Raw genomic sequence first — 57,245 nt, 5'->3', positions numbered from 1 at the left:
ACGCCGGGGACAGGAGAGCACCGACGCGTCGAGCCGCCGTCGTTCCGTGTTTCTCGACCAGGGAGACGGCTCGGCGCCTCGGGCGTTCGATCCCGATCTCCTCGCGCGCTGGCCCGGTGGTAAGGCCCTGACCTGCTCGTTCGGTGGCCCACGCGCGACTACGATGTCACCCTGCTCGCGGGCGGCAAGACGGGGGGCACGGCGGAGTCGCCGCGCTTCTTCTGGGAAGGGACGGCCGTGCGCTCGTCGCCGGGCCATTTCGGTTGACGCCGCCGTTGTGAACGCTCACAGTTGCTCTCGAACGACCCTTTCGCTTTGTGCAGGACAGGCCGTCGTGCGCGCAGACCGCTCGTCCTCGGGATCGCGCCCGGCACGGCTCCGCTCCTGTGGACCGGGATGTGAATGCCTTGCCCGATTGAGCACCGGAGCACCTCACGCTGGCGCCCATCGGCGCAGCAACTACGCACGAAACCGAGGACCGAGATGGCACGTGTGGCAAGCAGCCCGAGAGCACGATTCCTGGTGGCGCTCTTGTGGACTTCCGGGTGCAGCGACCCGGCGACGACAGCCGGCGAAGACGCAGGACCCGGTGACGAGCCCCTTGCGTGCTCCGCGGGCACCTGGGATCACGATGGCGATAGCGCGACGAGCTGCGTCGCATGGACAGGCTGCACCGCAGGCACCTTCGCGAGCGCCGAGGGCTCGCCCACGGCGGACCGGCGGTGCACGGCGTGCCCCGAGGACACCTTCAGCGACACGGTGAACGCGCCGAGCTGCAGGATGCACACGCCCTGCGCGCCCGGGACGAGGCAGACCGCGCCGGGGACGAGCTCGACGCCCGTGCAGTGTGACGCCTGCTCGCCGGGCACGTACTGCGCAGGCGGGACCGCCGCGCCTGTCGATTGCGCGGACGGCGCCTGGGACGACGACGCCGACCCCGCGACGACATGCGTCCCTTGGACCGACTGCGTGCCAGGGGAGCGCGTCGACACGGCGGGGAGCAGCACCACGGACCGCAGCTGCCTCAAGTGCACGAACGGCGAGCACACGGCCTCGATGAATGCAAGCAGCTGCTCCCCGGGTGCCTGGGTGCTGAGCTACTTCGGGCCGCTTCAGGACGTTCCGAGCGATTCGCTGCATCTCGCCTACAGCACCGACGGGCTCCACTGGTCGGCCCTCGCCGATGGACAGCCTGCGTACCAGCTCACCGGGATGGGAACGAATCACATCCGAGATCCGTTCCTGTTCCGCAAGAACGATGGAACGTACGTCTATATCGCCACGGACTGGACGCTCTCGGTAAACGACTCGAACTACTGGAACCATCCGAGCTCCAAGATCTTCGTGGCGGACTCGACCGATCTCATCACCTTCACGAACCCCCGGTTGATCACGCTCACGAACCTTCCGGGCCCCGGGGCCACCCCGATGCACGCCTGGGCCCCGGAGGCTTACTACGACCCCGATCGCAAGCTCTATGCGATCATCTGGTCCGGAAACGACACCACGGGCGCGAACCGCATCTACGTCAGCTACACCGAGGACTTCGCCACCATCGTCAACCCGACACCCGACGTGCTCTTCGATCCGGGCTACAGCGTCATCGACGCGACGATCACGCAATGGAATGACCGCAACTACCTCTTCTTCAAGGACGAGACGGACAGCAGCGGGGGCGCGCTCACCGGATCGGGCAAGGACATCCAGATCGCGCGCTCCTCGACGCTCGCGCTCGATCCGGCGACGTTCACGCGATGGAGCCCGGACTACATCACGCGCGGGTCGACCCAGAGCCGGAGGCGAGCGACGGAGGGCCCCTTTGTCATCAAGGATCCGGCCCAGAGTCGATGGTACCTGTTCGCCGACTACTACCTGAACGGCGGCGTGTTCGGGTGCTGGAGCACGACGGATCTCGACGCGGATCCGGGCTCCTGGACGGAGCTCCCGAGCGCGCAGTACAGCTTTCCGTCCGGCGTGCGCCACGCGAACGCGGTCCGGGTCACGCAGGCGGAGCTCGACGCGATCATCGCCCACTACTGAACATCCTACCGGATCCGCGGCACCTTATCATGCGCGCACCGAAATCTCCCCACCCAGCGTCCACTTCCCTCTCCGCGCCACGCGTCGCGCTCACGGCGGCAGCTTGCTCCTTCGCCGCATGGCTCGTGGTGGCCGGGTGCTCGAATGGGCCCTCGATCGATGCGCCGGACGCGCCGACCAATTCATTGCGGATCACGACGGCCGGCACAGCGCTCAGCACCTCGGAGTCCGGCGGGCAGGTGACCGTGAGCGTGGCGCTCGACGCCCCGCCGAGCGAGCCTGTCATGGTGCCGGTCTCGAGCTCGGATGCGACCGAAGGCGCCGTCTCACCGGGGACCATCTCCTTCACGGCGGAGGACTGGAGCATCCCTCGAGAGATCACGGTCACGGGCGTGGACGATGCGGAGAGCGACGGGGATCGGATCTTCCGCGTCCGCTTCGGGCCCTCGGTCTCCGCAGACCCGGCATGCGACGGCCTCGTCGCGGAGTCCGCTGACATCACGAACACGGACGACGACGGTCCCAGGACGGCGGCGATCGTCGTCAGCGGCCCGTCGGGGATCCTCGCCGAGCGCGGCGCGCCCGTGACGTTCACCGTGCTCCTCGCATCGCAGCCGAGCGCGCCCGTGACGATCGCCCTCCGCGCCAGCGACACGACCGAGTCGACGCTGAGCCATGCGGGCCTGACGTTCACGGAGGCGAACTGGAACGCGGCGCAGACCGTGACCTTGAGCAGCGTCGATGACTGGGTGGCCGACGGAGCTCAGCCCGTACGCGTCGTCTTCGACGCACCGGTCAGCGAGGACCCCGCGTATGCGGCCCTCGCCGCCCCCGCTGCTCTCGAGCTCTCCAACCTCGACGACGACGTCGGAGGGGGGTACCAGCTTCGCACGACGCACACGGAGAGCGACGCCCCGCTCTACGTCGCGCACTCGTATTATCATGCGATGATCACCCGCCTCGACGACAGGGCGAACAACCAGGTCCCTGCCGACTTCCAGTGGAGAGTGGTGCCCGGCCTCGCGAACCCGGAGGATCCGACGCTGGTGTCGTTCGAGTCCGTGGGTTTCGGCGGTCGCTACCTGCACGTCGACAGCGCGAATTCGACCCGGTACCCGCTGCAGGATGAGACGTCCAACCGGGCTGACGGGCTCTGGCAGACCCCACCCGAAGAGAGGAGTCACCTCCTGTGGATCGACGCGTTCACGGATACCACCACGTTCCGGAGGGACGCCACGTTCCGGATCGTGCCCGCGCTGAACGGGGATCCGACGATGGTCTCGCTGCAGTGGTACTCGGATGCGACGCGTCATCTCCGGCGCCTGAACTACCAGATCTATGCGCACGCGCTCGACGGCACGGCGGTCAAGAACGCGGAGGCGTCGTTCGCGCTCGAACCGCTCGGCTATTTGATCTCGCAGCGCGCTGATCCCCACATCAGGCGGCACACGGACGGTTACTACTACTTCACCGCGAGCGTGCCGACGTACGATCGCATCGAGATCAGGCGCGCGACAACGATACGAGGCCTGGCCAGCGCGGCCCCGAAGGTCGTCTGGACGAAGCACGCGACCGGCCCGATGGCGGCGCACATCTGGGCGCCAGAGCTGCATTTCATCGACGGCAAGTGGTACATCTACTTCGCCGCCGGAAGCTCGACCGACATCTGGGCCATCCGCATGTATGCGCTCGAGAGCTCATCGGCCAACCCGATGGATGGCAGCTGGCTCGAGCGAGGGCAGATCGTGACGGACTCGGACACGTTCGCGCTCGACGCGACGACGTTCGAGCACGACGGCAAGCGCTATCTCGTGTGGGCGCAGGAGGACCCCGGCGTCGCGGGCGACAACAGCAGCCTGTTCATCGCGGCCATGGTGAACCCGTGGACGCTGGTCAGCCCCAACGTGCGGATCGCCAGACCCGAGCACGCCTGGGAGACGGCGGGGTTCGCGGTCAACGAAGGTGCTGCCGTGCTCGAGCGGAACGGGCGGATCTTCATCAGCTACTCGGCGAGCGCGACGGACGCCCGCTACTGCCTCGGCCTGCTCACGGCGAGCGCGACGGACGACCTGCTGAGCGCCCGCTCGTGGAAAAAGAGCGAGAATCCAGTGTTCGCCAGCGCGAACGGGCTCTATGGCCCGGGCCACAACTCGTTCACGACGTCGGCGGATGGATCGATCGACCTGCTCGTGTACCACGCGCGGAACTACGAGAAAATCACGGGGGACCCGCTCTACGACCCGAACCGTCACACGCGCGTCCAGCGGCTCGAATGGAACGCAGACGGAACGCCGAACTTCGGCGTACCGCTCCTGAACGGCGCGAATACGATGGGCGATTGACTGCCTCGTGGAGGAATCGAGCGCGAGTGCCGCGGCGAGAGCCGCAGCTGGCCACGATCATGGCGATGGGCGGGCGGTCACGAGCGGTCGGCTCTCCGCGCGCGAGCTCGCCTCTCGCTGCGCGACACGTCCGATGTTCGCGCGGTGAGGCGAGGGGGGAGCAGGACCTCTCGCGCGACCCTGGCCCCCGTTAGCATTTCAAGGAGCAGCCGGACCGCTTCGCGTCCTATCGCGCCGACGTCCTGATCGACGGTCGCGACGGGATAGCGCAGGAGATCGGCCATCAGGATGTCGTCGAATCCGACGACGTCGATCTCGTCGGGCACGGAGAGACCGGCCGCGCGGATGCCCCGCAGGGTCCCGACAGTGCTCCAGAAATTCGCCGCGTAGACGGCCAGAGGTCCACGCAGCCGCTGGAGAAGCTCGACCATGCGCGTCTCGGCCGCTTCCGGGGTGGCCTCCTTCAACTCCTCGATGGCCGCCGCCGTGACGCCGCTCCGCGCCAACTCCGCCCGGAACCCGTCGAGACGATGTCGGTAGGTGGGGATGTCGAGCGGGCCGCCGATGTAGACGAGCGACCGATCCCTGTGCCTGAGAAGGTGGCGGAGCGCCAGCGCCGAACCGGCGGCGTGATCGGTGCGCACGCACGCCACGTCGAGGCCCGGGACCGCCCGGTCGATCTGCACAAAGGGGAGTCCCTGCTCGTGCGCCGCGATGAGATCGCAATCCCCTCCGGAAACCGGGGACACGATGAGCCCATCCACCCGGGACTCGTGCACGAGCTGCAACGCGCGACGCTGGCGCCCCACGTTACCGGCCAGGTGGCTCACCACGAGGGTGTAGCCGTGGAGCTCGGCCTCGCGCTCGGCGCCGACGGCTATCCCGGCCCAGAACGGGTTCGCCAGGTCCTCGACGGCGAGGGAGATCGCGTACGATTTTTGCTCCCGGAACGCCTGGGCCATGGCGTTGGTCCGGTAGCCCAGCTTCTGGGCCAGGGTCCAGACCCGCTCCACCGTGGCGGCGCTGATGCGGAATTTGGCGTGCTTGCCCGTCAGGACGTGAGACACCGTCGTCTGGGACAACCCCAGCTGTTCGGCGATGTCCTTCATACGGACCGGACGCAGGCCGGGCACGTGCGGCGGGTCGGGGTCGGGGGGATCGTTCAAGCGCGCGCTCCGTTCAGCTAATTCGGATTAGCTGTTGACGCTAGCACGCACACGCATAGTATTGAAGCGGAATACGCGGTCGGTGTTCGCGGTCCCCTGCGCGCGAGGGAGCCATGGCAGCGATCTGCGGATCCGCCAGATCGAACCATCGTTCAGCGGTGTCAAAGCGCTGGCGGGGGTCCAGGGGCATTCTGGCTCAAGCCCGCCTGCTTCAGGAGACAGCAATGGCACAGAGTGAACCGGTGATCTTGGGCTTCATGGGCAACCGGGGCTTCTTTCCGACGGAGTTCGCGAAGGAGGGTGCGAAAGCGACCCAGTCGGCCGTGGGCCACGTGCTCGGCGAGCGCGTGCGCTACGTCGATCTCGGCAACGTCGAGACCTACGCCGACGCGCGCGCGGCCGCGGGCGTCGCCCAGCAGTACCGCCGCGCTCCCGACGGCGGCGGGGCCATCGGCGTCATCTGCTCGATGTACAATTTCTCCGATGAGAACGGGATCCGGGACTTTCTGCGGCTGGCCGACCTCGATGTGCCGGTTCTGCTGCACACCGAACCAGACGTGCGCGGTTTGGGGCGCATGGGACAGAAGGGCCGGCGGGACGGGGCGTGCGGGCGCTTTTCGGCCGCCAACGCGCTCCGCCACATCGGCTACCCGTACACCCTCACGTCCAGGCATTGCGAGGCCGTCAGCTCGGCCGCCTTCGCGGACGATCTCCACGCCTTCTACGCGAGCTGCGTCCTGGCATCGAAGTTCCGTCGCCGGGGCCGCGGCGTGCGGCTCGGGCTGGTGGGCTCGGGGCCCGACGCGTTCCAGACGGTCACCAACGTCTCCACCGAGCTCTTGGGGCACATGGGCCTGAGCACGGTCGGCCTGGAGCTCATCGCGCTCGATCGACAGATGCGTCAGGTCTCGCCGCGCGAGCTGTCCACCCAGCTGGAAGCCGTCTCCGGCTACATGGCGGCGACTGACGTCCCGCGCGCCTCGCTGGAGGCGATCGCCCGGATGGGCGTCGTCTTCGATCGTTTCGTGAAGGAGAATGACCTCGACGGCATCGCGGTGCGCTGCTGGACGGAGATGCAGAAGTACCAGATCGGCGGAGAGGTGGGCGTGATGCCCTGCACCTGCATGAGCATGCTCTCGGACAAGCTCATCCCCGCCGCCTGCGAGACCGACATCGCGGGCTGGATGGGGATGTACATGCTCCAGTGCGCTTCCGGGCTCGTGCCGCTGCTCGGCGACTGGAACAACATGTATGACGACGAGCGCGAGGAGGTGGATCTCTTCCACTGCGGCGTCTGGGCCAAGAGCGTGATGCGCCCCGGCGCCCGCATCACCCGCCAGGAGATCCTGGCCACCCAGGCCGACATCGGCGCGGAGAACACCTGGGGCGCGGTCGACGGCGAGCTCAAGGCGGGCACCTGCGCCTTTCTGAGACCTTGCACCAACGCGCGCGAAGGCAGCGTGTTCCTCTACGGTGGGGTGGGCCGGGTCAGCGAAGAAGGCGTCGACACGTTCGGCACGCGCGGCCGCATCCAGATCCCGCGCATTCAGGAGCTCTTTCGCTATTTGACGCAGCCCGAGCGGGCGGTGGAGCACCACACGGCCCTCGTGGTCGGGACGCAGAAGAACATCGAGCTGACGATGAAGGCGATTCGAGACGCGGTGCCCTACATCAATGCCCAGGCGGGCCTCGGCCGCGGCGGTCAGGCGCTGATCGATTTCTACGAGCACAGCCAGGTGGGCGAGCTCTGAGGCCGCGCCGCCCCGCGGCGCCAGCAGCCGCCTCCTGGCGCCGTTGCGGCGTGGTCCCAGAAAGCCGAGGCCCCTGGTGACGGAGAGGCCGAGCTGCGCCGGGTGTCCCTCGAGCGCGCTGACGATCGACGCCCCGACGACACGCGCCTGGCCATCCGGGTCACTGGATGCGAAGGGCCATCGCCTGACTCGCGAGCTCTCCGTTTGACACCGTCACCTGATAGTCGCCGGGCGGATACTCCTGGCTGATCAGGATCCTGCGGATGTTGCAGGCGTCGATGGGCGCGAGCTCGTCGATGCCGTTTCCGGTGATGCGCACGGTCGTCCAGCCTTCGACGAAGTTGTCCCCGATGATGTAGATGGGATACCAGACGAGGCTGTCGAACTGGTCCGACGCAAAGCGCCGGACGATCGGTGGGAGGTTCGGATCGGGCGTGGGCTCCGGTTCGGCGCAGGTGCCCCACGGCGGACAGTCGCCGAGGACCCGGTACGGATCGCGCCCGAGGATCTCCTGAACTCGCCATTCGGTCAGGAGCCGCGTGTACATGCCGCCACCCTGGTTCAGGGCGGGCGGCGGCGGCTCCACGGGCACAGCGTCGAAGCACCCCTCCCCCAGGGCGTGGTCGCGGCACAACGCGACGTCGATGTCGTCGGCGACGCTGAATTGAGAGAGCCACTCCGCGATCGGGAGGGGCCGCGACGGATCGATGGCGACGTCCAGGATCATGAGCTGCCCACCGACCCGGACCACGGGCGCGACGTGGCCGGACCACGTCACGGTTCCGGACGGCTCGTTGGCTGTCTGGAAGACCAGCCGCTTGCGCGGCTTTGCCTTGACCCTGGCGAAGTAGGGCGTCGGATAGTCCCATTGGTGGAAGAAGTAGACCGCCGCCTCGGCCCGCTCCTCGCAGCCGTTGTCGGCCGCGAGCCAGGGAATCCGCCGCAGAAACTCGGGTTGCTCCGGCACGGTGAGCAGCCGGCTGTCGCGGATCGCGGCGAAGCCGGAGCTCAGCTGCTCCTCGGTCCACGTGGGAACGCAATCGGCCGCCAGGCTCCCGGGCGGGCCCTTGAGCTCATCGAACGAGCGCGGACCGTCGGGCAGCTGGCAGGTCCCGCTCGCGCTGCCTCCGGGGGATCCTTCGTCACCCGACGAGCCCGCGCCGGACGGCGGGGAGTCGACGGCGTCCTCCAGCAGCGCTCCCATGTCGGAGCGCTCGATGTCGGGAGCCCGATCGGAATAAGCGCCCTCGTCCCCTCCACAGGCCGAGGCGGCCAGGGCCGCCGCCGCGAAACACGACACTCTTGCAAGCTTGAAATAGGACCGTCGCATGAATCTGATCTCCCTGCGTAAGACATGAAGCACCCCGAGAGGAGCCGTCACGCTCGGAGCATGTCGGGGACCGCGGGGTGCGGCGCACCATAGCACCGCTCGCGGTCCCCGCACGGCGGACACCGGCGATTTTCGAGGCTCGGCTGGCTCCTATGCCGCCGCTCGACCGTTACCCGGTGAATGCCCGTAATCTCGGTCGTCCTTCGCTCGAACCGCATCAGAACGCGCCGTTTTCCTGCTGTGCGCAACCACGCACCGCGACGCGAGGACTTCGCTGTGCAGGGGTGCAGCGCCGCTGTGTACAAGGCTCATCATGAAGAGCTCTTCCTGATGAGCATGCTGTGTCTGGGTGTCTGCGCGACGTGCTTCGCCCACTCGGTTTTTTGCGATACGCATGTTGTTGCCCGCCTTCTGGTGCTATCGCAGATCGTGTCTGCCAGTCCGCGGTGTAGCAGCCCCTGACGGTGCTCGCGTTGGTTCCCCTTCAGCGGCAGTTTGACACGACGGGGCTCAGGACGGCGCCGGACAGGGCGGGGCCGGAGGACAGGGCGGGGCCGGGGGACAGGGCGGGGATGTCTCGTCGCTGTTCGATAACGCCTGTTTCCCTGCGTCGGACGACGGCGGCTGCCCCTCGGAAGAGGACGTCGTGGCCCAGCTCCCGAGAAATGGCTGCCTGATTCCATCGCTGTTGGTGAGCGGGCCGGAGATCGACCCGGCGACGAATCAGTGCTGCTACACGTTCTTGCCGCCGGGCGAGTGCGTCACGGTGGCCAATGGCACCGGGCGGCCGTTCCTCGTCGGCGCGCGCGCGCTCCATGCCGCCGCGGCGCCCGGCGCCGCGTGGCGAGCCGCGCGCGCCGCGGACGAGACGACGCCCGATGTCCGCCGGCTCTCCGCCGAGGCGCGCGCTGAGCTCGCCCGCGCGTGGACGGGCGACGCGCTGCTGGAGCACGCCTCGGTCGCCTCGTTCGGGCGGTTCGCGCTCGAGCTGCTCGCCGTGGGGGCCCCGGCCGAGCTCGTCGAGGCCGCGCATCACGCCGCGCTCGACGAGATCCGCCACGCGCGCCTCTGCTTCGCGCTCGCCGGCGCGTACGGCGGCGCGCCCGTCGGTCCCTCGGCGTTCCCCTTCGGAGGCGCGGTCGCGGTGAGCGAGGACCTCGCCGCGGTCGCCGCGAGCGCCGCGCGCGAGGGCTGCGTCGGCGAGACGCTCGCCGCGGTGCTGGCGGCCGAGCAGCTCGGTCAGGCCCAGGATCCCGCGGTCCGCGCCGCGCTCGCCGTGATCGCCGCGGACGAGGCGCGCCACGCCGAGCTCGCGTGGCGCGCGGTCGCGTGGGCCGTCGCCACGGGCGGCGCCGGGGTGCGCGCCGCCGTGATCGACGCGTTCGCGGCGGCCGAGGAGGTTCTGGCCGGCTTCACGAGCGGCGCCGTGGCGAGCCCCGAGCTCGCGGCCCACGGGCGGCTCGGCGCGACGGAGGCCGCCGCCGTCCTCCGTCGCGCGCTCGACGAGGTCGTGCGTCCGGCCGCCGCGGCCCTGCTTGGCGCGTCCACCTCGCCGGGAAGCGCGGCCGCAGGCGCGTTCTCCGCCTCGTTCGTCGCCGAGGGCGGCTTCACGGAGGGTCGGTCGCACCAGGGCGGCGTGCGGCGGCCGGCGCCGCCTCCACGGGGCTCGCGCTGACCGCCGCCGCGGCCTCCGGGGGCCTCGCGCCGACCGACGCGGCGGTGAGCCCGTCGGCCTGCACCACACACGCCTGGATCGCCCGGCCGAGCGACGCGCGCCCCGCCACGGTCCCGCGCTGCGCGTCGAGGAACCTGATCCCGCCGCGCGCGTCGCACAGCGCGAAGCCGCCCGCGTAGGCGGCGCCGCCGAGGAAGTCGGCCTCGCCGGCGTGGGCCCAGGCGAGCGCGCCGGTGCGCGCGTCGAGGCCGACCGCGGCCCGGTAGTACGTCGCCACGTAGCGCTCCCCCTCGATGCCCGGCGGGCCGGCCGGCCGGGGGCGGGCGTAGAGCCGCGCCCTGTCCTCGGCCGAGGCGGCCGGCGCGAGCACCTCGGTCCCGGCGGTCATCCAGACCGGCGCCCCGGGCAGCTCGCGCGCCGGCAGCCGCGCGATCGACGCGCGCCCGGCCGCGCCGAGCCCGATCGAGGCGTCGAACCGCGTCGCCGCCTCGCCGCCGAAGAAGACCGTCCCGCCGAGCAGGAAGGCGCGGCTCACCTCGGTGCGGAGCAGCGCCCGCGCCACCTCGCCGCCGGTCTGCAGGTCGAACACCGTGACGTAGCGCCCCTGCCAGGGCAGGAACGCATAGCGCCCCACGACCGCGGGCACGCCGATGGCGGCGGCGTCCTCGATCTGGCGCAGCACGAGGCCCTCGCGGCTCACCGCGAGCACGACGCTCCTCGTGCCGGTGGTCGACACGAGGGACACCACGGTGGTCTCTCCGTCGTCGCCCGCGCCGCGGAGCCTGCCGCCGGCGCGCCGCTTCCAGAGCAGCTCCCCGGTGCGCGCGTCGAGGGCGAACAGCTCGCCCCGGCCGAGCCCGACGACGACGCCCCCCGCGACGGCCGGGCGCGCGTCGAGCCGGTGCACGAAGGTCCACGCCGGGCCGCCGTCGAGCGGAACCCCGACGAGCTGGCGCGCCCGCGCGCCCGCGACGACGCCGACCGCCACGTCGGCGCCGAGGGGGATGCGCCTGCCCGCGAACCGCTGCTGGAAGGCCGCGATGCCCGCGCCGCCGTCGTCCTTCCAGCGGGGGTCGAAGGCCTCGCCCTGGGTCTGCCCGCCGCCGCAGGCGACGGACAGGGCCGCGAGGGCAGCGCACACGGGGACGAGCAGCGCGCGGGCGCAGGCGGCGGCGCAGAGCGAGCGCGGGCGCGGGGCTCGTCCTCGGGCCGTGGGCGGAATCGCCCTGTTCGGATCCATGATCTCAGGCACCTGCGTCCACGTTCCGGCGATCCCCCGCATGCGGTGTGTTCCTGCGCCGGTCGTAGCGTGGCTTCGGCTCACCGAGCAAGCGAGGCGGGTCTCTGCGAGCAGCGCTGGCAGCTCACGCCGAGAAGGCGCCGTCGACCGTCAGGCTCACGCCGTTGATGTAGGTCGACTCGGGCCGGGCCAGGTACGTGACGAACCGCGCGATCTCGCCGGGGTCGGCGATGACGATCCGTCGCCGGGCCGGCGGCGGTTGCTCGATGGCGTTGGACATCAGCACGGCGAAGCGCCAGCCCTGCGCCGTCCGCCGGAAAACATGCGTGTACTTCTGCCGCGCGGCGAAGACGCCCGCGGTCCCGCCGCGCCGCATGGCCACCTCTTGCCGGCCCACCTCGACGGCCAGGTCGCCGCTCCGCTCGATCCGCTCCGGCGTCTTCCTGAACGACGCGAAGCTCGCGCTCCGGAAGAGCTCCGCTTCGCACGCGAGGAGCCGCTCGCGGCCGGAGACGACATCGTGCCCCGGGATCAGGAGCTGAATGTCGTCGGTGCAAAGCGCTGCATAGGCCTCCGCGTCGCCCCGCTGGATGGCAGCCGCCTGCGCAGCCCGCAGCCCGCCGATCTCCCGCCGATCGTCCTCGGTGAGCGGCCCGAGACACACCGGCTCTCCAGGAGAGGCGAAGAGATGGTCGATCTCGGCCCGCGCGCACGCGATGCGACGCGACCGAGAGGCCTCGTCTCCGCTCATCCCATCCAGCGAGATCACGTCGACCTTCGTGACGCCCATGAAGGCCAGCATCGCCCGCAGCGTGCGGGTTTGAAGCTCGTCCTCGGCGGCCGGCGAGGCGACGCCGCCGCGCGTCGTCACGACGGACGCCGACTTGCTGGAGAGGAGGCCCACGTAGCGCCCTTCTATCTGTGCAAACGTACGGTCATTGCGGATGACGTGATCGAAGTAGGCCTTGAGGGTCGATGGCAGCGTGAGGTTGTACAGCGGGCTGCTGATCAGCACGTGATCGGCCGAGCTCAGCTCATCGATCAAGGCGTCGGACAGCACGAGGCCCTCGGGCGGCGGCCCCCCGGAAGGCGGCGGGGGCGCGAGGAACGCAGCGATGGTCACGGCGTCGAGGTGCGGCACCGGATACCGGGCGAGGTCGCGAACGATGACGCGGCCGCCCGGATTCGATTCTGTCCAGCGTACCTGGAAATAGTCCGCCACGCTCCGCGAGATCGACCCTTGCGTACGGGCGCTTGCATCGATTCTGAGCAGTCTCTTCATGTCCTCTCCGGGTGGGGTCCGCTCCCAGGACAAGGCAGCCCACCGGAATGTGACCGCCGGCGCAGCACGGACGCAGGCGCTCACGCCCGAGCGCTGCGGCGATGGACTGTCTGCAGAGCCGGGGCTGCATCCGCACGAGCGCCCAGGAGTGGTATGCCGCTCGGGCCTACTCGCTCCGGCCCAGGTTCACGACGCGTGTGCCCGCGATGTGATCATGCAGGCAGCGCCGATCCTTGCGAAAGATGAACAACACGTTGACGAAGCCGAGGACGGTGCCCGCGTACGGGATCTGAGCCACGACCGCCACCGGCAGGAGCCGTCGCAAGACGATCGTGCCGAAGGCCGCGGGCTTGCCGTCGCTGGCGTTGACGATCTGGATGTTCAGCGCCTTCTTGCCGATGGTCTGCGCGCTGCGGGCGAGGAACGTGCCGTGCAGCACCAGGGTGATCGCGAACCCCGCCAGCGCCCACAACAACGACTGCGGAAACGGCGGCGCGGAGACCTTCGGAAAGTCGCGATAGACACCGGCGACATACTGCAGCGGCACGAAGATGATGAGGGCCAGAACCCCGTCGATCATCGCCGCCCAGAAGCGCGACATGCGCGACGCGCTGCCATCGTGGGCTCGCTCCGAGTCAGCCATCGGCTCGAGCGCGGTCGGCGGTTGATACGGGTTGGGAGCGGATTGGTCCATGGCTCATGCAACGCTGACCGCCGCCGCGCGTCAATCGGCGACCGGGGTTGCGCCCGCCACGGGTAACGAAGCGCAACCCCCGTCCCGCAGAACACGCCGACGCCGCGCGAATCGGCCGAGATCCGCAGGCCGCAGCTAGATGTCCGCCAGCAGAAGGCGCTCGGCGGCGTCAGCGTGCATTGCGCGGATGGCGTCCAGCCGCGCGCGCCATGCGGGGCTGCCTCGGAGTTGCTTCTCGACCTGCAGCGACAGCTCGGCGGCCGACAGCGCGGCCGCCAGCCCGCCATGCTGGATGAGCCAATCGATGAGGGAGGCGGCGAGCCCGGGATCCTTCAGCTTGCCGGTGGAGGGGATCCGACGCGCAGGCTGTTCGTCTACCAGGGCCAGATACTCCGACCATAGCTCCTTGGCGAACCTGACCTCGACGAGATCGACGTCGAGGATCTCCTTCAGCGAGGCGGCGGCCATGAGGCGCAGGCCTGCAGCCTTCTGAGCCAGGCCGAGCGCAATCCGGAACGCCCGTGGCCTGGGCGCGAGCCGCGCCAGTCGGACCAGGGCCCAGGTCCGATCGCCGCTCGCCGTTGCGACGAGCCGGGCCAGCGCCGCCTGCCAGTGGGGTAATCCGGCGTCGTCAGGGAGGCGGCTCAATGAGTCGACCGTCTGGACCAGGACGCGGCCGGAGGTGCGCGCCTCGGCGAGGAGCCTGGTCGCCAGACCAAGCCCCTCCGAGCACAGGTCATGCTGGGCGATGCAGACGCCCGCTGCCGTGGAAGCGAGACGCTCGTCGCCGCATTCGACCAGCACCTCGGCCAGGGCCACGAAGCCGCGAGCCACCGCGGGTCGCGCCTGCGACTCGTTCGGGAACAGGAGTCTCGACCCGGGGTTGAGCAGCTGCCACGTATCCGGCACCGTCGTGATGCCGTCGATCAGCACCCGTCGGACGTCGGCCTGGTCGACGAAGCGCAGCAACCCCGCCAGGATGTCCGGCCGGATGCTGGGGTGCAGGTCCTCGGACCGCCACGCCTCCAGCAGCAGGTCGCGGGCCTCCACGGTCGCGGCGGCTGAGACCCTGCCGGCGGCGTTCTTGCGGTTGACCACCGCGCAGTCCTTCGACAGCAAGAGCTCACGGTACGGCGCCAGATCGAGCGGACCGGGCATGCGCTCGGACAGCACGTTGAGGGCGCTCATCGCCGCGCGACCCACCACGCCGGATCTTCGCGCGCGCTCCAGGAACAGCCGCCGGAGCTCGGCGGTCGGCGGAGCGATCCGGGCGCACCGCGCCAGGATCGCGGCGGCGACCGGCCCGGCCGCTCCCGGCAGCAGCTCGAGCAGCAGCGGCGCGTCCTCGACGCGACCGATGGCCCTGGCGCGCCTCGAGGGATCGAGGCTGGCGTCCCGTGCCACCCGCAGGAGATGCTGCGTGAAGCGCCTGCGCTGGGAGGGCGTCCACCGCCCGGGGGCCGACGGTAAGATCGCCGCCACCAGATCGGTCTTGTGAGGATCGGTGGTGTCGTCCCGATCGAGCAGCTCGTCGACCAGGGCAGTCTCCTTCAAGCTGATCTCCGGGACGTGCCCCATCACCTCGTCCAGCGGCCCGCCGCAGGTGACGGGCTTGCGCGGAGGCCGCGGCGTCTTCGGTGCTCTTCCGAGGAGCAGGTCCAGGATGAGCCGCTCCACCTCGGGCTCGTAGCGACCGACCGCCACCGGTCCCAGCATGGGTGTGGTGCCGTCGAGGCGCACGCCCTCGTAGGCCGCATGGAGCTGGGCGGCGAGACCTTCGGCGATGCGCAGCGGGCTCGGCAGATACTCCTCCATGGACGGCGGCTTGTGACCAGGCGCCGGCGCCTTGTCGGCGCGCCAGCGCACCCGGGGATCCAGGCGAATTTGAACCAGGAGCCCGAGCAGCTGCGCCGCGCGCGGGATGCTGTCCCGGAGGATCGCGGAGCCGATGGCCTTGTGCACGGCCCGCTCGGCCTGGGCCAGGGTGCTTGCGTTCGACTCGCGCGACTGCACGGTGGTGAGCAGGGCGTCCCTATAGGTCTGCACGGGGATCTCCGAGACCTGGCGATCGGACAGCTGGGCCAGCTCGGCCATGACCAGATGGCGGCTCGGGCCATGCCATGCCGGCTCCACCTCCGCGAGGACGGACGCGCAGGTCGCCGGGTCGGCGCCGCGGCGGAGCGAGCGCACCAGCGCGACCATCCGCGCCGCGCGCTCGCCCCGGTCCCTGGCCGCGCCCAGCGCCTCGTGCTCGGATCGCAGCTGGGCAAGGTCGAGGTGCTTCTCGATGGCCCGAAGCCGCTTGCGCCGGGTGTCCGGATCGACGGGAGGACTCAGGGCCGCCGCCGTGAGCCGCGTGACGCTCGCCGGTGGCATCGTGGCCAGCCGCGCCTCCATGCCAGGACGGGGCGACCATGCCGCCGCCGCGGCCTGCTCCAGCTCGGCGCCAAGGAGACGTTCGCGCTCGGTGAGGGGCAGGAAGCGGAAGAGCGGATCGGCGGAGGCGTCGAGGGGCTTGCACCGGCTCCGGAGCTCCAGCACATCCTCGGCCGGCAGCGCCGAGATCGGCGGCAATCCGGATGGAAGAGGACCGCTCGCGAGAGAGACAGTCCAGTCGTTCCGGCGCAGGACCTCGAGCAGCTCGGCCGGGCAAGCCATCACCAGGGCGTGGATCGCTCCCGCATGCAAGGCATCCTGCCGCACGAGCAGCGCCAGGGCCTCCCTGGGATATCGGGTGCAGAACAGCGTGGCCTCGTCCGCCGTGATCTTGCGCCTCGTCGCCAGCGCCACCCGAAGGCCGCGCTCCGGCGCGCGCGTCACCAGCGCGCGCCACGCGGCCTCGTGCGCGGCCGCGTGACGTTCCAGCGTGTCGAGATCGCATGTCGCGAAGAGGCGTGTCGCGAGCCCCACACCATGCCTGGCGATGACCAGGGGAATGACCGCCGTCGCCTGGGCGACGAGACGGTGCCTCTGCAGGATCATGACCACCCCGCGGGCCTCGCGGCGATTCCCCTCGCGCAGCACCTGGAGCAGCGCTTCGTCCGACACCGGCACCCGGCGCGCCGAGGAGAGCGCGGCCCGGCGCATCATGGGGTCGCGCAGCGCCCTCTCGATGCGCGCCACGTCCCGGCGATAGGTCGCCAGGTCCAGCGCCAGCCGCCGCTCGTCGCCGTCGCCCCCATCCAGCGCAGCCATGACCCGATCGGCCGTGGCCTGATCCCAGCCGCGGGCGAGCAGGGCAAGCGCCCGCGCCCGCTTCGCGAAGCTCAGGCTCCCGAGCCGACGGACCTCCGACAGCGGTTCCACCATGCGCCGAGTCTAGACGAACGCGACGACCACGTGGGCGGCGTCGCGGCTCCCGCTGATGCGAGTGCAGGCAACGCAGGCGCGGGCGACGTGGGTGCAGCGGGCCGAGGCACGTGGCCAGGGCACGGTTCAGGCGACGCGCCGCGGGCGGGGGTTTGGGCGTCACGGGAGAGCGCAACGACGAGCGAGGCGCGAACACGCCATGGTACCTCACAAGGGGGATCTTCGGCGGAAGAAATAAAGCCGCGAGCCGGGCAATGAACTCCATTGCACACATGACGCGGTGAGTGCGTCCCCGCCGAGGTGTCTTCAGCAAGTGCACGATGCGTCCATCGGGCAGGAGCTCGATTCGAGCGAGTGCGAAGGCCGGGCGGGTGCAGTACCGCACGAGCCTCTCGCGACCCTGATCGTCATCCGCTGCGATGGGCTCTTCGTAATGCGATCGAACGGGAGTGGTCTGCCCCCGGGTTTGTCTGGCAGCGCCCTGGGGGGTCCCCCGGTAACGTGGCCGCAATTGCGGCGGCGTGACGTCAACGGCGCCGCAGATCATGAGGAGCGGCGATCGGGCGTCCCCCCACGCCCCGCCGCACGACGGCGGGCGTCCCCCACGCCCCGCCGCACGCCGGCGGGCGTCCCCCCACGCCCCGCCGCACGCCGGCGGGCGTCCCCCCACGCCCCGCCGCACGCCGGCGGGCGTCCCCCCACGCCCCGCCGCACGCCATCATGAAGTAATGTCCCCGGACCGGAGAGGTCACGAGGGCGGTCACGAAGGCGGCGCCGGCGAGCGATGCCAGGACGGCTGCGTCGGTCGGGAACACGGTACGAAGGGGACGCGATCCCTCCAGGCGGTCCAGGCAACGACGAGGACCAGCGCCGCCAGGAGGGCGACGAGCATGCCCGCCGTCGGCATCGCCAGCACGTCCCAGAGGGCCCTCGCCTTGCCGGACAGCGAGGTATCATGGCGACTTTCCATGACGCGCCGCCGCGAGCTCGCCGTGTGATACGTGATCATGTTGAACACGAAGACCCGCCCATCGAGCGCGCCGGGGCGCGGCCCCGCTGCTCCCGCGCCTGTTCGTCTGCTACGCTGCCGGGGAGAAAAGAAGGATAGTTTACGATGAAACCGATGATGACCCACGTCGCGCTCCACGTAGGCAACCTCGACGCGACGATCGCCTTTTATCGCGAGTTCTGCGGGCTCAAGGTGGTTCACGAGCGCAGCGACGCCGGCACGCGGGTCGCCTGGCTCGCCGAGGAGGGGAAGGAGCGGACGTTCGTCCTGGTGATGATCGAGGGCGGCCAGCGCGCGCCGCAGACGCCGGAGGACATGAGTCATCTCGGGTTTGCGCTCGAGAGCCGCGCCGCGGTCGACGAGATCGCGCGCCGCGGCGGAGCGCACCTCGTCTGGCCGCCCAAGGAGCTGCCCTATCCGGTGGCTTATTTCTGCGCGCTCAAGGACCCGGACGGCAACTACATCGAGTTCTCCTACGGCCAGCCGCTCGGGCCCGGCGCCGAGGCGCACGACGCGGCGTTGCTGGAGGCTTCGGGCTGAACCAACCAGGGTCGACCCCACGTCGACCCCTCCGGGGCCGATCTCTCAGTAGAGCGGGTGGAGCGGGATCAGCTCCGCGATCTCGTCGAGCTCCGGATCGCCGCCCGGGTTCGCCGCGATCACCTGCTCGCGCGCGGCGTGCAGCGCCTCGCTCGTGCCCGCCTTGAGCGCCTCGGCGTAGGCCACGATGGCCTTGCCCTTGACGAGCTGCTCCTTGCTCCCGGCGGCGAGCTCCGCGAGGGTCGCCTCGCGGCTCGCCTCTTTCGCCTCATGGGTGAGCGGCGTCTGCCAGCGCGCGCGCACGGTGAGGGTATCCTCGTGCAATCTGGACAGATGGGTCACTTCGTGCAGACTCTTTATTCGAAGCTGAACGCGCGTGCCACGAGCGCGTCGTGCGAGCGCTCGTCCCGAATGCGATCGCGCGCGACCAGGCTCCGCGCACTCCTACCTCGTGACGCGCGTGACGCGAACCACCATGGTGAAGCGGCCCGGGCGCGCCCGAGCTTCGAGCATGACCCGGAACGCATCGGCCCTCGTGTTATTCTCGCGCGCGTGGGGCAGCCTACCCGCGTCGCACCCGCGCTGATCCTGGTCGGGGTCTCCGCGTTTCTCATCCTCACCGCGCTCGCCGCGGTCGCGTATCCGGGCGGCACCTTCTGCGACGCGAACGCGCCCGGCTACGATTTCTGGGGCAACTTCTTCTGCGACCTCACGCAGCCCGTGACCCAGCGCGGGGTGGACAACACGCGCGCGCGCTCGCTCGCTCAGGCCTCGTTCGTCTGCTTTTCCCTCGCGCTCGTCCCGTTCTGGTGGGTTCACGGCGCCCTGCTCGGCGGCCGGCTCGGCGGCTCGGTTCGCGTGTTCGGACTGCTCTCCGCCGCCGGCACGAACCTGATCGCGTGGCTGCCGTCCGTGGTCTCGCCGCTGTTCCACGCCGTGTCGGTGTTCGTCGCGACGATCCCCGGGCTGCTGGCGACGCTCCTGGGCGTGACCGGCGCGTTTGCACGGAGCAATGCGGGCGAGAGCCGCTCGTCACCGTTGCGCTTCTCGGCGTGGCTCGGTGCGCTTTCGCTCGCGCTCGGCAGCGCGGACGCCGCGTACTACGCGGTTGCGATCGCGGTGCCGGGCTGCCACGTCCTTTTGCCAGCGCTTCAGAAGCTCGCGGCGCTCTCGGTGATCGGGTGGATGGGCACGATTGCGCGCGTGGGTGCCGCGCGTGGGGCGCGCTAGCGCGTCGAATGGCGCCTGCGACCCACGCTGTCCAGCCTTCAGTCACCGCTGGGCGTGAACCCGACCCCGTTCCTGGGTCTGCCAAAAGCGCCGCAAGTCAGGACGCAACCTCGCCCCGTCGCGGTCGTGGCCGTGGCGCGAACACGCTGAGCTGGCTGCCTGCGCGGGTCTCGACGGCCGGCGCTCAGCGCCAGTGGGTTCGGCGGGCGACAGCGGAGAGCCTGGTTCAGCCGCCATCGAGGCTGCACTCGAAGCGGTTGCTCCCACCGCGGGAGCATGATATGCCTTCCACTCCGTGAGGGTCTTCAGCCGCAGCACTCTCGTAGAGTTCTGGACGCGGCATGCCGATGCCGAGATTCCGCTGCGGCTCTGGTTCTCCATCGTCCAGAATGCCACCTGGACGGGGCCCGCTGACATCAAAGCCGTCTTCGGAAGCGTCGACTTCCTCCCGAACAACCGGGTTGTGTTCGACATCAAGGGCAACAATTACCGTTTGATCGCTCAAGTCAAGTACGGCCCATTGTATCTGGTCTACGTCCGATTCATCGGCACCCATGCCGAGTACGACAAAATTGACGCGACGAGCGTATGAGGGCACCGCGATGATCGAGCCTGTTGTGGACAAGGAGAGTCACGGTCGGGCGCTTCGCAGAATCGAAGAGCTCTGGGACGCCGAGCCAGGCTCGCCCGAGGCGCAAGAGCTCGATGCGCTCGCGACGCTAGTCGACGCGTACGAGCGCAAGCAGTCCCCTATTGCGCCGCCAGACCCGATCGCAGCGATCGAGGCGCGCTGCGAGCAACTCGGGTGGACTCGCAAGAAGCTTGAGCCGCTGATCGGTTCCAGGGCACGCGTCTCGGAGGTCTTGGCCCGCAAACGGGCGCTCACGCTCCCGATGATCCGAAGACTCCACGCATCGATGCAGATCCCGGCCGAAGTGCTGATCGCGCATCCTCCTCATTCGCGTGGGAAGCCGCCGCCGCGGCGAACATCAGGACGGAGCACTCATGGCAAAGGCGCGAAGCGCGCCGCGTGAACGGCGCCTTCCATCTGACTCGAATCAGCCGCCGAGCAAGCCCATGCTGCCGACCGCACTTGAAACCACTTCACTGCCCATGACACCTCGAATAGCATCCTGCAGCTGCGGCCAGCTACAAGCGAGAACTGCTCGCGAGCCTGTTCGCGTTTCGGTGTGCCACTGTCTAGCATGCCAGCGCCGTACCGGCAGCGTCTTCGGTGCTCAGGCTCGCTTCTCGAGCGAAGCAGTCACCATCGTCGGCGAGAGCGTCGAGTACGTCCGCGTCGGAGACGAAGGCACAAGAAGCGCCATCCAGGTGAAAGAAAGGGTACGCTCGGTCGTTCCAGGGTTTGCGTCGTCGGCGCTTCGGGTCGAACATGGCGGCCATGAAGGTCATCGTTACCGGAACGACCGGCATGGTCGGCGAAGGCGTGATGCTCGCTTGTCTCGAGGATCCCACGGTCGAGCGGGTCCTGTCGGTGGCACGCCGGCCGTCGGGGCACGCGCACCCGAAGCTCGAGGAGTGCTTGATCCCCGACTTTCGCGAGCTCGGCGCCTTCGAAGCGCGGCTCTCGGGCTACGACGCGTGCTTCTACTGCGCCGGGGTGAGCTCGGTCGGCATGAGCGAGGCGGACTACACGGCGATCACGTACGATACGGTGCTCGCCTTCGCGACGGCGCTCGCGCGCCTCAATCCCGGCATGGTGCTCACGCACGTTTCGGGTGCGCACACCGACTCGAGCGAGCAGGGCCGGGTGATGTGGGCGCGCGTGAAGGGCAAGGCCGAGAACGCGCTCATGCGCCTGCCCTTTCGCGGCGTTTACAACTTCCGGCCGGGCTTGATGACGCCGGTGCCGGGACAAAAGAACCTGAAGCGAGCCTACCGCTTCCTGCTTCCGCTCGCCCCGCTCATGAAGCTCGTGTTCCCGGCCCTGAAGCTCGAAGAAGTGGAGCGCGCGATGGTGCGTTCCGTGACGAGCGGGGCGCCGAGGCAGGTGATCGAGGTCGCCGATATCAAGGCGCTCGCTTCGGCGTAGCTCGCGCGCCACACACCGGGATCAGCCGACCACGGCGAGCATCCGCTCGAGCTTGAGTCGCTCGGGGGCGGTGACACGGGGTCCGGGTGGATCGACGATCTCGGCATCCTGAGGCGGCAGAATCATGCGGCCAGCCTACCAGGCAGCGCCAGCGAGCTCGAGGCCCTGTCGCCGCGCCATGAGCTGCCCGCATCCACCCTTCGGCAGGGCGAAGATCGCCGCCGCATTTGCGCTGGAGCGGATCCTCGGGGGGAAGCAACGATTCAGGGCGCTTGCGAGCGCAGGTTCACGAGCTTCACCCACTTGATCGACTGCTTGAAGATGTAGGGCGCCACGCGCTTCGCCATGCCGCGCAGGCCACCCGGCACGCCCGTGTGGTTCACCACGACCCCGTTGTTACAGGCCTTCGCATAGAGCGCCTTCAGCGCGGCGTTCGTCTTGGGGTTGCCTCCGAAGCTATTGGAGGAGTTCCCGCCGATGCCCCAGGAGATGTCGTTGTTCTCGATCTTGCCGCCGGTGAAGCCCACTTCCATCATCCACTCCACGAAGCCCGGGGCATGGACCTCGATCAGGTGGGTGTACTGGTTGGCGCGCGTGAGGTAGGTCAGCGAGTAGTTTCGATAGCTCGCCCACGGGTGGTGCCCCCCGGGGTCGGGCACGGCGGGTCGACCCGGAGTTAGCCACGCGACGGCCTCCGCCCGCTTCATCGCGCGATAGAAGTACTCCTGCTTGGCGGGCGTCGCGAGCGCTGGCCGGTTGTCATTGCGAGTGGGGTAGCTATAAAACCTATCGCCTTTGTTGTCCTCGCGGGAGTATTCCATGGAGACGACGTGGGCAAGGTCGGCGTCGTCGTACGGCTTCGGGTCGTTCGGTCCCATGGTCCCCCTGGGCTCAGCGCATGATGACGGGATGGTATCGCGCAATGCTACCAGCTCCGTCCGTGGAACGCGAGGGAACAGCCACCCTTGGCAGTCCCTCCGCGACGGTTCATCGTCTCCGCCGTGTCCCGCCCGAAGCTCCGCTGCCTGAGGATCGACGGCACACGCTTCCTGTGGCGCATGGACTGGACCTACGTCCTCTCAAGCCTCGCGGGGACGGCGCCTGGCGAGCCGTTTTTGTTTCGAAGCCCTTGGCGGACAACGCCCAAGCGCTGGAGATCCTGCGCGCCGTGCGGGCTCCGCTCTGACGAGGCCGTCGACCCGGCGGTCGAGCATCCGTTCCCCGTCGCGCCGCGCCGCCGCCCACATCTCGTCCCAGGCGGCGTCGGCCTCGGCGCACGGGAGCTGGCCGAAGGCCTGCAGCTCCCTTCCGCCCACCCTCGACCTCGGCGTCGTCCCCCGGCGCCGGCGCCGCCGGAGGCGGGAGCAGCGCCGGCCCGACGCGCTACCCCGCGAGCGCGCTCGCGAGCTCGCTGCACCGCGCCGTGTGGTGGACCTCATCGCCGAGCGCGGCGAGCGCCCGCGCCACGAGTGCGCCGACCGCCGCGAGGTCCTGCGCGAGGGCGAGGAACGCCGGGATCGCGCCGCACTCGGCCCGCGCGCTGTCCAGCCACGCCCCCGCGAGCGCCGCCCGGGGCGCGCGATTGAGGCGCGCCGGGGCCGACGTCGCGGGACGAGACGAGGGCGGCGAGCGCGGGCGGGAGCGCGCGGGAACGAGAGGACATGGAACCTGTGAAAGCCGAAAGGCGGGCAAAGGATCGATCTCGGCTCCGGATGTACAAGAGGGCGCGAACCAGCACGACCGCGGTGAATGACGGAAAGCGGCTCTGGACGGCGGGCTGAAGCATCCCCTCGAGCTTTTCGGGGAAATGCACAAGGAGGCGGGGAGACGAGGAGTAAAATCTCACCAATCTGCCCGTCTTCCTGTTCAACCTCCCGCCAAAAACGCCAACAAATCTGACGGCGAACGGCCGAGCTGGCGCTTTGGGCCACGCGCTCCGGCGCCCGGTGATAGAACGACCGCCGTGAATCCGCACACGGACGCTGGCCCAGCGAGCAGCGACTACCTGGATCGCCTGATGCGTCGAGGGTCGTTCGAAGCCCTGTGGCCGCTCTTCGCCAAAGCCACGCGCCCCGCCAAGGAAATGACCGAGAGCTATTCGGCGCTCGAGCACCTGCGGCCCTACCTGTCCGGCGCGCCGTGCCGGGTCATCCACGTCGGCGACGGCGCCCACGCCCGCACCGGGGCGTTGTTCGCGCTGAAGACGGAGGCTGAGAACGTCAGCGTCGATCCGGTGCTCAACGAGCCGCTGGTCGAGGCCTGGCGCGCCCGATTCGGCATCCGCCGCTTCGCCTGGCAACGCGCCGACGTCTTCGCAGCCATCGAACGGCTCAACGCGTTGCCCGACATGCCCGTGCTCGTCACGTTCGTGCACGCCCATGTCCCCATCGACGATGTCCTCGCCCGGCTGCGCTGGAACGTCGCGTACACGCTCGCCTGCTGCCAGCCAGGTCATCAGCTGAGCCAGCGGCACGACGTGCTCGCAACCGGCGAGGACCCGTACGTGTTATCCAGCGGACGGCGCTTTCAGGTGCTCGCCCCGCGCGCGTGAGCGCGGCCGTCACACGTCGCGCTCGCCGTCTTGACGGACGAGCGCACCCGCGCATCCTGGCCGCCATGTCGCTACGCCGCGCGCCCGTCGCTCCGCTCGCCCTGCTCACCTCCCTCCTCGTCGCCGCCCCCGCCGCGGCGGCCGTCGTGCCGGTCGGCACCGCCGACGAGCTCGTCGCCGCGATCGGCGCGGCCAAGGCCGGCGACGAGATCGTCCTCGCCTCGGGCACCTACGCCTTCGACGGCGTCTCCTGCGCGGCCGCGGGCACCGAGGCCGCGCCGATCGTCGTGCGCGCCGCCGAGCCGCTCGGCGCGATCGTCGAGCTGTCGGGCCTCGAAGGCTTCAAGGTCAGCGGCCCGAACTGGCACTTCGAGGACCTCGACATCCGCGGCGTCTGCGCCGACGACTCGGACTGCGAGCATGCCTTCCACGTGTTCGGCGCTGCCAGCCGCTTCGCCCTCCGCCGCTCGAAGGTGCGGGACTTCAATGCCCAGCTCAAGATCAACGCCGCGCAGGTCGACGGCGTCTGGACGGCCCCCGACGACGGGCTGATCGAGCGATCGGAGCTGTTCGACACCCACCCGCGCAGGACCGGCAACCCCGTCACCAAGATCAACATCGACGGCGGCAAGCGCTGGACCGTGCGCGACAGCTACCTGCACGACTTCCAGAAAGACGGCGGCGACACCGTCAGCTACGGCGCGTTCATGAAGAGCGGCGGCTCGGACGGGCTCTTCGAGCGCAACCTCGTCGTCTGCACCACCGCCGGCTCGCCGGACGGGGCGCGCATCGGGCTGTCGTTCGGCGGCGGCGGCACGGGGGCCCAGTACTGCGCCCCGGCCTACGACCCCGACGTGCCCTGCGAGGTCGAGCACACCGGCGGAACGATGCGGAACAACATCATCGCGAGCTGCTCGGACGTCGGGGTCTACTTGAACCGCGCGGCGGACACGCGGCTTCATTTCAACACGCTGATCGCGACGAGCGGGATCGACTTCCGCTTCGCGACGACCAGCGGCGTCGCGCGCGGCAACGTGCTCACGGGCAAGATCCGCGACCGCGACGGGGGCACGCATCAGGAGAGTGACAACCTGGCCGAGGTGGGACTCGCGACGTTCCAAACGTGGTACGAAGATCCAGGTCTCGGCGACCTGCACATCAAAGGGGATGTGGCGTCGCTCGTCGGCGAAGCGCCCGCCGAGGCCGCGGTGACCGACGACTACTGCGCGCGCGGGCGGCCGGGCAGCGGGAGCTTCACGCTCGGCGCGCTCGAACATTCGCTCGGCGACTGCGCGACGGTGCCTCCGCCGGGGCCCTCCGGCGAAGGGGGCGCGGGCGGCGGCACCACCGGCTCGGGCGGGATGGGCAGCGGCGCCGGATCCGCGGGTGGGATGGGCAGCGGCGCCGGATCCGCGGGCGGGGGTGAGGCAGGCGGCGCAGGCGGCACGGGCGCAGGCGGCACGGGCGCAGGCAGCGGCACCGGCGCGGCCGGCGGGGGCGGCGACGCCTCCAGCGACGGCGAGGGCTGCGGCTGCCGCGTCGCGGGCGTCGGCGGGAACCACACCCTTGGCCTCCTGACGGCGGCCCTCGCCGCGTTCGCCCTCCGGCGACGACAGGCCTCCTCGCCGCGGAGCGCCGCCCGTTAGGTGGAGGGGGGGCGACTACGATCCACCCGGGCTCGCACGGCGGCGACCCCCCGCAGGTTTCCACCTGGTGATCCCGTCGATCCCGGGTCACGGGATCTTCACGAGCGATCCGGGTAACCTGTGCGGGAATGATCGACATGTCGAAGCTCGCGGCGCTGCGGATCGCGGGGGTGTGCGTGTTGGCCTCGCTCGGGGGCTGCTCGAGCGAGGCGAGGGATGACGCGAAAGCGCCTGCCCCGAAGTCGTTGGCCGTCGTGTTCACGCCGAAGGGAGGCACCTTCCAGGCGTCCGAGCCCGTGGAGCTCACGGTCGAGGACGAGCGCGCTGTGGTGCACTTCACGACCGACGGCTCGCTGCCCACCGCGAGCTCGCCGGTCTACGTCGAGCCGCTCGTGCTCACCGCGTCCACGCGGGTGCGCGCCCTCGCCGTCGTCCCGGACGCCGCGCCTTCCGGGGAAGGGGGCAACGGGGGAGAGGGCAGCGACGGGGCCGACCTCCTCGGGCCGATCGCGACCGAGGCGTATTTCAAGGTCGCCGCCGATAGCGCGGAGTTCAGCTCGGAGTTGCCGATCGTCGTGATCCACACCTTCGAGTCGGAGCAGCTCGACCCGCTCGGCACCGAGTTCGTCCCGGCCACGTTCATGCTGCTCGAGCCCAGCGCTGGGCAGACCAAGCTCCTGGGCCGCGCGAGCTTCGATGGTCGCATCGGCATCCACGTCCGCGGCGCGACGTCTCGCGAGTTTCCGAAGAAGCAATACGCCGTCGAATTTCGTGACGACGCGCTGGACACGGATCTCGACCGGGAGTTCCTGGGGATGCCCGCGGACTCCGACTGGGTGCTCAGCGATCCGGTGAGCTTCGACCGCTCGCTGATCCGCAACGCGCTCGCCTTCGAGATGAGCAACCGCATCGGCCGGTACGCGCCGCGCACGAGCTTCGTCGAGGTGTTCCTCGTCGACTCGGGGGCCGACGTGGCGAAGAAGAGCTTCCTCGGGTTCTACACGGCGATCGAGAAGATCAAGCGCGGTCAGGCGCGTGTCCCGGTGGCCAAGCTCTCGGCCGACGATCTCACGGAGCCGGACGTGACCGGCGGCTTCCTCTTGCGCATCGACAAGGGCGACGATCAATTCAAGGCCGGCGGCCAGGACCTCCAGTTCGTGTACCCCGATCCGGAGGAGATGCTGGCCCCCGCGCGAAAGCCGCAGCTCGACTACATTCGCCGTTACATCGACGACTTCGGTCAGGCCGTCGACGCGGATGACTTCACGCAGCCCAGCAGCGGCAAACACACTTCGAGCTTCATCGATCAAGATTCCTTCATCGACCACAACATCATCAACGCCCTGACGAAGAACGTCGATGCCCTGCGGATCAGCACGTATTTCTTCAAAGATCGACAGGGCCTCCTCTCGGCCGGTCCCGTGTGGGACTTCGACCGGAGCCTCGGAACGCTCCACGACGAACGCGCGGTCGAGCCGGAGGAGTGGAAGCTCGCGGGCTCCGACGGGACCGACTACTTCACGGAGGGCTGGTGGGGGTCGCTGTTCCGCGATCCAGCGTTCAAGGCGCGGTACAAGGCACGATTCTTGGCGCTGCTCCAGGGCGAGCTCGCGCCCGACAAGCTCGACGCCATGGTGGACGACCTGGTGCGCAAGGCGGGAGCTCCGGCCGTGGAGCGGAACTTCGCGCGCTGGCCGGACTCCCCGCCTCGCGATGGGTCCCACGACGCCGAGATCAGCCTGCTCAAGGACTTTCTCCGCAGGCGGGCCAGCTGGATCCGCGACCAGCTCATGACGTGGTGAGCACGTCGCCGCGCAGGCGACGCAGGCGCAGGCGACGCGCCGGCGTCAGCTCGGCTGTCCGGCTCACGCCGCTGTCCGTCCCAGCCGCAGCCTCCGCCGGGCGCCCGGATCCGCCTTGCGCCGCACGTGCCCCTGCCGCACGAGCCGACGGAACGCGCCCACCCGCGCGGCGCGGGAAGACGAGATGCCCGACCGGCGCGGCGCGGGCGAAGTGAGGCAGGCTGATGGCCTGCATCGACGCCGACGACACCGGGGGAGCCGAGCGCTCCGGAGGTTAGAACCTGGCCTCTCGTCTCGACGCGATCACGGCTCTTCGAGCCGGGAGCGGACGACCTCGCCGTCGAGCGTGCTGCCGTCGGCCTCGATATAGAGGTGATCACCCACGATCGTGACCGCCCATTTGCGCCGCAGACCCGTGTTCTCTGCGAGCGCGGCGACGAGGCGGTGGTCGACGGTGGAGAGCGAGATCGCGCCGGCGACCTTGCTCGCGCGCGAGGCGGCCTCACGCGCGCCGCACACGAGCTCGTCGCGCCGGCGCGCGTCCGAGAAGAGCGCGTGAACGGCGACGCCCGCGTTGTGCTGCACGACCCTCTTGAGCTTCTCGAACGGCGCCGCGCCGCACTCGATCCAGGTGAGGACGCGGCCCGCGGGATCGCGCGTCCAGAGGTCCGCCCCCTCGGCGTCGGCGAGCCCCGGGCCGAAGGCGAGGCCCTCCTCGTGAAAGAGGCAATACGCGAGCACCCGCAGCATGACGTGCTCGGCGCTCTCCGACGGGTGGCGGGCGACGATCACCCGCTCGCTCGCCTCCCGGCCGCGATCGACGTGCGAGAGGTCGATGCGGAAGTCCATTCGCGTCGAGGGGAGTGCCATCGATGCTCCCGCTAGCCTCGATGCGCCGCGCCGCTGTCGCCGGACGCGGCTTCGGGCAACGCCGCTGTCTCTTCGTGTTGTTCCCGCCGCAGGCGGGCGTCGAGCACGAACGGGCCGAAGGGGATCAGCGACGCGAGGAGCGCTCGGAGCCCCTGCCCCATCGACCAGCGCCCGGCGGCCACCGCCTCGATCACGCCGAACACGTAGAGCACGAACAAGAGGCCGTGCACCATGCCAACGACGCGGACCGCTGCCGGAAGGCCTGCGAAGTACTTGAGCGGCATCGCGACCCCGAGGAGGAGGAGAAACGACGCTCCCTCGCCCAGGGCGACGAGACGGAACCTTCCAGCCGCTGTGTTCAACATCGATGACCTCCGGAGCGCGCCGCTGTTCGCCTCGCGCACGACCCGCGCTCCAGCCGAATACCACGCGAGCGAAGGAGAGGCCATCTGGAACGTGTTTCACCCCGCGCCAGGCGACGGCGGAGCGCCTCCGACGACTCCGGGTGCGCGACCTCGATCGGCTGGCGGGGGAACCAGCAGGATCGACCTTGCGGACGCCACGTTCCGATGATGCCTTCTCCCTGACAGCCTCTCGCTCAGGGCACCATCGTGTTGAGCAGGAGCTGATTCGCCTGGCTATAATTCCCCAGCATGAGATCCAGGTCCCCGTCGCCATCCATGTCGCCGACGTCCCCGTCGGCCGTCAAGAGGAGGGTCTGGGTGAGCCAGGGGGCGTCGTCCTGGGCGAAGTAGCCGCCGGCGTTCCTGTACAGCGAGTGCTTGCGCGATGACATCGAGGCGATGTTGCCCCGCAGCATGACGATGTCCACGTCGCCGTCCATGTCGAAGTCGCCGAGCTCGACCTCGCGAGCGTTGGCGTCGTAGGCGTGCGTGCTGATCCGGCTCGCCGTCACGTTGGCGAAGTACCCGGTCCCGTTGTTCGAGAGCAGGACAGTCTGACCCCCGTATGCGGGGGCGAACACCAGATCCAGGTCCCCATCGGTTTCGAGGTCCGCAGCCTCGACGTCGACCGACCCGAACGTCGTCACCGGCGAACTAGCGCTCAGACGACCGTTGGCGTTGACGAACGGGCCTCCCTGGGTGTTGCGCAAGAACATGGTCGTGGGGCCGGCCAGGATGAGCTCGGGGTAGATGGCGTGACGGATCGCGAGGCAATCCGCCTGCTGGGCCGGCGTCACCGCGCCGCTCGCCACGAGCCCGGCGACCGATCGCTTGGGATCGGAGCAGATCCCACACAGGGCAGCAGGGCGGCCAGCGCACGCGGAAGCGTTGACGTCCGCGATCTCCACGCACAGCGCCTTCTCCGCCGTGATGCCCTGCGTCGCGGCGCCGAGCCAGAAGCTGCTCTGGTCGGTGAACACGCCGTTGCCCCCGTTGATGAGCAGCGTCGAGTTGCCCGGCGCGACGTTCCCGAAGAACGCGTCGAGATCGCCGTCGGCGTCCACGTCGCAGAGCTCGACCGCGCTATCCGACATCGTGGTCGATGGCAGGCGCCCGGTCGTGGCCACCGTGAAGGTGCCGCCGGAGTTGAGGTACAGGGCGGCCTGCTTCGACGCCGTCGTGCCCATGGGGTGGTAAGCTGCCGCGATGATGTCCATGTCGCCGTCGCTGTCCACATCGCCGGAATCCACATCGGTGTGCCTGACCAGCACGCTGGGAAACTGCAGCGCCGTGACGTCCACGAGGTGGCCGCCGTCGTTCCTGAGCAGGCGCGGCTGCATGAGCGGCTGGTTGACATCGGCCGAGTAGGGCACGATGAACACGTCGAGATCACCGTCGTTGTCAATGTCGATCAGGTCGATGTCGCTGGTCCCGGTCGTCGTGCCCAGCGGGACGCGCCCCACCGTGCCGTCGGTGAACAGCGGCTGCGGAGGCAGCGGCGCGGTGAGCGCGGCGTGCGCGTCGACGATGCCGCCGGTGCGGGTGAGGCCGGCGAACGCGGGCAGCGGCGCGGCGGTCTGCTCGATCATCTTCACCACGCGCACGGGGTCACCACGCAGCTCGCTGTGCTGGGACAGGAGCAGCCCGGCGACGCCGCTGACCATCGGGGCGGCGAGGGACGTGCCGTCGGCGCCGAGGAAGGTGTTCGTGCCAGGCGCCGCGACCGAGACCGTCTTCGCGCCATAGGCGGACGACTGGCCGCCCGTCCAGACGGAGCGGTTGCCGGACTGGTCGCTCGCCGCGACCACGATCTTGTTGGGCAGCCCGAGATGAGCGGGGAAGTGGGCGAAGAGCGGATTCCCGAACGAATCGACCGTGTCGAGGTTGGTCCCCCCGTTGCCCGCGGCGGTCACGAACAGGAGGTGGGAGACGCCGAGGTCCCAGACGGCCTCCGTCATGTCACGAACGGCGTCCTCGGGCGTGTACGAGATGCCCGTCCAGCCGTTGAAGCTGCCGCCGAACGAGCTGTTGACGATGTGCGCGCCGTTGCGCGCGGCGTACTGGTACGCCTCGAGGATGGCATCGTACGTCGGGGCGGCGACGGTCGTCGGTGTGCCGTTCACGATGCGCGTCTCCAGGCGCCCGCTGCCCAGGGGCATGATCTTGACCCGCTGCATCACGCCGGTATAACCGGAGCAGTCGTCTCCGATCTCGCCGAGAGCCCCCGCCACGATGTCTCCGTGCGTGTTTCCGGTGTCCACGGGCGACGGGTCGTTCGGCCTGAGCGGGCTGCCGCCGAGGTCTTGTCCCGGGCGCGCGAACTGGAAGCCGCGGCAGTCGTCCGGATAGCCGTTCTCGTCATCGTCTCGCGCGGCCCCGTCGCAGTCCTGTCCTTCGGGCGCGCCCAGCAGCGCGCCCGGGGGCAGGGCGTTGCAGGCGACGCCGCCGGGGCCGATCTCGTCGGCGATCGAGCCGTCGCCGTCGTCGTCCAGGTGGTTCGTGTAGATGCGCGCGACGTCGGGATCGAGCAGATCCGTCGCGCCGTCGCCGTCATCGTCCACTCCGCAGTCGCCGGGGCAGCCGTCGCTGTTCAGGTCCGACCGCGGGCAGGTCCCGCCCGTCGTGAGCGGCATGCAGCTGCTGCTGCACGGGGGCGCGGCGCAGCACTCGTCCGCGTTGAGGTAGATGTTGTCGACCAGCGGATGAGGGCCCGGGCCGCTGCAATTGTCCGTGTCGTAGTACGCCGCCTGATAGTAAATCACGCCGCTGTCGACCACCGCGACGACGACATCGTGGGAGCCTCGCTGGATATCCCAGGCGGCGTCCACGTTCATCGCCTCGATGTACCAGTCCTGCGTAGAATAGAATGGATCGTTCGGCACGTAGGTCGGCACGGCGATCAGGTTGGGCAGGGCGAACCGCACCGGCTCGCCGCTCGCGAGGAGCGCCGAGAGCGCCTCCCTCTCCGTCCCCTTCGGCACGGTGACCACGCCCATGTCCGGAGTGATCTGCCGCGCGAGCGCGCCCTGTACACCGGAGAGGACGCTCCCGCGCTCCTCGGCCGACGCGCCCGAGCTGAACTTCACGATGAGCTCGCCCGGCATCATGGACGCCAGCGACACGACGACGATGTCAGAAGCGCTCTCGTTGCCGTCGATGTCGGTCGCGACGATGTGGACCCGGTTGGGCGTCAGGAACTCACCCGGGTCGTTCCGGAGCGGCAGGTCGATGGAGAACTCTCCTGCCGGCGTGAGCGCCGACGCCTGCGCTGGCGCATCGCCGACGCTCACGGTGACCGATCGCGCCAGCGTGTTGTCCTCGACGCGGCCTCGCAGGGTGAATGTCCCCTGAGCCACGATGTCCCCCTTCGCCGAGGACCTCGCGTAGTCCTCGGCGACGCGGAGCCTCGGGGCCTCGTCCGTCGCGCCGAGGCGGATGGCGTCGAGCCGGCAAGGGCCCGTGGCGCCCCGCGGGAGATCCAGCGCGATCTTGAGCCGCAGGTCGTCGTACTCTGTCTTGAGCGCCGCCACCAGCTCGGCAGGCAGCTCGAAATCGACGCGTGTGAACTGACCTGCCGCTCCCCGGGGGAGCGCGACCTCCTGGACGAGCCGGCGCTCGATCCCCTGGGAGGGCAGCTCCACGACCAGGTGGACGTGCCCCAGCGGCTCCGCGCCGGGCGGCGCCTCCGGGAGCGACAGGCTGACGGAGAGGGTGGAGTGGACCGCCGCGAGGGTGCTGAGCGGCGCGCTCACCAGCTCGTGGTACCCGCTGCCGGGCACCTCGAGGCTCTTCTCGCCGTGCGCGCGCTTGTCGCTCGCCTGCGCGGCGCCGCCATCGAGCGTCCACGCGCCCGCGTCCTCGAACCCGAGGATGCTCTCGTTCGACGGTCGCGCCGCGCCGGCGCCCGGCGCGCCGCCCGGAGCGACGCTCGTGCCATCGCAGCCGCATATCAATGCTGCGGCGACGACCCATCGTCCATGTTTCATATCATTCTCCCGCCAATGCCCGAAGATTGAACCAGGATGGAAGTCGGCAGGTCCACGATGGAGGGCATTCAGGGGCGCGCGGCATGACGTGCCTGTCGCCGTCCTGGTTGACGCCGGCCCGCGTGTCGGGCGTGCACCGGGCGCCAGGCAGGCATTGGCAATGCTCATGCCCGCCGGTTCTGCACGCGCGGCCATGTCTTTCGGCCGGCTTCTCTCGCGAGGGCGGGCGTGAGGTGGCGCGATGTCACGGTGAGACGGCCCGCTGTCACGTGACAGTGTCACGTGACAAGTCACGGGACAGGAGCCGGCCCGCCGCTCCGGCCCCTGGCTGGCCTCGACGAAGCGCGTCTCCGGCTTCGGCCTCGGATTGTTGATGACGCGGCGCGTTATCGTGTACGGAGCAACAGGCGCGCCTCACCGTCGCGAGGCGCAACGAGCTCTCACAGCGGCTCGATGCTCAGAAGATCGCCCGCCAGGTGATAAACGCGGTAGTGGGCGCCGTGCGTCGTGAGCTCCCACGCTTTCTGCGAGACGACGAAAGCGACTCCGCCGATCGCGTAGCGCCATTGGCTCGGCATGCCGCCGCGGCCGTCGATGTGCACCTTTTGGAGCGGCCCCTGGGCGACCAGCGCGGGGCTCTGGGCGTACGCCTTGCGCCTCGCGCTGACCTTCCAGAACGTCAACAGCGCGCCGATACCGAGCAGCCCGCCCAGCACGAGGCCGCCCCCGCCGAGCGCGTAGAGCCCGTTCATGTCGGTGTCGGAAATCGGCTTCGAGTAATCGTCGTGGAGGTAGAGCGCACCTCCGATACCCCCGGCGGCGACGAGTAACCCGAGCAGGAGCAAGAACACCCCGCTACCGATGCCGGAGCTCTTGCCGCGCTTGGCCTGCGCCGGATGAAGGCGCCCTTGCCGGTTCATTTCGAGCTCTTCGAGCGTGAAGCCGTGGGCCGCTCCGAGATCTCTGAGGTACGCCTGCCGCGGACCTGCGGGTGAGGTCATCATGCGAGCCTCGAGTGACCCAGGGCGACCAGGGCGTCAATGGGGGCTTCGAGCTCGGCGGGCTTCAGCGGCTGACCGCCGTAGGAGAGACAGAGCTCGCCGTTGTCGTAAGAGAGCCCGACCTGATTCATGGGCAGCTTGAGCAGCGCTGCCTTCACCGCCGAGCTCATGAGCGCACGCGAGAGGGCGGGCGAGTCGCTCCTGAGCGAAATCATGCGATCGAAGTTCGGGTCGCCCGTCGGCACCAGGTGGTACTGCGGGCCACCTGCGCCGCGCGTGATCTGGAGCGAGAAGCGATGCGGCGCCGGATACAACGAGCGCGCGTAGAAGGCCGTGGAGGTGGTCCTGGTATTGCCCACCATGCTCCAGGTGGAGAGGACGCGGAGCGGCACGTTCTGCACGGCGCCGGTGAGCGACTTGACGCTGCGCTGTGACGTGAGCGCGCTGCCCTCGTTCTGCTGATCGAAGGTCAGCCCGTACCTCGTCGCGCAGTTCGGCCAGACCGCGTCCGTCGCACGCGAGAGCTTGATCGCGCTCGCCACGATCGCGACCAGGACGAGGGCGCCCGCCCCGAGCCCCAACCATTGGAGAAGTTCATACGTGCTCATATCGTGTTCGCTATCTCGGAAGGAGATTACTCGCCTTTGGAGAGGCGCGACAACGGGCCGCTCTCGCGCCGCGAAATTCCCTGCGGTGAGGATATTCACCAGCGATCATAAGAAATGGCGAAACACGGGCCACCCGCCCTTGGGCGTTTCGAATGAACGTGTCGCGATGATCAACATTCCGCGAGGCGGGGACGGGTGGGTCGTGGTCGGGAGGAGCGTGCTTTCGAGAGGATAGCGCACGCGCGATGCCATTCCGACCTGTCAAGAATTTCCCGCCAACGACCGGCAGTTGACATAACGTACAGAGAAAGTACGATCCACGGATCCGCCTACAAAAGCCGAGACCGAGGTCAGGGTCGGCTCACCTCGCGCCGTAGGCTCGGCTCACCCGGCCGCGACGCGCAGCACGTCGGACCGGAGGTGAAGAAACGACGCGTGCACGTAGCGCACGAACGGCGCCTTCAGGCCGAAGAACGCCGCCAGATCGACCTCGGCCACGGCGCGGAACATCCCCTGATCCAGCACGGGAGCCTCCGTGCGGAGCGCGCCGCTCGCGAGGCTCCGGCAGATGGGCGACGCCGACGCGGGGTGGATGGCGACCACGAGCGTGGCCGCCCACGGTGCGGCGGCGAGCCGCTCGCCCATGGAGCTCGGATACCGATAGCGGAGCGCGAGCACGGCGCCCCGCAGCGCAGCCTCGAGAACAGGCGCCGCCGCCGCGGACCGGGCTGGCGAGGTGGCCTTCGCCCCCGCGGGCGCGCCCTTCGCCCCCGCAGGCGCGCCCGCTGGCCCGGGCGCGCCGCCGCACCCGCCGAGCGCCACGAGGCCGGCCCCCGCGGTGACCTGCGCGATGAACGCGCGCCGCCCCTCACTCGCCATGCGACGGCCCCTGGAACCTGCGCCGGCGCGCCTGCCCCACCAGCATCCGCGCCGGCGTGATGCGGCCCAGCGCCGCGGCGCTCTCCTCCGCCGTCGGCCGCACGGGGTGACCCGGCGGGAGCTCGGCGACCATGCTCTGCCACAGCGCGAGCGCCCGGTGCTGGTAGATCTGCGCCAGGCTCGATCGCGGCGAGAGGAAGCGCTGGCCGAGCACCATGGCCCTCTCCAAAAAGGCGATCGCCTCGTCGTCGCGGCCGTCGTTCAGGAGGTGGAGCCCCTCGTTGTACCAGGGCATCGGATCCGCCGGATCCTCCTCGCGCATGCGCTGGTTCGCCTCGAGGTAGCGCGACAGCTTCTCTTCCATGACGCCGTCGTCCTTCAGGAAGCCATAATGCTGGATCTCCACGCCGGCCGGGCGGACGACGAGCTCGGGGTGCCGGTCGAGGCTCGGCTGCACCGTCTCGTGCACGGCGCGCCCGTACCGGATCCTCGCGTCGTTGCGGAACAGCCGCACGGCGATCGTCATGACGGGCGGGCCGTCCTTCTGATGATTGGCGATCTCGAACGAATAGGCATGGACGTCGAGGTCATCCATGAGCCGCACGACGCGCGGCAGATCCCAGTGCGCGAGCTCCTCGTCCGGGTCGAGGCTCAGGATCCAGGGCCGCGTGGCCATCTCCAGGCCCACGTTGCGCACCTCGGCCAGGTCCAGCCGGTCCGTCCGGTGGACGCGCACCCGGTCGGTGAACCTCCGCGCGATCTCGACCGTCCCGTCGTCGCTGCCGTTGTCGACGATGCAGATCTCGTCGACGAACGGCTCGAGGAACGCGAGGAACCGCTCCAGCCGCTCCGCCTCGTTCCTCGCGATGATGCAGAGCGATACGCCGGACGCGGGCGCATACCTGCGCAGCGTCACCGTGTTGCTCGCGAGATCGGCCAGCTCGGGGGGCGCGCCCGCGCGCGGCGGCGTGTACGCGCCCGGCCGCCCGTGGAGCGCGAGCCGCGCCTGCCGCGACGCCTCGGTGTCGTAGCCGAGCCGCCGCACGCGGACGTCGGTGAAGCGCCCGCACCCGTCCGGCATCTCGGGGATGCCGCCGCCGGGCAGGCCGCCTTCGGCCCCGCGAGCGGCGCGCAGGCCCGGCTCGCTCCGGTACATGCGGTACCCCGACATCGCCCCGAGCGCGCCGTCCGCCCGGAAGTACGTGCGCGTCGGCTCCCAGAACGTGTACCAGTGGAAGCCGAGCGCCTTGATGTGCGGATCGGCGAGCTGCATGAGCCGCTCGGCGCGCGCGCGGTCCATCTCGAACACCTCGTCGGCGTCGACCGCGAGGATCCAGTCCGGGGAGAGCTCCGCCGCCATCTGCAGGGCGCGGTCGCGATCGCGCCGTTCGTCCACGGCCGGCGGCAGCTCCGTCCGCTCGACCCTGGCCACGGCGGGGTGCGACCGCGCGATCGCCCCCGTCCCGTCCGTCGAACCGTCGTCGAGCACGACGATCGCGTCGGCGAACCGCGCCGTCGCGTCGAGGCTCTCGCGCAGCGTCGCCTCCGCGTCCCGGACGCGGTACGCGGCCACGAGCCGCGTCTTCCCGGCCCGGCGGGCGCGCCACTTCTCGAAGAAGAGCTCCGCGCCCCCGAGGCCGCCCTGCGCGCCGGGGAACGCCTTGCTCAGCGTGGCGCTCCCCTCGTGGTGCACGTACACGTCGCTCGCGATCATGCACTCGAAGCCGCGCTCCTGCGCCCGCAAGGCGAGGTCGGCGCCCTCGTGGCCCACCGGGAAGAACCGCTCGTCGAGCCCGCCGATCTCGGCGTAGAGCTCGCGGCGCATCATCAGGCAGAAGGTCGAGAGGGCGAACGACGGCGCCCACCGCCGGCGGAACGCCTCGCGGTGCTCGGCCGCGAGCTCGTTCAGCGCCTCCGGCTGGAACGGCGGCGGGTTCTGCACCTTCTGCGGGCCGCGCGCGCTGTTCGTCACGGGCCCGACGAGCCCGACGCGCCGCGCGCCGGGCACGGCCCGCGGCGCCTCCTCCATGCACTCCCGCAGCCCCTCCAGCCACCTCGGGGTCACCACGACATCGTTGTCGAGCAGCACCAGGTAGTCCCCGGCCGCGACCTCGAGTCCCCGGTTCGCGCCGCCGGCCAGGCCGAGGTTCTCGTCCAGGAAGACCGTCTTGGCGCCGTCCCCGAGCCGGCGCGCGACGTCGGTGAGGTAAGCGGGGGTGCCGTCCTCCGAGCCGTTGTCGACGAAGACCACCTCCGCGTCCGAGGGGAGCGTGCGCAGGAGGGCGTCCACACATCGCGCCGTGTACTGGAGGTTGTTCCACGTGACGACGATAACGGAATAAACAGGCGTCATCGGGCACCGGGCGGGGCCATGAGGCGAACCACGTTGGAGACGTACTGGCGATACGCCGCGTGCAGATAGAACGCCCCGACCCGGGGTGCCAGGACGATCTCGCACCGGAAGCTGCCCACGAGGTCCGCGCCCACGTCGTCGATGTCGTCGGGGAAGACCAGCCTCGGCCCGAGCAGAGGCACGGTGACGCCGCCCTGCGCGGGGGCGTAGATCAGCGTGAGAAAGACGCCGCGGAGCACCTCGGCGCGCTCGACCTCGATATCGACGGCGGGCACACGCGAGCTGCCGTGGACGACGTGGACGAGGGCGCCGCCCTCGACGGTGGGCGGGCCCGGCTCGGCGAGGACGACGCCCGCGCCGGAGGTCGCGGGCGTCTCCGCGGTGAGGCCGAAAGAGACGGATCGGACGAGCATGGGTTCACCGCCGGTCAGAATTCGATGGCCTTCTTGTCGACGAGATCGATGCCTATCACGTTCGACACGTAGTTCTCGAGGACGAGGTACACATAGACGCTCGGCCGGTAGCGGGGCACCGCCACGGCGCAGGGGAACGCGACAGTGACGTTGAGCCAGGCGCCCTGGTACCCCTCGGACGCGAGGCTGCCGCGGCCCGGCATCGGCAGCGCGGGCTCGGCGAGCTGGTTCGGGCCGTCGCGCTCGCCGGCCGGGAACTCGATGAACGTGTTGCGCGCGAGCAGGGCGCCGCCGTCCGCCTGCTCGATGTCGTGGACGACGAGGACCATCGACTCCTCGACGTCGCGGTAGCGGCTCGCGACGGCGTCCGGGAACAGGAACGAGGCCGAGACGTCGAGCTCCACCGTGCCCGCCGCGAAGGACACCCGCGAGATCGCGAGTCGGATGGCCTCCTTGCCGGCCGCGATCTCGGGCGAGCCCGCGTGGGGGGCGAAGCCAAAGGGTGTCCGGGGTTCGATCTCCATGGGGTCCTCTCGACGTGGGTGCGGCGCGGGGCGCGGGGCGCGGGGCAGAACGAGCAGCGCGCCCCCGGCCCGCGAGGTTCAGCCAAAGTGGTTCCAGTTGCGGGAGGTCTGCGCCGGTGCATCGAGGCGCACGCGGCGGATGCGCGGGGCGCACACGGGGCAGAACACGCCGTCGTCGCGGTTGCTGTGGCCGGCGTGGTAGATGGTGCAGAGCCGCCCGCCGAGCGCGGGCCACCAGTCGTACCGCTGGCCCGACGTGGTGGACGGGTCCGGCGTGAGGCCCGCGTTCGTGTTGCAGTGCGGGCCCTGCCCGCCGAACTGGTCGGTGTACCAGCGGGGGTTGGCGAGCTGCGTGGCGAGCGCCACGCCGGTCGCGCTGTACTGCGGCTCCTGCCGGACGGTCTGCCCGATGCCGTGCCCCATCTCGTGGACGAAGGTGCCGAGGACCGCCGTCTCGCTCCGGCCGGGGCCCGTGCACCCGACGACGCAGAAATTGCCCCAGCTGTAGCCGTTGATCGAGCTCTTCCAGATGAACGAGAAGGTGAGGTTGTACGTGTTGCCCGGCGTGGCGAGGTGGGCCGTGAGGCCCGGCAGCGTGGTGAGGTTCCAGTTCACGCGGTTCGGCGACCCGGGCGTGACGGTGAAGTACGACCGCACGTCGGTGGCGCCGGCCGCCGGCCACGACGCCTGCGCCGTCCACATGAAGCTGTTGCCATTCAAGGGGTCGCGCCACACGTTGCGGAACGTGGTGACGCTCCCGACCGCGTTGTTCGCCGTGGGGAACGCGTGCCGCTGGAGCTGCGTGTAATAGCAGTTCGGCACCAGCAGGAAGGCCATGTGCAGCGGCTTGTCGGTCAGCGTGCCTCCCCCGGGGGGCGCGCCGCCGACGCGCAGGTTGAGCAGCGCGTTCGGGCCGCCGTTCATGAACGGCCAGTCGAAGGTCGGCGAGCTGACCGCCTGCTGCGACAGGCTCTGGAACTCGACGCGGGCCGAGTCCACGGTCGCGAGCGCCGGGAGGACCGCCCTGCGCTCCAGCTCGATGAAGTGCCGCGCGAACTCGCCCACGAACCGCGGATCGATGTTGTTGTACGTCGCGAGCGTCTGCGCGCCGGAGTACCAGACCGTATAATAGAGCTTGCGCCACGTCTGGAACTCGTCGGTGGCGAGGAACTGGGCCCGCTGCCCGTCGCGCGACGCCTTGACCGTGTACTTGTCGCCGCCGATGTGCGTGAACGTGAGCGTGTTGTCGAAGTGGTGCCCCGCGCCGACCGTCACCCCGGGGGCCGCGCCGTGCGCGAGCCGCGTGCGCTCGGTCAGCGACTGGAAGGCGAGGCTCTCGTTGCCCGGGTCGGGCTCGATCCACCAGTCCACGCGGTCGCCGGGCGCGACGTTGGGCACCTGGTTGGGCGTGACGCGCAGCTGCCGCACGGGGCCGTTCACGCCGGTCACGGCGGCAGGGAGGTTCACGTATTGCTTGATCGTCGGCATGCGAGAGCTCCAGGACGAATCAGCGGGGAGTCCGGTCCATCAGCCAACGCGGCGCGGCGCGGGTCGAGCCTCGCTCCGCGGCCGCCCCCTCAGAACACCTCGATCTTGTCGACGCCCCAATCCTTCGGGTTCTCGGGCGCGGGCGGGGGCTCCTCCATGACGATGACGATGAGCGGCGGCTGGACGAGCGGCGTGGGCGGGGTGTTCTTGCTGTTGTGGAGCATGAGATCGAGCGCGCGGGCGCAGCCCTTCCCCTCGACCTTGACGTCGAACGAGTAGCTGATGAACTCGGCCTTGTTCATGTTCACGCCGGAGGCGACGCCCCCGTTCGTGCCCGCCTCGTCGCCGCTGCTGCGCGAGAAGTTGCTGTCCTGATGGCAGACGGGGTTGCCGTCGGCCTTGACGTTCTTCGCGGTGCTCGCCGCGTCGGACGACATGGCGATGTTGGGATAGGGGATGGGGACCGGCGGCGCGGGCGGCGCGGGGGTGAGGCACACGTCCGGAAAAGCGATGGTCATTCCATTGCTCGCGGCGTGGACGACCGTGCGTGAGTTGACTCCTACGGTGACAGGCATATCGCTCCTCCTTCACGCCCTCTTCGCTGCAGCCGAGACGAGGCACACGGCGGCGCGCGTCCCGTCGCCGGAGCCCGCGAAGAGCGCGGCGCGCGCCTCGGGGGACGCGCCGCGCTCGAACGATCGCACGCACGCGGCCGCGAGGCACCCGCCGGTCGCGGCGCCGACGTCGCCGTAGCCGTCGGCGGGGTGCCACAGCGCCCGGACGCCCCCGAGGAGCGCGGGCGCGCGGACGCGCGCGAGCCCCCACTCCTTGGCCCGGTAGCTCTCGCCGTTGAGATCGCAGAGGACCCACGCGGGCGGGCCGCCCGCGGCGCACGCGGCGGCGAGCGCCGCGGCGAGGGCCTCGCCCGAAGGGGGATCGCCGCTCTCGATGAGGTTGGGCTCCTCCCCGGCGCCCGAGCCCTCGATCTCGGCCAGGATGGGGGCGCCGCGGGCCTCGGCGCGGCGGCGGTGCTCGACGAGCAGCGCGGCCGCGGCCTCGCCCGGGATGAACCCGTCGAGGTTGCGGCGGCTCTTGAGGCGGCGCGCGCGGTCGAGCGCCTCGAGCAGCCCCACGTCGACCTGGGAGTCGGCGCCGGCCACGATCCAGGGCGTGCCGGGGTCGGCCTCGACGGCGCGCGCCGCGTGGCCCAGGCCGAGGAGCATGGCCGCGTGCCCGTCGGGGGCGAGGAGGCCGCGGGTCACGGCGTCGATGCCGGCGGCGTCGGCGACCCGCTCCCGGAAGGCGTCGCGCAGCTCGTGGTGGTGCGCGGCGGGGCCGGGCGAGGGGCGCGCGAGGAAGAACGAGGCCTCCTCCAGGTCGGCGCGCGCGAGGTCGCCGGAGGTGGCGAGGTCCTGGAGCGCCAGCGCGAGCAAGCGGACCGGGAGGTCGAGCGCGCGGGGGAGATCGGTGTACGCCGCGACCACCGAGAAGGGCTCCTCCGGGCGGGGCGGGTCGGCGGGGAGGCAGGGGTAGCTCGGCCACTCGCGGAAGCGCGTGAGGCGGGCGCGGACCGCGGCCGTGGTGGACGCGGCGGTGTCGCCGAGCGCGGTGACCATGCCGGCGGCGGTGATGACGGCTCCGGTGCTCATGCGTGTGCGGGCTCCACCTCGATGCGGCGCACGCGGAAGAGATCGCGACCGACGGGCATGGCGCCGCGGTACACGAGCACGGCGCGGAGGTCGTCGGGCTCGAGGACCACGGTGTCGAGGACCAGCGGGAGCGGGCGGCGCTCGGCGTCGATCAGGACCACGGCGCGAGGCGCCGCGGGGGGCAGCGAGAAGCGCTGCGGGCCGAGGGGGCTCAGGTGCACGAGCTCGACCGGCTCGCCGCCGCGCAGGTGCGGCGTGGCCACGAGGCGCGGGTGCGCGCCCTGGTGGTAGCGAGGGTCGAAGGCGGCAGGCAGGAACGGCGACGGGGCGGGAGGCGGCGACCCGGCGGGAGGCGGCGCCGCGGGGTCGGGCGCCGTGGCGGCGTAGCGCAGGCGCGGCTGCCAGCTGCGCCCGATGAAGCCGAGGCCGACGGGCTCGGGGCGATCGTCCGGCGAGCGGAGCGGCTTCCTGGGATCTTCGAGGTTCGGCATGGCGAGCTGCGCGAGGTCGACGAGCGAGCGGCGGGCCCGGAACCCGCGTCCGACGGGGTTGCGCGGCTCGACCTCGTGGTCGGCGGCGGACTCGGCGGACTCGTCCCGCCCGCCGAACGCGCGCTCGTACACGAGCGGCATCCGCTCGAAGGGCGCGGGGGACGCGGGGCGCGCCCAGGTGCGGTCGCCGAAGACGGCGAGGGTCGCGCGGATCGGGCCGACGCGCACGGAGACCTGGACCTCGGCGTCGCGGCGGCCGGGCGGGTACGCGTGGCCGAGGACCACGACGTCCGTGCCGACCTTGTGCGGCGCGAGGTCGCTCTCGTAGCGCACGCTCGAGAGGCCCGGCTCGCCGTGGAAGGCGTCGGCGTGCTGGAGCGGCACCTGCTCGGCCGCGGGCGCGAGGCGGCCGCCGGCGTGGATGGCGAGCGTCGCCTTGACGAGGACGACGAGCACCTCGGCGCCGGCGGCGTCGACGTGGACGATGCGCTCGGCGACGAAGGGGGTTCGGTTGCGGAGGTCCATGTTCAGGTGGGCGCGGGCGCGGCGTCGGGCACCGAGCGGAGGAACGAGGCGCCGAGGCCGTCGGCCGCGACCTTCGCGGGGCGGCGCTTGCGCGGGGGGATGAGCGGCTCCGACGAGGGGCGCGCGTCCGGGGCGAGGCGCTGCCGGCGCGGGCGCACGGGGCGCCGGGCAGGGGCGGCGGCCGCCGCGGCGGGCCACGGCGAGGCGGCGGGCGACGATCCCAGGGCGTACGACGGCGCGATGCGCGGCCGGGCGAGGGCGTACGACGGCGCGACGGGCGGCGGCGAGGCGGCGGGCGCCGAGGCCGCGGCTGCGCCCGACACCCACGGAGATTGCGGCTCCGAGGCGGCGTGGGGCGCCGCGCCCGACACCCACGGCGAGGAGCGCTCCGGCGCGGACGGCGCGGGAGGGTGCGCGGACGGCGCCTGGGGAGCAGCGGGGACGGGCGCGGGCGGCGCCGGCGCGAACGGCAGCGCGCCGGACGCCGCCGCCGGCGATATGAACGGCAGCGCGCCGGACGCCGCCGCCGGCGGTACGAACGGCAGCGCGCCGGACGCCGCCGGCGCTCGGACCGGCGCCGCAGGCGACGCCGCGGCGGGAGCGAACGGCAGCGCCCACGCCGCCGCGCCATCGCGGGCGCCCGGGGGAGACGGGGCGGCGGGCGCGAGCGGCAGCGCCCTGGAAGCTGCGCCCGCCACCGCCGGCGCCACGAAGGGCAGGCCGCCGCGCCGCGGCTCCGCGGGCGGTGTCCCCGCTGGGGCGGGCATCTCCGCCGTGCCAGACCTCGCGAGGTGCGGTCCTCCCACGGAGGTCGCGGGCGACCGGAACGGCAAGGCGGGGCCCGGCTGTCCTTCGTCCGGATCGACCGCCACCGTCCCGGACAGCGGATGGTCCTTCGCCCCGCGCCCCGCCCGCTGCGGGCTCGCCGCCGCCGGCGCCTCCTCCGGATCGAGCGCCACCGTCCCCGCCAGCGGATGCTCCGCCGCGCGCCCCGCCCGCGGCGGGCTCGCCGCCGCCTGCGCCGCGCGCGCCCGCTCCGCGCGGACCGGCGGCGCTGCCGCGACGTCCCACGGCACCGCCTCGCCCGGGAGCGCGACCCTGGCCGTGACCCGGACGCTGGCGAGGGCCTCCTCGCCCGGCAGCAGCGCGCTGGCGCGCCACACGAGCGAGCAAAGCCAGCGATCGGCGTCGATCACGAGCATGTCGGCGACCAGCGGCAACGCCTGCGGCTGCGCCGCCCCCCCGAACGCGACCCGCGCCTCGGCGACGGGGCCCGGCAACCAGGCCTCGATGCGGTCGAGATCCGGGTGCATCCCCTCGAGCAGGATCCACTCGTTCCCCCGGAGGTACGGCGTCTGCTGATCGGCCGGCGCCGCCTGGAAGTACGCCCAGTCGAAGCCGTCCGGGACCACGGGCCACGGGGCCTGCACGCCGCGCGGATCGGCGTTGCCCAGCCGGCGCTGCCGCGCGGGCCAGTGCGCCGCGATCGGCCCGAAGCCGGCGGCGCGCGTCGGCTGCCGGGGATCGATGATGTTGGGCGCGCGGCCGGCGCGCGGATCGACGCCGGCCGGGTTGTCGGGGTCGGCCGCCCCGCCGAGGGCGCGCTCGTAGCCGAGCGGCATGGCGAGGAACGGCTGCGGGGCGCCGCGGCCGTTGCCGCCGCGGTCGCCGTAGACGTGCAGGGCCTTGTCGAGGAGGACGGCCGCGTCGAGGCCGAGGCGCAGGCGGACGGGGACGAGCGGCGCCGGGCTCCGCCCGCGGGCCCAGGCGTGGCCGCCGAGCAGGACGTCCGCGCGCGGAAGGAACGGGGCCGTCTCCGCGGCCGCCGAGACGGCCGCGCGCGGGTCGGCCGCGGCGCGCGCCGCGCGCACGTCCGCCGCGACGATCGGCGCGGGCGGGAGCGGCGACATGGCGCGCTTGTGCTCGAGCCGGAAGGTCGCCTTGACGACCACCGCGAGCATCACCCGCCCCCGGGAGCGGAAGGGGCGCACCGCGGCCGCGGCGTGCCCGAGGGCGCGCGGCGCGGGCGGCGCCCTCACGGCGACGCCCCGAGCGCGGCCCTCTGCCGCTCGACCCGCGCGGCCACGTCGAACAGCGGGCGGCCGGGCGCGCGCGCCGCCCGCTCGAACGCAGCGCCCGCGCGGCGCCGCTGGCCGCCGAGCCGGAGCACGCGATCGAGCGCCCCCTCGTCCAGCGGGCGGCCGTCCACGTGGCGCACCCCCGACGCGAGGCGCCCGCGGTGCGCCGCCCAGAGCGCCCGCGCGTTCGCCCCGTGCGGCCACGACAGCTGCGTGTCCGGATCCATCTTCACGCTCGTGTCGCGCGGATCGTCGCTCGGCCCCGCGTCGAAGCCGGGCGCCGGGGCCCCGCGCAGCGCCCCCTCGATCGGCGCGCCGGTGATGCGCGAGAGCGCCTCGCCGGCGAGCCGCGCGAGCGGCGCGACGTCCAGCCGGTCGAGCACCCACGGCAGCAGCGCCGGATCGCCCAGCGCCCCCGCCGCGACAAGGCAGACCCGCCCGAGCCCGGGCGACCGCATCAGCGCCTCGATCCGGCGGCGGGCCTCGCCCGGCGGGCTCACGCGGGCGGCGCAGTCGGCCGCCTCCTCGGCGAACGCGCCGCTCCGCCCGGCGACGCTCCACAGCGCCTCGTCCGCGCCGCGCGCCCCGAGCAGCGCGCCGGCCCACGCCGACCAGAAGCGCTCGGCCTCGTCGTCCGAGCCCCACGCGCCGCGGAGCTCGCCCGCCAGATCGGCGCGGCCCAGCGCGCCGGCCGCGCGGAAGGCCAGCGCGCGGACCGCCGCGTCGCCGTCGCAGATCGCGTAGCCGAGGAGCTGCCCGGGATCGCGGCGGTGCGCGACGCACGCGGCCAGCGCCAGGCGGCGCAGCGCCGGCGGCTGCGCCCCCGACAGCATCGGCGCCACCATCGCGAACGCGTCGGCCGGCGACGCCCACGCGAGGGCGCCCGCGACGCCGGCGGCGGGCTCGTCCGCCTCCTCCGTCGCGTCGAGCACGGCCGCGAAACCCGGGTAGTCGCGCGCCTCGACCGCCGCGATGGCCGCCGCGAAGAACGCGCCCGGATCCTTCGTGGAGAGGGCGGCCAGCGTCAGCTCCCAGCCGGGCTCCCCCGCGATCCGGAGCCCGTCGAGGTGGGCCTCGACGCGCTCCTCGAGCTCCGCGAGATCGGCCAGCGTGTAGTGGTGCGACCTCACGGCCATCTCGCGGAGCTCCCAGAGGAACGACGCCATCTCCGCGTGATCCGCCACCACCTCGTGAACCATCCGCCTCGGCTCCGATCCTGCGCGACGCCGCTCAGTTGATGTCGACCCCGCTGCCCGACAGCTTGATGTTCGAGCCCGCCTTCACGCTCACGTCGCCGTCGCTCTTCACCTCGACCTTGGCGCCCTCCACCTTGACGGTGCCCGAGCCCTTCACGGTGATGTCCGACCCCTCGACCGTGATCTTGCCGGAGCTGTCGACGATGATCTTGCCGCTCCCGCACTCCAGCGTGAACTTCTCGCCGACCTTGACGGTCTTCTTCGCGCCGACGGACTCGGTCGCGTCCACGTCGATGTTCCGGGTCTCGGTGCCGCCGACCGACAGCGAGTCGTCGCTGCCGACGGTGGTGTTGCGCTTCGAGCCGACCTCCAGCGTCGCGCGATCACCCACCTTGACGGTCTCCTCGCCGCCCACCGTGAGCTCGCGCTTGCCGCCCACCGACTCGATGTCGTCCTTCCCGACGTCGGTCTTCCGGCTCTGCCCGATCTTCAGGCTCGCGTCCTCGCCGATGTCCACGCTCTCGCTCTTCACGACGCCGAGCGAGCGGTTCGCGCCGATCTTCTCGTTGTGATCCTCGCCGACCTCCGTGGTCTTGAAGGCGCCGATCGACTCCCACTGGCTGTTGTCGATGCGCTTCTTCCGGTCGTGGCCGACGGTCAGGCGCTCGTCGTGGCCGACGGACTGGGTCTTGTCGTTCTCGACCTCGATGTTCCAGTCCTTCTGCGCGTGCAGGAAGATCTCCTCCGCGCCTCTCCTGTCCTCGAACCTGAGCTCGTTCGAGCCGCCGCCGCCCGGCGAGGTGTCCGACTTGATGGTGCTCTTCGTCTTCTCGGCCGGCAGCGCGTAGGGCGGCACGTTCGCGCCGTGGTAGACGCGCCCGACGATCAGCGGGCGATCCGGGTCGCCCTCGAGGAAGTCGATGACGACCTCGTGGCCGATGCGCGGGATGTACATCGAGCCCCACGCGGCGCCCGCCCAGATCTGGCTCACCCGCATCCAGCACGAGCTCTGCTCGTTGCGGCGCCCCTTCCGGTCCCAGTGGAACTGCACCTTCACCCGGCCATAGATGTCCGTGTGGATCTCCTCGCCCGCCGGGCCCACGACGATCGCCGTCTGGATGCCGCGGGGCGTCGGCTTGGGCGTCTGCACGGGCGTGCGGTAGGGCACGTCGTCCGGGATGCACTGGAATCGATTGGAGTACCCGACGACGGTCTCCTGCGACTCCCCCCCGACGGCCCGCGAGCCGAAATGGTCGACGCGCGTGATCAGGTATCCGCGGTTGAAGCTCTCGCGGCCGTGGTCCTCGAGCGTGAAGGTGGCCCCGGGCATGAACCGGAGCACGCTCCCCTGCCCCTCCGCGGTGCGGCGCACGACCTGGAGCTGCTCGAGCCGGAGCTTCGCGAGCTGGGTGCCCTCCTCGGGCAGATCGTGCTCGGTGGCATACACGTACACCTCGAGATCGGTGTCGCGGTCGGCCTCCGCCTCCCCCTCGAGGCTCAGGCTGGGCTTCTGGAAGTTGTAGTCGCGGACGGTGACCTTGCCGGGCCGGACCTCCTCGGCCATCGAGAAGCGGGAGACGGCCTCGCGCGCGGCGAGCGCCCCGCCGGCGGCCCGGTACGGCACGACGCTCGGCCCGTCGATGGGCTCGTGGACGAACGGCGCGTCGCCGAAGACGAGCACGTGGTTGTCGGCCTTGTGCTCGAAGAAACAGAACATGCCTGTCTCTTCCATCAGGCGGCTGATGAACGCCCAGTCCGTCTCGGCGTACTGCACGCTGTACTCCCGCCGATCGTGGGTCATCGCCGTCGCGACGCGGAAATCGTCCGAGGACAGGCCCGCCGCGCGGAGCACCTTGTCGATGATCTCCGGCGCCGTCGCCTCCTGGAAGATGCGGTAGTCGTGCCGGTGCTGCAGGCGCCACGCCCGCGGGACGACCGTCGCCAGGTACGTGGTGACCGCGCGCCCCTCCTCGTGCTGCTCGAAGCGCGCGACGATGCCGTGGATGTACCGAGTCGACGCGTCGGTCCGGATCGTGAGCAGGCACGTTTGCCCGACCAGCCCGTCGAACGCCAGCGCGGCGTCCGTCGACGCGAGGGTCACGCGGAAGTGGAACAGCCGCGATATGCCCTCATGACCCTCGAGCCGCGCGACGCGCCACGGATCGGTCGCGCCTTCCACAGCGAAATCAAACTCGATCGCACCGTCCGCCATCGGTCGCCTCGCCCTCGCACGTCCCGGAGCCCGAGCCGCCGAGCCTACCATCGCTCGCCGGCCGGGTGGGCACATTCACGCGCGCCGACGTCGTCGACATGTTGGCGCGCATGCCGTCGACATGCCGGCGCGCATGCCGTCGACGTGCCGGCGCTGCTTGACGCACGGTTGACGAACCGTTGACGCACGGCGAGGGCGGGCCTAGTCAGATCGGGCGCCGGGGAAGCAGCGGACAGCGGATCGCGCGGATTCATGGGCAACGTCTGGCAGGTCGTCGATGCGTACGGAGACGTCGGCTTCGTCCGCGCAGCCGGCGCGGTCCTGCCCGAGGGCGCGGAGCCGATCGAGCCGCACCTGGCCGCCCTCGAGGTGCCCGCGTGGTTCCCCTCGGAGGAGCCGGACCGCGAGCGCGTCGATCTCCTGAGCGAGCTGTGCGCCGCGGGCGCCGGCATCGTGTCGCTCGACGCGGCGCGCGAGCTCGACCTGCTCCGCGAGCGCGTCGCCGAGCTGCTCCGGACGGGGTGCATCCTCGCCTTCCGCGGCCCGCCGCCGCGCGCCCCCGAGGCGCGCAGGCCGCTCGAGGTGCCGCCGCCGGCGCAGCCGTCGCCGAAGGCGCCCGACATCGTCCACGCGCTGGTCGGCGTGATCCAGGTCGACTTCGCGGCGAACCACGCGGTGGAGCGGGACTCCCTCGGGAACTTCGCCTCCCCCGAGTGGCTGAGCACGCGGCAGGCAACGGATCAATCGCCGGTCTGCTACGTCCGCGGCGCGCGTGTCCCGCTCGCCGTGGTGCTGCGCGTGCTCCGGCCGCCCACCGGGACCGAGTCCGTGCAGCTGCGCGGCCGCGCCATGGCCGGCGGCGCCACGCTCGAATGGACGTGCACGGTCAGCGTCTCGCCCGGGTCGGTCGACGTCTCCACGCCCACGATGACGAGCAGCGTGCCGCTGCCGGACGTCGTCGCCTGCTACGATCCGCTGACGATCGCGTGGGAGGCGAACGCCGCCGGCACCGGCTGGGTCGGCGCGGGCACGACGACGCACCTCGTCTACGCGGTGCTCGGCGCGCCGGCCGGCACGGTCCACTGGACGCTCGTGGACATCTCGTGCCGCGCGGCCCAGGGCGAGACGACCGAGGGGCGCGTCGTGTCCCAGAGCTTCGCGCCCTTCGCCACGCGGGCGCTCACGCGCAAGCGCGACGGCGTTGGCCTCACGTACTGGAACCCGAACACGACCACGTGCACGAACACGCGCCTGCTCCTCGCGAGCGCCGACGGCAGCGGGCAGTGCGGCTCGTGGGCCGAGTTCTTCATCGACATGCTCAAGGTCCACGGCATCACCAGCGCCGACAAGGTGGTGGTCGTCGTCACCGTGACGGCGTGGACCTCGGGATCCCAGGGGTTCCTCGTGAAGAACTGGCAGTGGAACGCGGCCACGCAGCCCGCCCCGTGGACCCACCGCATGGGGACCGACGTGGTCAACCTGCCGGGGATCCCCGGCCAGCGGAACCCCGAGCCCCCGCCCGCGTTCTTCAACCATTTCATCGTCGTGCACGGCGGCCAGCTCTACGACCCCTCGTACGGCGGCGGGCCGTTCGCCGACGCGGCCACGTGGGAGACCGGCGCGATCGACGGGCTGTTCGCGGCCGCGCTCGCCGGCTATCCGAAATCGTCGAACCCGCAGGCCCTCGTGCAGCTGTGGAACATGCGCACGAACGCCCGCATCTAGAGCACCGACCAGCTTGGAAACCAGGGGAATGAACCGCCAAGGCGCCAAGAACGCCCAGAAGACAATAAAATCTTGGCGTCCTTGGCGCCTTGGCGGTTCAATTTCTTGCTGTTTGCATGCGACTTCAACCCGTTTGTCGCGCTAGCGCGGCGCGGAGGTCGACCGGCATGCCCTCGCCCCGCTCGACCAGCGCCCCCAGGAGGCCGTGGCGCGGGCCTCCCGCGCCCGCGCTCCTCGCCTGTCTCGCCGCCGCCGCGTGCCGCCCCGCCCCCGGATCTGCGCCCATGAACGAAACGCCCCCTCCGCCCCTCGCGCTCTCTCCCGCCGCGCTGCCCGACGCCCCGCTCGCGGACACCCTGCGCCTCGTCGCGGTCGACGGGGCGCCCGTGCTGCTCGCGTCGTCGACGCACAGCGCGGCGCCGCCGCACCGCACCGACGTCTGGGCCTTGCCGCTCGCGGGCCGCGGTCCGTCGGGCGCCGTCGCCACGATCCCGCAGCTCTTGCCCGCGCTGCCCCGCTGGGACGCCGCGGCGGCGGACGGCGGCGCGCTGTCGTTCGTGGTGGAGGTCGCGGGCGGCGCGGTGAACGCGCTGGTCCGGCTCGACGGCGCCTCCGGTGTCCGTACCTCGCTCACGGCGCACCGGCCGTTCGCGAGCTTCAGCGGGCCTCGGTTCGTGCGCGGCGCGGGCGCCGGCGCGCTCCCCGCGCCCTCCCCCGGCGCCCCGGGCGCCGTGTCCGCCGTCGTCGACAGCGCGACGGCGGTCGTGCTGGAGGCCGCGGCGGCCGGCGGCGCCTCGGTGGAGCACCCGCTCGGCGAGTGCATCGATGTCGTGGTCCTCGCCGGGTCGCCGGGCCCCACGGCGGTGTGCAAGCGCGTCGCCCCCGGCGCCTCGCGCGGCGGCGCGCTGCCCGGCACCGTGCGCGTCTCGGCCCGCGATGCGGCGTACGGCCCTGCCGGCGCCGAGGACGCGCCGTTCGGCGACCGCCGCGTCTTCGAGCTCGACGCCGACCGCGCGGGCGGCGGGCTCGTGATCGTCGCGACGTCCGCCTCCCATCTCCTCGTCGCGCACCGGCCGGCCCCGGGCGCCGCGTTCCGCGTGCTCCCCGTGGACGCCGGCGGCGCCGATCCAGCGACCTTCTCGGCGCCGTGCGTGCTGGTCACGGCGCGCACCGTGACGCTCGCGGTGCTCTCGAAGGCGCGCACGCCCAACGCGCGCGCGCTCGTGGCCACGTGGCCGCTGGACCCGCCGCCCTGACGGGCGCCGCCGTCGTGGCCCCCTCGTCCATGCGCCGTCGCGTCCTGTACATCGGCAACTTCGGCCCGTCGTTCTCGACCGAGAACCACGTCGGCGAGAGCCTGCGAGCGCTCGGCGTCGAGGTCGTCCAGGCCCAGGAGAACGCGTTCACCCTGGGCGAGCTCGACGGCATGGCGCGCGACGTCGATCTGCTGCTCTACACCCGCACCTGGGGCCTGCGCGGCGACGCCCTGCGCTGGATCACGCAGCTGCCCATCCCGACGGCCTCGTACCACCTCGACCTGTACGCCGGCCTGTCGCGCGGCCGCGATCTCCGGCTCGACCCGTTCTGGCGCACGCAGCACGTGTTCACGCCCGACGGCGGGAGCGAAGCGTTCTTCCGGGCGCAGGGCGTGCGCCACCATTACCTCAAGCCCGGCGTGTACGGCGCCGAGTGTTATCTCGCGGAGGTCGACCCCGGCGTCGCGGCCGACGTCTGCTTCGTGGGCTCGTACGATTATCATCCGGAGTGGCCTTATCGGAGGCGACTCGTGGATTTCCTGTCGGAGACGTACGGCCGCCGCTTCGTGAAGCACGGCTCACCGGAGAGCTGCGTGCGCGGCGACGCCCTCAACCGCCTGTACGCCTCCGCGAAGATCGTCGTGGGCGACAGCCTGTGTGTCGGCTTCGATCACCCGCATTACTGGTCCGATCGCATCTACGAGACGCTCGGCCGGGGAGGCTTCATGATCCACCCCTACATCTTCGGCCTGGAGGAGGAGTTCCGGGATCGCGAGCACGTGGTCTACTATCCGTTCGGCGATTTCGCGGCCTTGCGGCGCCTCATCGATTATTATGTGAAGCACGACGACGAGCGCGAGGCGATCCGGCGGGCCGGGCACGCGCGCGTCAAGGCGAGCTTCACGTATGTGCACCGCATGCGCCAGATGCTCGGCATCCTCGGCGAGCACCACGCGGGGCTGAGGGGCTGGGTGTGACCCTGGCCTGGTGGAGGGCCCTCGCGGCGCCGGCCGGGCGGTATCAGGCTGAGATGCGGCTCATGACCAATCCCCTCATTTGACAGAGAATTGAACAGGGAGGCGGGGAGACGGGGAGATTGATGGGATTTCATTCCCCTTCTCCCCGCCTCCCCGCCTCCCTGTGAATCTTCCCGAAAGATTCGACGGGATGCTTCCGATGCAGATCCACATCGTCACCAACATCGACAACGGCAAGGGGCTCGAGCGCGACTACCGTCTTCTCGGCAGCCTCCTGGAGAGCTGGGGTCACCGGGTCAACGGCGTTCACTTCCAGCGTTCCGAACGCGTGGGGGGCGCCGATCTCGTCATCTTCCTCGAGGTCTACGAGCCGCGCCTCGCCGAGGGCGCGCCGCGCCGCTGGCTGATCCCGAACGCCGAGTGGTGGCGGCCGGAGGCCCGGTCCGCGCTCGACGATTTCGAGCTCGTCCTGTGCAAGACCCGGGACGCGCTGTCGCACTTCGCCCCGCTCACGCCGCGGGCCCGCCACCTCGGCTTCTTCTCGGAGGACCGCTGGGACCCGTCCGTGCCTCGGGCGCGGCGCTTCCTGCACGTCCCTGGCGGCTCCGACGCGAAGGGCACGGACTCCGTGCTTCTGGCCTGGGAGCGCCACCGCATCCCGTATCCGCTGACGGTCGTGTCCTCGCTCGGCTGGTCGCTCAGGCCGCGGAACGTCGAGTTCGCGGGGCGCGTCGACGAGCGGCGGCTTCGCTTTTACCAGAACGCGTCTCGGTTCCACCTCTGTCCGTCTCGTTACGAGGGCTGGGGCCACGCGCTCCATGAGGGCCTGTCGGTCGGCGCCGCGGTCCTCGTGCCCGACACCGAGGCGATGAGCGAGATCGACGGCTGTGCGCTGCGCATGCCGGCCGCGCCGCACGGCGCGCAGGGCCTTGTGCGCACGCACGCGGTGGCTCCCGAGGACGTGCGCGACGCGGTCGAGCGCTGCATGGCGTTCACGGAGGCGGATCTCCGGCGCATCCAGGAAGCGGCGCGCGACGCGTACCTGACCGAGCGCGAGCGGTGCCTCGCCAGCCTGTGGGAGGTGCTCGGCGAGCGGCCGGCGCTGAGGGGCGCCTCCGCGGCGGGCGCGGGCGGCAGCGGCGCGTCCGCGGGTGACGCGGCCGCCGGAGGCGGCGCTGCGGGCGATGCGGCCGGCGCGCCCGGCCCGGCTGCGGAGGCTCGCGCGACGGGCGCCGCTCCGCCGCGCATCGCCCTCGTGATCCCGTGCCAGGCGTCGGCCGCGCCCCTCCTGCGGCGCGCCGTGCTCGCGCTGCGCGCGCAGACCGCCGCCCCGTCGTCCTTCGAGGTCGTGGTGGTGTGCGACGGCGGCGACCCGGGCGGCGCGATCCGCGCCGCGGCGGAGCCGGGCTCTCACCCCTTCCGGGTCGAGATCGTCGACAGCCCGCGCCCGCGCGGGCAGTTCCCGCACTGCAGCCATGCCAGGAACGCGGGCTTCCGCGCCGCCCGGGCGCCGCTGATCTGGTTTCTGGACGCCGATGTCCTGCTCCCGCCCGAGGCGGTCGAGCACGCGCTCTCGGAGCACGACGCGGCGCTCGCGCGCGGCGTGCCGGCCGTGCTCATGCCGGCGCTGGCCCGCGTCGCCTTGCCGCCGGCCGCGTGGCTCGAGCGCTCGGCCGCCTGGGCGGCCTCGGGCGCCGTCGAGGGGCTCGCCCCGCTCCTCGCGGCCACGCCGCTCGACGGCGGCGTGCCCGGCGCCCAGGGCGATCGGCTCCGCTCCGGTGCCCCGAGCTCCGAGCCGCTCTCCGACGTGCGCGACGGGCTGCCCATCGTCTGGCGAGGCCTCGTCGATGCGCTCGGCGGCTTCGACGAGTGGTTCATCGGCGGTGGCGCCGAGAAGGGAGCCTTCGTCGATCTGCTGGAGGGCGTGCGGCGCGCGGACCTCATCGACATGCGCCTGCTCACGAGCGTTCGCGCCCTGCGCCAGCCGCAGAAGGCCGCCACGGAGGCGTTTCAGGTCCACGTCCATCGAGGGCGGGAAGAGCGCGAGCGCCGCGCCCGGGAGATCGGGCATGGCGCGCGGTGGTGGCGGGCGCGGCTCGCCGCGACCCGGGCGGCGCTGTCCTCGGCGGTCATGGCTGCGGCCCCGGGCGCGCCGGCGGGCGAGCGCCTGCCGGACTGCTCGCCCGACGCGATCGAGGCGCGCGCGCGGCTCGTGCGCGGCGTGAGGGCGGTCGCCGCCCCCGCCTTGCGCGGTCTGTACGGCGGCGTCGTCGTGGTCGGCGAGGCGGCCGAGCTGCTCGCGCGCGACGTGGCGCAGGTGTGCGGCCTCGCGGCCCGCGCGGCGACCGTCGCCGGCCTCGCCGCGCTGCCGGCGAACCGCGCCTGCGGGGTCATCCTCAGCGGCGTCCTCGCCGGCGCGACGGACGAAGAGAGGGCGCGCGTGCTGGACCAGGCCCGCCGCATCGTGAAGGCGACGGGGCCGCTCCTCATCGCGGAGATCGCGGGCGGCTCGGTGGAGCACGGCGGCGCGCCGGAGGGTGGAGGTGCCGCGCCTTCGGCCGTCGAGGTGCGGGTGCGCGTCGAGCGCGTCGGCGTGTGAGCGGAGATCGCCGCGCATCTCGCTCGCCATGTGCTGACCTTCACTTCTGCTGCAAGGTGTCCGCCAAGTAGCCTTCGGCAACAGCGTCGCGAAACATGGATGGATGGGAGAGCGGCGAGCCGAACGAGGTTCATCATTTCGCCCACTCGCAGCTGCGCTGGAGACCCCCCGCGCAGGCCTTGCGATAAAGCTCACGCGCGAGGCGGTGGTCCATCGATGCTCCACCGACACCGTCCCAATGCATGCTGCCCAGGTTATGGCACCCCTGAGCATCCCCGCCATCGCAGGCCTTGCGATAAAAATCGACGGCACGCACCGGATTGACAGGAATCCCTCGCCCCTTCTCGTGCGCAAAGCCTAGGTTGGTGCATCCCACCGCGATTCCGCCATCACAGGCCTTCTGGTAAAGCTCGACGGCACGCACCAGGTCGGCAGGAACCCCTCGCCCAGCTTCATGCATCCTACCCAGGTTGGTGCATCCTACCGCCCCACCATCACAGGCCTTCTGGTAGAGCTCGGCGGCACGCGCCGGATTGACAGGAACCCCTCGCCCCTCGTCATGCATCATACCCAGGTTGTTGCATCCCGTCGCGCTTCCGCGATCACAGGCCTTCAGGTAGAGCTCGGCAGCGCGTGCCACGTCGCGCGGGACCCCTTCACCTTTCACGTACGCGACCCCGAGATCGTTGCATCCCGTCGCGTCGCCCTCGTCACAACCGGCCTTGTAGAGCACGGCTGCGCGTGATTTGTCGACCGCAAATGGGTTCCCGTTGCTGTATGCCATGCCCAGCCTGGTACAGCCTTCCCCATCTCGCTCGTCACACCCCTTGCGGTACAGCTCGACGGCGCGCGGCAGATCGACCGGAACGCCCTCACCCCGCTCGTATGCCGCCCCCAGAAGGCTGCACCCCGAGGCGTCTCCCTCATCACAGCTCTTGCGGAACAGCTCGGCCGCGCGATCGAGATCGCGGGGCACGCCTTCCCCGAAGAGGTGCGAGCGGCCGAGCTCGCTGCACCCCTTCGCGTCCCCAGCGTCGCAGCCCCGGCGAAAGAGCTCCATGGCGCGCTCGTTGTTCTTCGGAACGCCTTGGCCCTTGGCGAACACGATTCCGAGATTCACGCAGCCCCTGGTCGCTCCCTCCTCGCAGGCCTTCCGGAAGAGGTCGGCCGCGCGCACGTCGTCCTTGGGCGCCGCGACGCCTCGATCATGCGCAACGCCAAGCGCGTTGCAGCCTTCCGCAAAGCCACCTTCACAGGTCCTGCGATACAGGTCGACAGCGCGCGCCATGTCCTTGGCGCACCCGTCACCTCGCTCGAGCGCGCCTCCGAGCTTCACGCAGCCCGCCCTGTTTCCGCTGTTGCACGCCTTCTGGAAATATGCCGCCGCACGCGCCTTGTCCTTCGAGGCGCCGCGGCCCTCGCGGTAGGCCAGACCCACTTCGGTGCAGCCACCGGCGTCTCCGCCGCTGCACGCCTCGCGATACAGCTCCACGGCGCGCGCCTCGTCCTTCGGCACGCCGTCGCCCGCGGCGTACGCGGCGGCGCGCGCCGTGCAAGCCGAGGCGTCGAGGCATCTCACGCCGTCGATCGCGCGGCGGCCCAGCGATGTCTGCGCAGCGGCGACCACCAGCGCCGAGAGCACGGCCAACGACGACAGCAGGGCGGCGGCGACGACGGGCCCGCGTCTCGCCAGCGTGCGCACCGGCGGCGCTTGCACCGCCGCGAGCGGAGTCAGCGCCCCCGGGACGGCGGCGCCGTGCACGGCGGAGGCGACGCCGTACACGGCGGAGGCCTGTGGGGGGATCCCCGCCATCCGGTCGACGAGGGCACGAATGCCCGACACCACGTTTGCCCAGGCCTCGTCGCGCGACGGCCAGGACGTGATCGGGCACTGGTTGCCGGGCAGCGCGTGGAGGCGCCCGAGCTGGGTGTGCTCCCAGTCCGACGGGCGCAGCAGGATGGGCACCACCTGCGCGTCACCACGACGCCAGCGCTCGAGGGCCTGCCCCATCTCGCGATCGTGGCAATCGTCGGACGCGAAGAAGGAGGCGCTGACGAGCAGAAGGATGAGCTGCGTCGACCGGACCTGACCGTCGATCCATGTGCGCCAGCCCTGTCCGGGCGCGATCTGCTCCGCGTGCCACGCTCGGATGCGGCCTTGTCGCCGCAGTATGGAGAGGTGCTCCTCGAGCTCTCGCCGGAGCTCTGCATCCTGAGGAGCATACGAGATGAACACGTCGATCGGTCCCGGCACGGTATCGGCTCCCGGCGACAGAGGCACAGCACCCCGTGCTCATGGTACGCCGCTGTTTTTCAGGCTGTCCAGCACGAGGTGCGGGCGCCTGAGCTCG

Annotated in this window: 45 protein-coding genes and 3 pseudogenes; 17 read left to right on the top strand and 31 right to left on the bottom strand. The window is 71.2% G+C overall.

The genetic code is table 11. The features are described 5' to 3' along the window. Window positions 1–626 precede the first annotated feature (626 nt). On the bottom strand, window positions 627–1,034 hold the full coding sequence (locus WMF27_RS42415) for a hypothetical protein (protein WP_437763201.1): 408 nt from the start codon (window positions 1,032–1,034) through the stop codon (window positions 627–629). Window positions 1,035–1,056: 22 nt separating this feature from the next. Between WMF27_RS42415 and WMF27_RS42410 the strand changes: the two genes are divergently transcribed. Then, entirely contained in the window at window positions 1,057–2,040 is a 984-nt protein-coding gene (locus tag WMF27_RS42410) for a glycoside hydrolase family 43 protein (protein WP_437763202.1), read from the top strand. Between the two features lie 128 nt (window positions 2,041–2,168). Then, a complete protein-coding gene (locus WMF27_RS42405) occupies window positions 2,169–4,382 on the top strand; it encodes a family 43 glycosylhydrolase (protein WP_437943512.1) in 2,214 nt (737 codons plus the stop codon). Between the two features lie 77 nt (window positions 4,383–4,459). Here the strand turns inward: WMF27_RS42405 and WMF27_RS42400 are convergent, their stop codons facing one another. After that, window positions 4,460–5,548 carry a LacI family DNA-binding transcriptional regulator gene (locus tag WMF27_RS42400; RefSeq protein ID WP_437943511.1) on the bottom strand — a complete coding sequence of 363 codons (1,089 nt, stop codon included), beginning with the start codon at window positions 5,546–5,548 and terminating at the stop codon, window positions 4,460–4,462. Window positions 5,549–5,772: 224 nt separating this feature from the next. Here WMF27_RS42400 and WMF27_RS42395 point away from each other — a divergent pair, with 224 nt between their 5' ends. Continuing rightward, window positions 5,773–7,299 (top strand): L-fucose/L-arabinose isomerase family protein, encoded by a 1,527-nt coding sequence (locus WMF27_RS42395; RefSeq protein ID WP_437763206.1) that lies wholly within the window; start codon window positions 5,773–5,775, stop codon window positions 7,297–7,299. A 160-nt stretch (window positions 7,300–7,459) separates the two neighbouring features. Here the strand turns inward: WMF27_RS42395 and WMF27_RS42390 are convergent, their stop codons facing one another. Continuing rightward, on the bottom strand, window positions 7,460–8,599 hold the full coding sequence (locus WMF27_RS42390) for a protein-glutamine glutaminase family protein (RefSeq protein WP_437943510.1): 1,140 nt from the start codon (window positions 8,597–8,599) through the stop codon (window positions 7,460–7,462). A 676-nt stretch (window positions 8,600–9,275) separates the two neighbouring features. On the opposite strand from WMF27_RS42390, the gene WMF27_RS42385 reads away from it, so the two are divergent. Further along, window positions 9,276–10,304 (top strand): ferritin-like domain-containing protein, encoded by a 1,029-nt coding sequence (locus tag WMF27_RS42385; RefSeq protein ID WP_437943509.1) that lies wholly within the window; start codon window positions 9,276–9,278, stop codon window positions 10,302–10,304. Here WMF27_RS42385 and WMF27_RS42380 read toward each other — a convergent pair. The 6 genes and pseudogenes from WMF27_RS42380 to WMF27_RS42355 all read right to left on the bottom strand — a co-directional run bounded on the left by WMF27_RS42380 (window position 10,237) and on the right by WMF27_RS42355 (window position 17,838). Then, window positions 10,237–11,556: an outer membrane protein assembly factor BamB family protein gene (locus WMF27_RS42380; RefSeq protein WP_437943508.1), complete on the bottom strand. Its 1,320-nt coding sequence runs from the start codon at window positions 11,554–11,556 to the stop codon at window positions 10,237–10,239. The genes WMF27_RS42385 and WMF27_RS42380 overlap by 68 nt on opposite strands. A gap of 112 nt (window positions 11,557–11,668) precedes the next feature. After that, entirely contained in the window at window positions 11,669–12,826 is a 1,158-nt protein-coding gene (locus tag WMF27_RS42375) for an NAD(P)H-dependent oxidoreductase (RefSeq protein ID WP_437943507.1), read from the bottom strand. Between the two features lie 166 nt (window positions 12,827–12,992). Next, a complete protein-coding gene (locus WMF27_RS42370) occupies window positions 12,993–13,520 on the bottom strand; it encodes an RDD family protein (protein WP_437763214.1) in 528 nt (175 codons plus the stop codon). 135 nt (window positions 13,521–13,655) lie between these two features. Beyond that, window positions 13,656–16,829 carry a hypothetical protein gene (locus WMF27_RS42365; protein ID WP_437943506.1) on the bottom strand — a complete coding sequence of 1,058 codons (3,174 nt, stop codon included), beginning with the start codon at window positions 16,827–16,829 and terminating at the stop codon, window positions 13,656–13,658. 193 nt (window positions 16,830–17,022) lie between these two features. Continuing rightward, window positions 17,023–17,376, bottom strand: a pseudogene (locus WMF27_RS42360) (transposase); the annotation flags it as partial. A 213-nt stretch (window positions 17,377–17,589) separates the two neighbouring features. After that, window positions 17,590–17,838 (bottom strand): hypothetical protein, encoded by a 249-nt coding sequence (locus WMF27_RS42355; RefSeq protein WP_437943505.1) that lies wholly within the window; start codon window positions 17,836–17,838, stop codon window positions 17,590–17,592. 105 nt (window positions 17,839–17,943) lie between these two features. Between WMF27_RS42355 and WMF27_RS42350 the strand changes: the two genes are divergently transcribed. Next, window positions 17,944–18,378, top strand: a complete 435-nt coding sequence (locus tag WMF27_RS42350) for a VOC family protein (protein ID WP_437763217.1) — start codon at window positions 17,944–17,946, stop codon at window positions 18,376–18,378. A 45-nt stretch (window positions 18,379–18,423) separates the two neighbouring features. Here WMF27_RS42350 and WMF27_RS42345 read toward each other — a convergent pair whose 3' ends face one another. After that, window positions 18,424–18,702 (bottom strand): hypothetical protein, encoded by a 279-nt coding sequence (locus tag WMF27_RS42345; RefSeq protein WP_437763218.1) that lies wholly within the window; start codon window positions 18,700–18,702, stop codon window positions 18,424–18,426. 9 nt (window positions 18,703–18,711) lie between these two features. On the opposite strand from WMF27_RS42345, the gene WMF27_RS42340 reads away from it, so the two are divergent. From WMF27_RS42340 to WMF27_RS42325, 4 genes and pseudogenes are all read left to right on the top strand, one after another. After that, window positions 18,712–19,608, top strand: a complete 897-nt coding sequence (locus WMF27_RS42340; RefSeq protein WP_437763219.1) for a hypothetical protein — start codon at window positions 18,712–18,714, stop codon at window positions 19,606–19,608. 295 nt (window positions 19,609–19,903) lie between these two features. Beyond that, window positions 19,904–20,200, top strand: a complete 297-nt coding sequence (locus tag WMF27_RS42335) for a type II toxin-antitoxin system HigB family toxin (RefSeq protein WP_437763220.1) — start codon at window positions 19,904–19,906, stop codon at window positions 20,198–20,200. Between the two features lie 10 nt (window positions 20,201–20,210). Next, entirely contained in the window at window positions 20,211–20,642 is a 432-nt protein-coding gene (locus tag WMF27_RS42330) for a helix-turn-helix domain-containing protein (RefSeq protein ID WP_437763221.1), read from the top strand. Beyond that, window positions 20,614–20,868, top strand: a pseudogene (locus tag WMF27_RS42325) (GFA family protein); the annotation flags it as partial. The gene WMF27_RS42330 and the pseudogene WMF27_RS42325, both read left to right, overlap by 29 nt. On the opposite strand, the gene WMF27_RS42320 reads toward WMF27_RS42325, so the two are convergent. Further along, complete coding sequence (locus WMF27_RS42320; protein ID WP_437763222.1) at window positions 20,809–21,012, bottom strand: hypothetical protein; 204 nt, start codon at window positions 21,010–21,012, stop codon at window positions 20,809–20,811. The pseudogene WMF27_RS42325 and the gene WMF27_RS42320 overlap by 60 nt on opposite strands. Here WMF27_RS42320 and WMF27_RS42315 point away from each other — a divergent pair. Beyond that, the gene (locus WMF27_RS42315; protein WP_437763223.1) at window positions 21,011–21,661 is read left to right on the top strand and encodes an NAD-dependent epimerase/dehydratase family protein; all 651 of its coding nucleotides are present in this window, start codon (window positions 21,011–21,013) and stop codon (window positions 21,659–21,661) included. The genes WMF27_RS42320 and WMF27_RS42315 overlap by 2 nt on opposite strands. Window positions 21,662–21,924: 263 nt before the next feature. Here the strand turns inward: WMF27_RS42315 and WMF27_RS42310 are convergent, their stop codons facing one another. Together WMF27_RS42310 and WMF27_RS42305 are read right to left on the bottom strand one after the other, a co-directional pair. Beyond that, window positions 21,925–22,539, bottom strand: coding sequence for a hypothetical protein (locus WMF27_RS42310; protein ID WP_437763224.1), 615 nt, complete (start codon window positions 22,537–22,539; stop codon window positions 21,925–21,927). A gap of 505 nt (window positions 22,540–23,044) precedes the next feature. Continuing rightward, complete coding sequence (locus tag WMF27_RS42305) at window positions 23,045–23,353, bottom strand: hypothetical protein (protein WP_437763225.1); 309 nt, start codon at window positions 23,351–23,353, stop codon at window positions 23,045–23,047. A gap of 325 nt (window positions 23,354–23,678) precedes the next feature. On the opposite strand from WMF27_RS42305, the gene WMF27_RS42300 reads away from it, so the two are divergent. The 3 genes from WMF27_RS42300 to WMF27_RS42290 all read left to right on the top strand — a co-directional run bounded on the left by WMF27_RS42300 (window position 23,679) and on the right by WMF27_RS42290 (window position 27,660). Then, the gene (locus tag WMF27_RS42300; protein ID WP_437763226.1) at window positions 23,679–24,212 is read left to right on the top strand and encodes a hypothetical protein; all 534 of its coding nucleotides are present in this window, start codon (window positions 23,679–23,681) and stop codon (window positions 24,210–24,212) included. 65 nt (window positions 24,213–24,277) lie between these two features. Then, complete coding sequence (locus WMF27_RS42295; protein WP_437763227.1) at window positions 24,278–25,858, top strand: MYXO-CTERM sorting domain-containing protein; 1,581 nt, start codon at window positions 24,278–24,280, stop codon at window positions 25,856–25,858. Between the two features lie 137 nt (window positions 25,859–25,995). Then, the gene (locus WMF27_RS42290) at window positions 25,996–27,660 is read left to right on the top strand and encodes a CotH kinase family protein (protein ID WP_437763228.1); all 1,665 of its coding nucleotides are present in this window, start codon (window positions 25,996–25,998) and stop codon (window positions 27,658–27,660) included. A 303-nt stretch (window positions 27,661–27,963) separates the two neighbouring features. Here WMF27_RS42290 and WMF27_RS42285 read toward each other — a convergent pair whose 3' ends face one another. The 16 genes from WMF27_RS42285 to WMF27_RS42210 form a co-directional block, all read right to left on the bottom strand. Then, on the bottom strand, window positions 27,964–28,530 hold the full coding sequence (locus WMF27_RS42285) for a YaeQ family protein (RefSeq protein ID WP_437943504.1): 567 nt from the start codon (window positions 28,528–28,530) through the stop codon (window positions 27,964–27,966). A gap of 11 nt (window positions 28,531–28,541) precedes the next feature. After that, window positions 28,542–28,895 carry a DUF3817 domain-containing protein gene (locus WMF27_RS42280; protein ID WP_437763230.1) on the bottom strand — a complete coding sequence of 118 codons (354 nt, stop codon included), beginning with the start codon at window positions 28,893–28,895 and terminating at the stop codon, window positions 28,542–28,544. A 233-nt stretch (window positions 28,896–29,128) separates the two neighbouring features. Beyond that, window positions 29,129–32,920 carry a S8 family serine peptidase gene (locus WMF27_RS42275; RefSeq protein ID WP_437763231.1) on the bottom strand — a complete coding sequence of 1,264 codons (3,792 nt, stop codon included), beginning with the start codon at window positions 32,918–32,920 and terminating at the stop codon, window positions 29,129–29,131. Window positions 32,921–33,360: 440 nt separating this feature from the next. Continuing rightward, window positions 33,361–33,924, bottom strand: coding sequence for a hypothetical protein (locus WMF27_RS42270; protein ID WP_437763232.1), 564 nt, complete (start codon window positions 33,922–33,924; stop codon window positions 33,361–33,363). Next, complete coding sequence (locus WMF27_RS42265) at window positions 33,921–34,529, bottom strand: hypothetical protein (RefSeq protein ID WP_437763233.1); 609 nt, start codon at window positions 34,527–34,529, stop codon at window positions 33,921–33,923. Before WMF27_RS42265 ends, WMF27_RS42270 begins: the two co-directional genes overlap by 4 nt. A 384-nt stretch (window positions 34,530–34,913) precedes the next feature. Further along, a complete protein-coding gene (locus tag WMF27_RS42260) occupies window positions 34,914–35,408 on the bottom strand; it encodes a hypothetical protein (RefSeq protein ID WP_437763234.1) in 495 nt (164 codons plus the stop codon). Next, window positions 35,398–37,761 (bottom strand): glycosyltransferase, encoded by a 2,364-nt coding sequence (locus WMF27_RS42255; protein ID WP_437763235.1) that lies wholly within the window; start codon window positions 37,759–37,761, stop codon window positions 35,398–35,400. Before WMF27_RS42255 ends, WMF27_RS42260 begins: the two co-directional genes overlap by 11 nt. Further along, window positions 37,758–38,174 (bottom strand): hypothetical protein, encoded by a 417-nt coding sequence (locus WMF27_RS42250; protein ID WP_437763236.1) that lies wholly within the window; start codon window positions 38,172–38,174, stop codon window positions 37,758–37,760. The genes WMF27_RS42255 and WMF27_RS42250 overlap by 4 nt, the downstream gene beginning before the upstream one ends. 14 nt (window positions 38,175–38,188) lie before the next feature. Then, a complete protein-coding gene (locus WMF27_RS42245; protein WP_437742615.1) occupies window positions 38,189–38,698 on the bottom strand; it encodes a hypothetical protein in 510 nt (169 codons plus the stop codon). 78 nt (window positions 38,699–38,776) lie between these two features. Then, complete coding sequence (locus WMF27_RS42240; RefSeq protein ID WP_437943503.1) at window positions 38,777–40,186, bottom strand: hypothetical protein; 1,410 nt, start codon at window positions 40,184–40,186, stop codon at window positions 38,777–38,779. 89 nt (window positions 40,187–40,275) lie between these two features. After that, window positions 40,276–40,761 (bottom strand): DUF4150 domain-containing protein, encoded by a 486-nt coding sequence (locus tag WMF27_RS42235; protein ID WP_437763238.1) that lies wholly within the window; start codon window positions 40,759–40,761, stop codon window positions 40,276–40,278. Between the two features lie 12 nt (window positions 40,762–40,773). Continuing rightward, window positions 40,774–41,835, bottom strand: a complete 1,062-nt coding sequence (locus WMF27_RS42230; RefSeq protein ID WP_437763239.1) for a hypothetical protein — start codon at window positions 41,833–41,835, stop codon at window positions 40,774–40,776. Continuing rightward, window positions 41,832–42,851 (bottom strand): DUF2169 family type VI secretion system accessory protein, encoded by a 1,020-nt coding sequence (locus WMF27_RS42225; protein ID WP_437763240.1) that lies wholly within the window; start codon window positions 42,849–42,851, stop codon window positions 41,832–41,834. The genes WMF27_RS42230 and WMF27_RS42225 overlap by 4 nt, the downstream gene beginning before the upstream one ends. A 2-nt stretch (window positions 42,852–42,853) precedes the next feature. Then, a complete protein-coding gene (locus WMF27_RS42220; RefSeq protein ID WP_437763241.1) occupies window positions 42,854–44,890 on the bottom strand; it encodes a DUF2169 domain-containing protein in 2,037 nt (678 codons plus the stop codon). Continuing rightward, the gene (locus tag WMF27_RS42215; RefSeq protein ID WP_437763242.1) at window positions 44,887–46,128 is read right to left on the bottom strand and encodes a TIGR02270 family protein; all 1,242 of its coding nucleotides are present in this window, start codon (window positions 46,126–46,128) and stop codon (window positions 44,887–44,889) included. Before WMF27_RS42215 ends, WMF27_RS42220 begins: the two co-directional genes overlap by 4 nt. A 31-nt stretch (window positions 46,129–46,159) precedes the next feature. Beyond that, window positions 46,160–48,337 carry a type VI secretion system Vgr family protein gene (locus tag WMF27_RS42210; RefSeq protein ID WP_437763243.1) on the bottom strand — a complete coding sequence of 726 codons (2,178 nt, stop codon included), beginning with the start codon at window positions 48,335–48,337 and terminating at the stop codon, window positions 46,160–46,162. Between the two features lie 252 nt (window positions 48,338–48,589). Between WMF27_RS42210 and WMF27_RS42205 the strand changes: the two genes are divergently transcribed. The 4 genes from WMF27_RS42205 (at window position 48,590) to WMF27_RS42190 (ending at window position 54,894) form a co-directional block, all read left to right on the top strand. Beyond that, on the top strand, window positions 48,590–50,062 hold the full coding sequence (locus WMF27_RS42205) for a hypothetical protein (protein WP_437763244.1): 1,473 nt from the start codon (window positions 48,590–48,592) through the stop codon (window positions 50,060–50,062). A 284-nt stretch (window positions 50,063–50,346) separates the two neighbouring features. After that, entirely contained in the window at window positions 50,347–51,318 is a 972-nt protein-coding gene (locus tag WMF27_RS42200; RefSeq protein ID WP_437763245.1) for a hypothetical protein, read from the top strand. Next, window positions 51,294–52,295, top strand: a complete 1,002-nt coding sequence (locus WMF27_RS42195; RefSeq protein ID WP_437943502.1) for a glycosyltransferase family protein — start codon at window positions 51,294–51,296, stop codon at window positions 52,293–52,295. The genes WMF27_RS42200 and WMF27_RS42195 overlap by 25 nt, the downstream gene beginning before the upstream one ends. A 199-nt stretch (window positions 52,296–52,494) precedes the next feature. After that, entirely contained in the window at window positions 52,495–54,894 is a 2,400-nt protein-coding gene (locus WMF27_RS42190; protein ID WP_437763247.1) for a glycosyltransferase, read from the top strand. 133 nt (window positions 54,895–55,027) lie between these two features. Here WMF27_RS42190 and WMF27_RS42185 read toward each other — a convergent pair whose 3' ends face one another. Together WMF27_RS42185 and WMF27_RS42180 are read right to left on the bottom strand one after the other, a co-directional pair. Then, on the bottom strand, window positions 55,028–56,677 hold the full coding sequence (locus WMF27_RS42185) for a tetratricopeptide repeat protein (protein ID WP_437944558.1): 1,650 nt from the start codon (window positions 56,675–56,677) through the stop codon (window positions 55,028–55,030). A gap of 135 nt (window positions 56,678–56,812) precedes the next feature. Continuing rightward, window positions 56,813–57,130 (bottom strand): annotated as a pseudogene (locus tag WMF27_RS42180) (toll/interleukin-1 receptor domain-containing protein); the annotation flags it as partial. Window positions 57,131–57,245 lie beyond the last annotated feature (115 nt).

This window comes from Sorangium sp. So ce281 (assembly GCF_051527395.1).
Taxonomy (GTDB): domain Bacteria; phylum Myxococcota_A; class Polyangia; order Polyangiales; family Polyangiaceae; genus Sorangium; species Sorangium cellulosum_B.
This window is presented reverse-complemented; position numbering and strand designations above follow the sequence as displayed.

What these genes read in the sequence shown, in the direction of transcription:
- WMF27_RS42210 (WP_437763243.1), bottom strand. Translation starts at nt 48,337, where the DNA reads ATGGCGGACGGTGCGATCGAGTTTGATTTCGCTGTGGAAGGCGCGACC.
- WMF27_RS42215 (WP_437763242.1), bottom strand. Translation starts at nt 46,128, where the DNA reads ATGGTTCACGAGGTGGTGGCGGATCACGCGGAGATGGCGTCGTTCCTC.
- WMF27_RS42205 (WP_437763244.1), top strand. Translation starts at nt 48,590, where the DNA reads ATGGGCAACGTCTGGCAGGTCGTCGATGCGTACGGAGACGTCGGCTTC.
- WMF27_RS42320 (WP_437763222.1), bottom strand. Translation starts at nt 21,012, where the DNA reads ATGGCCGCCATGTTCGACCCGAAGCGCCGACGACGCAAACCCTGGAAC.
- WMF27_RS42225 (WP_437763240.1), bottom strand. Translation starts at nt 42,851, where the DNA reads ATGGACCTCCGCAACCGAACCCCCTTCGTCGCCGAGCGCATCGTCCAC.
- WMF27_RS42300 (WP_437763226.1), top strand. Translation starts at nt 23,679, where the DNA reads ATGCGTCGAGGGTCGTTCGAAGCCCTGTGGCCGCTCTTCGCCAAAGCC.
- WMF27_RS42295 (WP_437763227.1), top strand. Translation starts at nt 24,278, where the DNA reads ATGTCGCTACGCCGCGCGCCCGTCGCTCCGCTCGCCCTGCTCACCTCC.
- WMF27_RS42340 (WP_437763219.1), top strand. Translation starts at nt 18,712, where the DNA reads ATGGGTCACTTCGTGCAGACTCTTTATTCGAAGCTGAACGCGCGTGCC.
- WMF27_RS42190 (WP_437763247.1), top strand. Translation starts at nt 52,495, where the DNA reads ATGCAGATCCACATCGTCACCAACATCGACAACGGCAAGGGGCTCGAG.
- WMF27_RS42245 (WP_437742615.1), bottom strand. Translation starts at nt 38,698, where the DNA reads ATGGAGATCGAACCCCGGACACCCTTTGGCTTCGCCCCCCACGCGGGC.
- WMF27_RS42265 (WP_437763233.1), bottom strand. Translation starts at nt 34,529, where the DNA reads ATGAGCACGTATGAACTTCTCCAATGGTTGGGGCTCGGGGCGGGCGCC.
- WMF27_RS42375 (WP_437943507.1), bottom strand. Translation starts at nt 12,826, where the DNA reads ATGAAGAGACTGCTCAGAATCGATGCAAGCGCCCGTACGCAAGGGTCG.
- WMF27_RS42370 (WP_437763214.1), bottom strand. Translation starts at nt 13,520, where the DNA reads ATGGACCAATCCGCTCCCAACCCGTATCAACCGCCGACCGCGCTCGAG.
- WMF27_RS42310 (WP_437763224.1), bottom strand. Translation starts at nt 22,539, where the DNA reads ATGGGACCGAACGACCCGAAGCCGTACGACGACGCCGACCTTGCCCAC.
- WMF27_RS42355 (WP_437943505.1), bottom strand. Translation starts at nt 17,838, where the DNA reads ATGATCACGTATCACACGGCGAGCTCGCGGCGGCGCGTCATGGAAAGT.
- WMF27_RS42235 (WP_437763238.1), bottom strand. Translation starts at nt 40,761, where the DNA reads ATGCCTGTCACCGTAGGAGTCAACTCACGCACGGTCGTCCACGCCGCG.
- WMF27_RS42260 (WP_437763234.1), bottom strand. Translation starts at nt 35,408, where the DNA reads ATGGCGAGTGAGGGGCGGCGCGCGTTCATCGCGCAGGTCACCGCGGGG.
- WMF27_RS42395 (WP_437763206.1), top strand. Translation starts at nt 5,773, where the DNA reads ATGGCACAGAGTGAACCGGTGATCTTGGGCTTCATGGGCAACCGGGGC.
- WMF27_RS42315 (WP_437763223.1), top strand. Translation starts at nt 21,011, where the DNA reads ATGAAGGTCATCGTTACCGGAACGACCGGCATGGTCGGCGAAGGCGTG.
- WMF27_RS42230 (WP_437763239.1), bottom strand. Translation starts at nt 41,835, where the DNA reads ATGAGCACCGGAGCCGTCATCACCGCCGCCGGCATGGTCACCGCGCTC.
- WMF27_RS42280 (WP_437763230.1), bottom strand. Translation starts at nt 28,895, where the DNA reads ATGTTGAACACAGCGGCTGGAAGGTTCCGTCTCGTCGCCCTGGGCGAG.
- WMF27_RS42255 (WP_437763235.1), bottom strand. Translation starts at nt 37,761, where the DNA reads ATGACGCCTGTTTATTCCGTTATCGTCGTCACGTGGAACAACCTCCAG.
- WMF27_RS42410 (WP_437763202.1), top strand. Translation starts at nt 1,057, where the DNA reads ATGAATGCAAGCAGCTGCTCCCCGGGTGCCTGGGTGCTGAGCTACTTC.
- WMF27_RS42350 (WP_437763217.1), top strand. Translation starts at nt 17,944, where the DNA reads ATGAAACCGATGATGACCCACGTCGCGCTCCACGTAGGCAACCTCGAC.
- WMF27_RS42240 (WP_437943503.1), bottom strand. Translation starts at nt 40,186, where the DNA reads ATGCCGACGATCAAGCAATACGTGAACCTCCCTGCCGCCGTGACCGGC.
- WMF27_RS42285 (WP_437943504.1), bottom strand. Translation starts at nt 28,530, where the DNA reads ATGGCACTCCCCTCGACGCGAATGGACTTCCGCATCGACCTCTCGCAC.
- WMF27_RS42250 (WP_437763236.1), bottom strand. Translation starts at nt 38,174, where the DNA reads ATGCTCGTCCGATCCGTCTCTTTCGGCCTCACCGCGGAGACGCCCGCG.
- WMF27_RS42200 (WP_437763245.1), top strand. Translation starts at nt 50,347, where the DNA reads ATGAACGAAACGCCCCCTCCGCCCCTCGCGCTCTCTCCCGCCGCGCTG.
- WMF27_RS42270 (WP_437763232.1), bottom strand. Translation starts at nt 33,924, where the DNA reads ATGATGACCTCACCCGCAGGTCCGCGGCAGGCGTACCTCAGAGATCTC.
- WMF27_RS42365 (WP_437943506.1), bottom strand. Translation starts at nt 16,829, where the DNA reads ATGGTGGAACCGCTGTCGGAGGTCCGTCGGCTCGGGAGCCTGAGCTTC.
- WMF27_RS42275 (WP_437763231.1), bottom strand. Translation starts at nt 32,920, where the DNA reads ATGAAACATGGACGATGGGTCGTCGCCGCAGCATTGATATGCGGCTGC.
- WMF27_RS42330 (WP_437763221.1), top strand. Translation starts at nt 20,211, where the DNA reads ATGATCGAGCCTGTTGTGGACAAGGAGAGTCACGGTCGGGCGCTTCGC.
- WMF27_RS42290 (WP_437763228.1), top strand. Translation starts at nt 25,996, where the DNA reads ATGTCGAAGCTCGCGGCGCTGCGGATCGCGGGGGTGTGCGTGTTGGCC.